Annotated in this window: 63 protein-coding genes, 1 tRNA gene and 1 pseudogene (1 of these 65 running past the window's edge); 43 read left to right on the top strand and 22 right to left on the bottom strand. The window is 65.1% G+C overall.

What is annotated here, in order from left to right; translation table 11 throughout:
- Together KBY83_RS05645 and KBY83_RS05640 are read right to left on the bottom strand one after the other, a co-directional pair.
- Nucleotides 1–594: the 5' portion of a peptidylprolyl isomerase gene (locus KBY83_RS05645; RefSeq protein WP_255018730.1), read on the bottom strand. Its footprint begins 120 nt before the window's first position; only the first 594 of its 714 coding nucleotides appear in the window; its start codon is at nucleotides 592–594; its stop codon lies off the left edge, out of view.
- 44 nt (nucleotides 595–638) lie between these two features.
- Nucleotides 639–1190 (bottom strand): photosystem I assembly protein Ycf4, encoded by a 552-nt coding sequence (locus KBY83_RS05640; protein WP_106633138.1) that lies wholly within the window; start codon nucleotides 1188–1190, stop codon nucleotides 639–641.
- 229 nt (nucleotides 1191–1419) lie between these two features.
- On the opposite strand from KBY83_RS05640, the gene psbD reads away from it, so the two are divergent.
- From psbD to KBY83_RS05620, 4 genes are all read left to right on the top strand, one after another.
- Nucleotides 1420–2478, top strand: a complete 1059-nt coding sequence (gene psbD, locus KBY83_RS05635) for a photosystem II D2 protein (photosystem q(a) protein) (protein WP_254959685.1) — start codon at nucleotides 1420–1422, stop codon at nucleotides 2476–2478.
- The gene (gene psbC, locus KBY83_RS05630) at nucleotides 2462–3847 is read left to right on the top strand and encodes a photosystem II reaction center protein CP43 (RefSeq protein ID WP_106502199.1); all 1386 of its coding nucleotides are present in this window, start codon (nucleotides 2462–2464) and stop codon (nucleotides 3845–3847) included. The genes psbD and psbC overlap by 17 nt, the downstream gene beginning before the upstream one ends.
- Nucleotides 3848–4026: 179 nt before the next feature.
- A complete protein-coding gene (locus tag KBY83_RS05625) occupies nucleotides 4027–4320 on the top strand; it encodes a YcgJ family protein (protein WP_255018669.1) in 294 nt (97 codons plus the stop codon).
- 57 nt (nucleotides 4321–4377) lie between these two features.
- Nucleotides 4378–5007, top strand: a complete 630-nt coding sequence (locus tag KBY83_RS05620) for a YcgJ family protein (RefSeq protein ID WP_255018668.1) — start codon at nucleotides 4378–4380, stop codon at nucleotides 5005–5007.
- Here the strand turns inward: KBY83_RS05620 and KBY83_RS05615 are convergent.
- Entirely contained in the window at nucleotides 4985–5563 is a 579-nt protein-coding gene (locus tag KBY83_RS05615) for a nucleoside triphosphate pyrophosphatase (protein WP_106502201.1), read from the bottom strand. The genes KBY83_RS05620 and KBY83_RS05615 overlap by 23 nt on opposite strands.
- 21 nt (nucleotides 5564–5584) lie before the next feature.
- Between KBY83_RS05615 and KBY83_RS05610 the strand changes: the two genes are divergently transcribed.
- From KBY83_RS05610 to KBY83_RS05590, 5 genes are all read left to right on the top strand, one after another.
- A complete protein-coding gene (locus tag KBY83_RS05610) occupies nucleotides 5585–5980 on the top strand; it encodes an Npun_F0494 family protein (RefSeq protein ID WP_255018667.1) in 396 nt (131 codons plus the stop codon).
- Nucleotides 5981–6063: 83 nt separating this feature from the next.
- Nucleotides 6064–6252, top strand: a complete 189-nt coding sequence (locus KBY83_RS05605) for an AbrB/MazE/SpoVT family DNA-binding domain-containing protein (RefSeq protein ID WP_255018666.1) — start codon at nucleotides 6064–6066, stop codon at nucleotides 6250–6252.
- Complete coding sequence (locus KBY83_RS05600; RefSeq protein WP_255018665.1) at nucleotides 6249–6650, top strand: type II toxin-antitoxin system death-on-curing family toxin; 402 nt, start codon at nucleotides 6249–6251, stop codon at nucleotides 6648–6650. Before KBY83_RS05605 ends, KBY83_RS05600 begins: the two co-directional genes overlap by 4 nt.
- A 23-nt stretch (nucleotides 6651–6673) precedes the next feature.
- Nucleotides 6674–8164 (top strand): cobyric acid synthase, encoded by a 1491-nt coding sequence (locus tag KBY83_RS05595; RefSeq protein WP_255018729.1) that lies wholly within the window; start codon nucleotides 6674–6676, stop codon nucleotides 8162–8164.
- A complete protein-coding gene (locus tag KBY83_RS05590; protein WP_254998400.1) occupies nucleotides 8165–8410 on the top strand; it encodes a 2Fe-2S iron-sulfur cluster-binding protein in 246 nt (81 codons plus the stop codon). It begins immediately after the preceding gene.
- A 42-nt stretch (nucleotides 8411–8452) separates the two neighbouring features.
- Here the strand turns inward: KBY83_RS05590 and mnmA are convergent, their stop codons facing one another.
- Nucleotides 8453–9664, bottom strand: a complete 1212-nt coding sequence (mnmA, locus tag KBY83_RS05585; RefSeq protein WP_396093487.1) for a tRNA 2-thiouridine(34) synthase MnmA — start codon at nucleotides 9662–9664, stop codon at nucleotides 8453–8455.
- A 23-nt stretch (nucleotides 9665–9687) separates the two neighbouring features.
- Between mnmA and KBY83_RS05580 the strand changes: the two genes are divergently transcribed.
- Both KBY83_RS05580 and KBY83_RS05575 read left to right on the top strand, forming a co-directional pair.
- A complete protein-coding gene (locus KBY83_RS05580) occupies nucleotides 9688–11241 on the top strand; it encodes an NAD(P)H-hydrate dehydratase (RefSeq protein WP_255018663.1) in 1554 nt (517 codons plus the stop codon).
- 142 nt (nucleotides 11242–11383) lie between these two features.
- Complete coding sequence (locus KBY83_RS05575; protein ID WP_254942150.1) at nucleotides 11384–12310, top strand: sigma-70 family RNA polymerase sigma factor; 927 nt, start codon at nucleotides 11384–11386, stop codon at nucleotides 12308–12310.
- A gap of 25 nt (nucleotides 12311–12335) precedes the next feature.
- Here the strand turns inward: KBY83_RS05575 and pdhA are convergent, their stop codons facing one another.
- Nucleotides 12336–13463 (bottom strand): pyruvate dehydrogenase (acetyl-transferring) E1 component subunit alpha, encoded by a 1128-nt coding sequence (pdhA, locus tag KBY83_RS05570; RefSeq protein WP_255018662.1) that lies wholly within the window; start codon nucleotides 13461–13463, stop codon nucleotides 12336–12338.
- A gap of 149 nt (nucleotides 13464–13612) precedes the next feature.
- Between pdhA and KBY83_RS05565 the strand changes: the two genes are divergently transcribed.
- The 6 genes from KBY83_RS05565 to KBY83_RS05540 all read left to right on the top strand — a co-directional run bounded on the left by KBY83_RS05565 (nucleotide 13613) and on the right by KBY83_RS05540 (nucleotide 20005).
- On the top strand, nucleotides 13613–15559 hold the full coding sequence (locus tag KBY83_RS05565) for an IMS domain-containing protein (RefSeq protein ID WP_255018661.1): 1947 nt from the start codon (nucleotides 13613–13615) through the stop codon (nucleotides 15557–15559).
- A gap of 75 nt (nucleotides 15560–15634) precedes the next feature.
- Complete coding sequence (gene ffh / locus KBY83_RS05560) at nucleotides 15635–17098, top strand: signal recognition particle protein (protein WP_255018660.1); 1464 nt, start codon at nucleotides 15635–15637, stop codon at nucleotides 17096–17098.
- Nucleotides 17099–17147: 49 nt separating this feature from the next.
- Entirely contained in the window at nucleotides 17148–17597 is a 450-nt protein-coding gene (rpsP, locus tag KBY83_RS05555) for a 30S ribosomal protein S16 (RefSeq protein ID WP_255018659.1), read from the top strand.
- A gap of 11 nt (nucleotides 17598–17608) precedes the next feature.
- The gene (locus KBY83_RS05550; protein WP_255018658.1) at nucleotides 17609–18640 is read left to right on the top strand and encodes a PhoH family protein; all 1032 of its coding nucleotides are present in this window, start codon (nucleotides 17609–17611) and stop codon (nucleotides 18638–18640) included.
- On the top strand, nucleotides 18637–19143 hold the full coding sequence (locus KBY83_RS05545) for an aromatic acid exporter family protein (RefSeq protein ID WP_255018657.1): 507 nt from the start codon (nucleotides 18637–18639) through the stop codon (nucleotides 19141–19143). Before KBY83_RS05550 ends, KBY83_RS05545 begins: the two co-directional genes overlap by 4 nt.
- A gap of 124 nt (nucleotides 19144–19267) precedes the next feature.
- Nucleotides 19268–20005 carry a Bax inhibitor-1 family protein gene (locus KBY83_RS05540; protein WP_106502211.1) on the top strand — a complete coding sequence of 246 codons (738 nt, stop codon included), beginning with the start codon at nucleotides 19268–19270 and terminating at the stop codon, nucleotides 20003–20005.
- Nucleotides 20006–20048: 43 nt separating this feature from the next.
- Here KBY83_RS05540 and KBY83_RS05535 read toward each other — a convergent pair whose 3' ends face one another.
- Both KBY83_RS05535 and KBY83_RS05530 read right to left on the bottom strand, forming a co-directional pair.
- Nucleotides 20049–21602: an alpha/beta fold hydrolase gene (locus tag KBY83_RS05535; RefSeq protein ID WP_255018656.1), complete on the bottom strand. Its 1554-nt coding sequence runs from the start codon at nucleotides 21600–21602 to the stop codon at nucleotides 20049–20051.
- A 43-nt stretch (nucleotides 21603–21645) separates the two neighbouring features.
- On the bottom strand, nucleotides 21646–22164 hold the full coding sequence (locus tag KBY83_RS05530) for a hypothetical protein (RefSeq protein WP_255018655.1): 519 nt from the start codon (nucleotides 22162–22164) through the stop codon (nucleotides 21646–21648).
- Nucleotides 22165–22251: 87 nt separating this feature from the next.
- On the opposite strand from KBY83_RS05530, the gene era reads away from it, so the two are divergent.
- From era to KBY83_RS05505, 5 genes are read left to right on the top strand one after another with little or no spacing between them, the layout of a single operon-like run.
- Nucleotides 22252–23181 carry a GTPase Era gene (gene era / locus KBY83_RS05525; protein WP_106502215.1) on the top strand — a complete coding sequence of 310 codons (930 nt, stop codon included), beginning with the start codon at nucleotides 22252–22254 and terminating at the stop codon, nucleotides 23179–23181.
- 36 nt (nucleotides 23182–23217) lie between these two features.
- Nucleotides 23218–23556, top strand: a complete 339-nt coding sequence (locus KBY83_RS05520) for a hypothetical protein (protein WP_255018654.1) — start codon at nucleotides 23218–23220, stop codon at nucleotides 23554–23556.
- A gap of 13 nt (nucleotides 23557–23569) precedes the next feature.
- Nucleotides 23570–24073 carry a phycobiliprotein lyase gene (locus KBY83_RS05515; RefSeq protein ID WP_255018653.1) on the top strand — a complete coding sequence of 168 codons (504 nt, stop codon included), beginning with the start codon at nucleotides 23570–23572 and terminating at the stop codon, nucleotides 24071–24073.
- 4 nt (nucleotides 24074–24077) lie between these two features.
- Nucleotides 24078–24779, top strand: coding sequence for a tRNA (guanosine(37)-N1)-methyltransferase TrmD (gene trmD, locus KBY83_RS05510; RefSeq protein WP_255018652.1), 702 nt, complete (start codon nucleotides 24078–24080; stop codon nucleotides 24777–24779).
- Nucleotides 24780–24820: 41 nt separating this feature from the next.
- Nucleotides 24821–25204, top strand: a complete 384-nt coding sequence (locus KBY83_RS05505) for a heavy metal-binding domain-containing protein (RefSeq protein ID WP_106502219.1) — start codon at nucleotides 24821–24823, stop codon at nucleotides 25202–25204.
- Here the strand turns inward: KBY83_RS05505 and KBY83_RS05500 are convergent.
- On the bottom strand, nucleotides 25195–26076 hold the full coding sequence (locus KBY83_RS05500; protein ID WP_106502220.1) for an SPFH domain-containing protein: 882 nt from the start codon (nucleotides 26074–26076) through the stop codon (nucleotides 25195–25197). The genes KBY83_RS05505 and KBY83_RS05500 overlap by 10 nt on opposite strands.
- Before the next feature lie 75 nt (nucleotides 26077–26151).
- On the opposite strand from KBY83_RS05500, the gene KBY83_RS05495 reads away from it, so the two are divergent.
- From KBY83_RS05495 to larB, 4 genes are all read left to right on the top strand, one after another.
- Nucleotides 26152–26571, top strand: a complete 420-nt coding sequence (locus KBY83_RS05495; protein ID WP_255018651.1) for an NfeD family protein — start codon at nucleotides 26152–26154, stop codon at nucleotides 26569–26571.
- 59 nt (nucleotides 26572–26630) lie between these two features.
- Entirely contained in the window at nucleotides 26631–27116 is a 486-nt protein-coding gene (gene ispF / locus KBY83_RS05490; RefSeq protein WP_106502222.1) for a 2-C-methyl-D-erythritol 2,4-cyclodiphosphate synthase, read from the top strand.
- Between the two features lie 56 nt (nucleotides 27117–27172).
- Nucleotides 27173–27565, top strand: a complete 393-nt coding sequence (locus KBY83_RS05485) for a TIGR03792 family protein (protein ID WP_255018728.1) — start codon at nucleotides 27173–27175, stop codon at nucleotides 27563–27565.
- A gap of 106 nt (nucleotides 27566–27671) precedes the next feature.
- The gene (larB, locus tag KBY83_RS05480) at nucleotides 27672–28385 is read left to right on the top strand and encodes a nickel pincer cofactor biosynthesis protein LarB (RefSeq protein ID WP_255018650.1); all 714 of its coding nucleotides are present in this window, start codon (nucleotides 27672–27674) and stop codon (nucleotides 28383–28385) included.
- On the opposite strand, the gene KBY83_RS05475 is transcribed toward larB, so the two are convergent.
- The 5 genes from KBY83_RS05475 to KBY83_RS05455 form a co-directional block, all read right to left on the bottom strand.
- Entirely contained in the window at nucleotides 28359–28517 is a 159-nt protein-coding gene (locus KBY83_RS05475) for a hypothetical protein (protein ID WP_254937779.1), read from the bottom strand. The two genes, larB and KBY83_RS05475, sit on opposite strands and share 27 nt — an antisense overlap.
- 106 nt (nucleotides 28518–28623) lie before the next feature.
- Complete coding sequence (locus tag KBY83_RS05470) at nucleotides 28624–29541, bottom strand: DUF1517 domain-containing protein (protein ID WP_255018727.1); 918 nt, start codon at nucleotides 29539–29541, stop codon at nucleotides 28624–28626.
- An 82-nt stretch (nucleotides 29542–29623) separates the two neighbouring features.
- On the bottom strand, nucleotides 29624–29827 hold the full coding sequence (gene thiS, locus KBY83_RS05465) for a sulfur carrier protein ThiS (RefSeq protein WP_255018726.1): 204 nt from the start codon (nucleotides 29825–29827) through the stop codon (nucleotides 29624–29626).
- Nucleotides 29827–30906 carry a thiamine phosphate synthase gene (locus tag KBY83_RS05460; RefSeq protein ID WP_255018649.1) on the bottom strand — a complete coding sequence of 360 codons (1080 nt, stop codon included), beginning with the start codon at nucleotides 30904–30906 and terminating at the stop codon, nucleotides 29827–29829. Before KBY83_RS05460 ends, thiS begins: the two co-directional genes overlap by 1 nt.
- 77 nt (nucleotides 30907–30983) lie before the next feature.
- A complete protein-coding gene (locus tag KBY83_RS05455; protein ID WP_106502227.1) occupies nucleotides 30984–31967 on the bottom strand; it encodes a bifunctional riboflavin kinase/FAD synthetase in 984 nt (327 codons plus the stop codon).
- Between the two features lie 77 nt (nucleotides 31968–32044).
- Between KBY83_RS05455 and KBY83_RS05450 the strand changes: the two genes are divergently transcribed.
- Nucleotides 32045–32626 (top strand): DUF3611 family protein, encoded by a 582-nt coding sequence (locus KBY83_RS05450; RefSeq protein ID WP_106502228.1) that lies wholly within the window; start codon nucleotides 32045–32047, stop codon nucleotides 32624–32626.
- 11 nt (nucleotides 32627–32637) lie between these two features.
- Here the strand turns inward: KBY83_RS05450 and surE are convergent, their stop codons facing one another.
- Nucleotides 32638–33423: a 5'/3'-nucleotidase SurE gene (gene surE / locus KBY83_RS05445; RefSeq protein ID WP_106502229.1), complete on the bottom strand. Its 786-nt coding sequence runs from the start codon at nucleotides 33421–33423 to the stop codon at nucleotides 32638–32640.
- A gap of 72 nt (nucleotides 33424–33495) precedes the next feature.
- On the opposite strand from surE, the gene pheS reads away from it, so the two are divergent.
- The 4 genes from pheS to KBY83_RS05425 are packed head-to-tail and all read left to right on the top strand — an operon-like array spanning nucleotide 33496 to nucleotide 36632.
- Nucleotides 33496–34503 carry a phenylalanine--tRNA ligase subunit alpha gene (pheS, locus tag KBY83_RS05440; RefSeq protein WP_106502230.1) on the top strand — a complete coding sequence of 336 codons (1008 nt, stop codon included), beginning with the start codon at nucleotides 33496–33498 and terminating at the stop codon, nucleotides 34501–34503.
- 55 nt (nucleotides 34504–34558) lie between these two features.
- Nucleotides 34559–35476, top strand: coding sequence for an NAD(+) kinase (locus tag KBY83_RS05435; RefSeq protein ID WP_106502380.1), 918 nt, complete (start codon nucleotides 34559–34561; stop codon nucleotides 35474–35476).
- Nucleotides 35473–36144: a response regulator transcription factor gene (locus KBY83_RS05430; RefSeq protein WP_255018648.1), complete on the top strand. Its 672-nt coding sequence runs from the start codon at nucleotides 35473–35475 to the stop codon at nucleotides 36142–36144. The genes KBY83_RS05435 and KBY83_RS05430 overlap by 4 nt, the downstream gene beginning before the upstream one ends.
- Entirely contained in the window at nucleotides 36141–36632 is a 492-nt protein-coding gene (locus KBY83_RS05425; RefSeq protein ID WP_106502232.1) for a DUF192 domain-containing protein, read from the top strand. Before KBY83_RS05430 ends, KBY83_RS05425 begins: the two co-directional genes overlap by 4 nt.
- Here KBY83_RS05425 and cbiE read toward each other — a convergent pair.
- Nucleotides 36595–37875, bottom strand: coding sequence for a precorrin-6y C5,15-methyltransferase (decarboxylating) subunit CbiE (gene cbiE / locus KBY83_RS05420; protein ID WP_255018647.1), 1281 nt, complete (start codon nucleotides 37873–37875; stop codon nucleotides 36595–36597). The two genes, KBY83_RS05425 and cbiE, sit on opposite strands and share 38 nt — an antisense overlap.
- Nucleotides 37876–37945: 70 nt before the next feature.
- Between cbiE and KBY83_RS05415 the strand changes: the two genes are divergently transcribed.
- From KBY83_RS05415 to KBY83_RS05385, 7 genes are all read left to right on the top strand, one after another.
- Nucleotides 37946–38191, top strand: coding sequence for a hypothetical protein (locus KBY83_RS05415; RefSeq protein ID WP_254959730.1), 246 nt, complete (start codon nucleotides 37946–37948; stop codon nucleotides 38189–38191).
- Nucleotides 38192–38276: 85 nt separating this feature from the next.
- Nucleotides 38277–38507: a hypothetical protein gene (locus KBY83_RS05410; protein WP_255018646.1), complete on the top strand. Its 231-nt coding sequence runs from the start codon at nucleotides 38277–38279 to the stop codon at nucleotides 38505–38507.
- Entirely contained in the window at nucleotides 38504–38908 is a 405-nt protein-coding gene (locus tag KBY83_RS05405; RefSeq protein WP_255018645.1) for a PIN domain nuclease, read from the top strand. The genes KBY83_RS05410 and KBY83_RS05405 overlap by 4 nt, the downstream gene beginning before the upstream one ends.
- A gap of 143 nt (nucleotides 38909–39051) precedes the next feature.
- Entirely contained in the window at nucleotides 39052–41553 is a 2502-nt protein-coding gene (locus KBY83_RS05400; protein ID WP_255018644.1) for a GH116 family glycosyl hydrolase, read from the top strand.
- Complete coding sequence (locus KBY83_RS05395; RefSeq protein ID WP_255018643.1) at nucleotides 41550–42047, top strand: DUF3122 domain-containing protein; 498 nt, start codon at nucleotides 41550–41552, stop codon at nucleotides 42045–42047. Before KBY83_RS05400 ends, KBY83_RS05395 begins: the two co-directional genes overlap by 4 nt.
- A 7-nt stretch (nucleotides 42048–42054) precedes the next feature.
- On the top strand, nucleotides 42055–43158 hold the full coding sequence (gene ribD / locus KBY83_RS05390; RefSeq protein WP_255018642.1) for a bifunctional diaminohydroxyphosphoribosylaminopyrimidine deaminase/5-amino-6-(5-phosphoribosylamino)uracil reductase RibD: 1104 nt from the start codon (nucleotides 42055–42057) through the stop codon (nucleotides 43156–43158).
- The gene (locus KBY83_RS05385; RefSeq protein WP_255018641.1) at nucleotides 43155–44174 is read left to right on the top strand and encodes a mechanosensitive ion channel family protein; all 1020 of its coding nucleotides are present in this window, start codon (nucleotides 43155–43157) and stop codon (nucleotides 44172–44174) included. The genes ribD and KBY83_RS05385 overlap by 4 nt, the downstream gene beginning before the upstream one ends.
- Here KBY83_RS05385 and KBY83_RS05380 read toward each other — a convergent pair.
- The 3 genes from KBY83_RS05380 to KBY83_RS05370 are packed head-to-tail and all read right to left on the bottom strand — an operon-like array spanning nucleotide 44140 to nucleotide 45508.
- Nucleotides 44140–44628 carry a DUF427 domain-containing protein gene (locus KBY83_RS05380; protein WP_255018640.1) on the bottom strand — a complete coding sequence of 163 codons (489 nt, stop codon included), beginning with the start codon at nucleotides 44626–44628 and terminating at the stop codon, nucleotides 44140–44142. The two genes, KBY83_RS05385 and KBY83_RS05380, sit on opposite strands and share 35 nt — an antisense overlap.
- On the bottom strand, nucleotides 44628–44873 hold the full coding sequence (locus KBY83_RS05375) for a Nif11-like leader peptide family RiPP precursor (protein ID WP_255018639.1): 246 nt from the start codon (nucleotides 44871–44873) through the stop codon (nucleotides 44628–44630). The genes KBY83_RS05380 and KBY83_RS05375 overlap by 1 nt, the downstream gene beginning before the upstream one ends.
- Nucleotides 44870–45508 (bottom strand): SOS response-associated peptidase, encoded by a 639-nt coding sequence (locus KBY83_RS05370; RefSeq protein WP_255018638.1) that lies wholly within the window; start codon nucleotides 45506–45508, stop codon nucleotides 44870–44872. The genes KBY83_RS05375 and KBY83_RS05370 overlap by 4 nt, the downstream gene beginning before the upstream one ends.
- A 95-nt stretch (nucleotides 45509–45603) precedes the next feature.
- On the opposite strand from KBY83_RS05370, the gene ftsH reads away from it, so the two are divergent.
- The 4 genes from ftsH to KBY83_RS05350 all read left to right on the top strand — a co-directional run bounded on the left by ftsH (nucleotide 45604) and on the right by KBY83_RS05350 (nucleotide 49269).
- Nucleotides 45604–47463 carry an ATP-dependent zinc metalloprotease FtsH gene (gene ftsH / locus KBY83_RS05365; protein WP_255018637.1) on the top strand — a complete coding sequence of 620 codons (1860 nt, stop codon included), beginning with the start codon at nucleotides 45604–45606 and terminating at the stop codon, nucleotides 47461–47463.
- A gap of 10 nt (nucleotides 47464–47473) precedes the next feature.
- Nucleotides 47474–48427 (top strand): ornithine carbamoyltransferase, encoded by a 954-nt coding sequence (argF, locus tag KBY83_RS05360; RefSeq protein WP_255018636.1) that lies wholly within the window; start codon nucleotides 47474–47476, stop codon nucleotides 48425–48427.
- 52 nt (nucleotides 48428–48479) lie between these two features.
- A complete protein-coding gene (gene lexA, locus KBY83_RS05355) occupies nucleotides 48480–49109 on the top strand; it encodes a transcriptional repressor LexA (RefSeq protein WP_255018635.1) in 630 nt (209 codons plus the stop codon).
- 87 nt (nucleotides 49110–49196) lie between these two features.
- A tRNA-Ala gene (locus tag KBY83_RS05350) sits at nucleotides 49197–49269 on the top strand.
- Between the two features lie 149 nt (nucleotides 49270–49418).
- On the opposite strand, the gene KBY83_RS05345 is transcribed toward KBY83_RS05350, so the two are convergent.
- From KBY83_RS05345 to KBY83_RS05330, 4 genes are all read right to left on the bottom strand, one after another.
- Nucleotides 49419–50480, bottom strand: coding sequence for a nucleotidyl transferase AbiEii/AbiGii toxin family protein (locus KBY83_RS05345; RefSeq protein WP_255018634.1), 1062 nt, complete (start codon nucleotides 50478–50480; stop codon nucleotides 49419–49421).
- Nucleotides 50473–51123 carry a DUF6088 family protein gene (locus tag KBY83_RS05340; RefSeq protein WP_255018633.1) on the bottom strand — a complete coding sequence of 217 codons (651 nt, stop codon included), beginning with the start codon at nucleotides 51121–51123 and terminating at the stop codon, nucleotides 50473–50475. The genes KBY83_RS05345 and KBY83_RS05340 overlap by 8 nt, the downstream gene beginning before the upstream one ends.
- Before the next feature lie 421 nt (nucleotides 51124–51544).
- The gene (locus tag KBY83_RS05335) at nucleotides 51545–51745 is read right to left on the bottom strand and encodes a hypothetical protein (protein WP_255018632.1); all 201 of its coding nucleotides are present in this window, start codon (nucleotides 51743–51745) and stop codon (nucleotides 51545–51547) included.
- Complete coding sequence (locus tag KBY83_RS05330; RefSeq protein ID WP_255018631.1) at nucleotides 51730–52116, bottom strand: HD-GYP domain-containing protein; 387 nt, start codon at nucleotides 52114–52116, stop codon at nucleotides 51730–51732. Before KBY83_RS05330 ends, KBY83_RS05335 begins: the two co-directional genes overlap by 16 nt.
- A 152-nt stretch (nucleotides 52117–52268) precedes the next feature.
- On the opposite strand from KBY83_RS05330, the pseudogene KBY83_RS05325 reads away from it, so the two are divergent.
- A pseudogene (locus tag KBY83_RS05325) lies at nucleotides 52269–52373 on the top strand (IS5/IS1182 family transposase); the annotation flags it as partial.

Raw genomic sequence — 52373 nt, 5'->3', positions numbered from 1 at the left:
GCGGCCATCCAATTCAGGCAAGGCCTGCAGGGCTACGTAGAACTGGGCGCTGGCGGAGTTGGGATCGGCGGAACGGGCCATGGCAACAGCTCCGCGTTGATGGGCCAAAGCCAGTTGGCGGGTAGCTCCTGGGGCAGTCACAGGCTCGCCATAGCGCGGCTCTGCTTCGTCGCTGCGCTTGATCTCCAGGGGAATCAGACGGGACATTCCCGTGGCTGGATCCACAAAACTGCCCAGGCCGTGCTGGCTGGCTGGCACCTTTGGATCAGCGCTGGTGGGGTCGCCGCCCTCCACCACAAAAGGAACAGGCTCGCGCACAACTCGATGAAAAGCGGTGCCGTTGTAGACGCCACGCTGAACCAGATCAACGAAATTGCCCGCCGTCAGCGGCGCAGCAGCACCATCTAGCTGCAGCTGCACCTCACCCTTGCTGGTCTGCAGTGCGACTGTGGCCGTACCGCTGAGGCAGGGGGTGCTGGCGGTGCTGCAACCCACAGGGCTGCTGCCACCATCAGCCGCACAGGCGACCAGAGACAGGGGCGCTAGCAACAACAAACCGCCCAGGAGCAAGCGACTCCACCAGTTGCCAGTCATCAAATTGCCAGTCTTCAGATTGGTTTTCATCGGATTGGTAGTCATCAAACCCCCTCCAGGGGCACGCCCAAAAAGCGGGCAAGTTGGGCGCCAGACAACTCCAGATCGGCCAGGGGCATGGGCTCGCCAACCCTGGTCAAGGGCATATCCCGCCTGCCCTGCACCTTGAGGGCCAGGCGACGCCGAGGATTAAGGCCATCACGCACCTCTACCTTCACAGCCTGAATCTCCCGCAAGGGGATATCCACCGTGATCTCTTGGCGAAAGCCGCGGCGACTAATAGTTGCCACACCAGCATCCCGATCAAAGCGGTTGCTACCCGCGCCAACGTCGATGCCGATCACAACCCAGAGGTAGGCACACAGCGCCATGGCGGCCAGCCCGTATAGCCCCATGACCAACCCCTGGGGCAGCCAAACCAGCTCGGCGGGGTGCCCGATCGGCAGCAGGTCGGTGCCGAGATAGCTGGAAACACTGGTGAGTAGGAAGCCGATCCCGCCAGTGGTCACCACCAAGGCAACCAACACATTGGAAAGGCGCCTTGAGCCCAGCACCGGCAGCTCAAGCAAGGGGGCAGGAGCCTGGGGGGAGGCCATGACCTGGAACAAGGAATGGCGCCATCCTGACCGGTCGTCGGGGGAGCTGGGCTGATCAAGACCAAGCGCTCAGAAGTGAAGCAAAAGACAGTCAGAAATCAGCTGCGAAAGCCCAGCGAGAGGAAGCCATGTCAGCCCGTTTCAACCGGTCTCGCGATCCGCTTCAGCGTTGTTACGATCGCCCGGTAATCCCACAGCCTCCGCGGGTTTCCCGCACCGTTTCATCATCATGACGATCGCTGTAGGGCGCGCGCCAGCAGCACGGGGATGGTTCGACGTCCTCGATGACTGGCTCAAGCGCGACCGCTTCGTATTTGTGGGGTGGTCTGGTCTGCTCCTGTTCCCCACGGCCTATCTGGCCCTGGGTGGCTGGCTCACCGGCACCACCTTTGTCACTTCCTGGTACACCCACGGAATTGCCAGCTCCTATCTAGAGGGCTGCAACTTCCTCACCGCCGCCGTCAGCACCCCTGCTGATGCCATGGGTCACAGCTTGCTGTTGCTCTGGGGCCCAGAAGCCCAAGGCGACTTCGTGCGCTGGTGTCAGCTCGGTGGCCTCTGGCCCTTCGTTGCCCTGCACGGCGCCTTCGCCCTGATCGGCTTCATGCTGCGTCAGTTCGAGATTGCCCGCTTGGTTGGCATCCGTCCTTACAACGCCATCGCCTTCTCCGGCCCGATTGCGGTTTTCGTCAGTGTCTTCCTGATGTATCCGCTGGGCCAGAGCAGCTGGTTCTTTGCTCCCTCCTTTGGAGTGGCTGCAATCTTCCGCTTCCTGCTCTTCCTGCAGGGCTTCCACAACTGGACGCTCAACCCCTTCCACATGATGGGAGTGGCCGGCATCCTCGGCGGTGCCCTGCTGTGCGCCATCCACGGCGCCACGGTTGAGAACACCCTGTTTGAGGACTCCGACCAGTCGAACACCTTCAAGGCGTTCGAGCCAACCCAGGAAGAAGAGACCTATTCAATGGTCACCGCCAACCGCTTCTGGAGCCAGATCTTCGGGATCGCCTTCTCCAACAAGCGCTGGCTGCACTTCTTCATGCTGTTTGTGCCGGTGATGGGTCTTTGGACCAGCAGCATCGGCATCATCGGCCTGGCCCTCAACCTGCGCGCCTATGACTTCGTGTCACAGGAGATTCGCGCAGCTGAGGACCCCGAATTTGAAACCTTCTACACCAAGAACATCTTGCTGAATGAAGGTCTGCGTGCCTGGATGGCACCGGCTGACCAGCCGCATGAAAACTTCGTCTTCCCTGAAGAGGTTCTGCCCCGTGGAAACGCCCTTTAATTCCAATCTGGTGGTCGGGGGCAAAGACCTCGACTCCACCGGCTATGCCTGGTGGGCGGGCAATGCCCGCCTGATCAACCTCTCCGGTCGCCTTCTCGGCGCCCACGTCGCCCACGCTGGCCTGATGGTCTTCTGGGCTGGGGCCATGATGCTTTTCGAGGTGAGCCACTTCACCTTCGATAAGCCCATGTACGAGCAGGGGCTAATCCTGTTCCCCCACGTAGCCACCCTGGGTTACGGCGTTGGTCCTGGTGGTGAGGTCACCGATCTCTATCCGTTCTTTGTCGTTGGTGTGCTGCACCTGATCAGCTCGGCCGTGCTCGGCCTTGGTGGTCTGTATCACGCCCTGCGTGGTCCTGAAGTGCTGGAGAACTACTCCACGTTCTTCTCCCAGGATTGGCGCGACAAGAATCAAATGACCAACATCATTGGTTATCACCTGATTCTTCTCGGCGTCGGCGCCTTGCTGCTCGTCTTCAAGGCCATGTTCTTCGGCGGTGTTTATGACACTTGGGCACCGGGCGGTGGCGATGTACGCATCATCACCAACCCAACCCTCAGCCCCGGCGTGATCTTCGGTTATCTCACCCGCGCACCCTTTGGTGGCGAGGGCTGGATCATCGGGGTCAACTCGATGGAAGACATCATCGGCGGTCACATCTGGATCGGCCTGATCTGCATCTTCGGAGGCATCTGGCACGCAATCACCAAGCCGTTCGGCTGGGTGCGTCGCGCCTTCATCTGGAATGGTGAGGCCTACTTGAGCTATAGCCTCGGCGCGCTGAGCTTTATGAGCTTCATCGCCTCGGCTTATATCTGGTTCAACAACACCGCCTATCCCTCCGAGTTTTACGGCCCTACAAACGCCGAATCCTCCCAGGCCCAAAGCTTCACCTTCCTAGTGCGTGACCAGCGCCTCGGCGCCAACATCGGTTCGGCCATGGGCCCCACCGGTCTGGGTAAGTACCTGATGCGCTCACCCACAGGCGAGATCATCTTCGGTGGTGAAACCATGCGTTTCTGGGACTTCCGCGGTCCCTGGCTGGAGCCCCTGCGCGGCCCCAACGGCCTGAGCCTGGACAAACTCCAGAACGATATTCAGCCCTGGCAAGTGCGCCGCGCGGCTGAATACATGACCCACGCTCCGAACGCCTCCCTGAACTCCGTTGGCGGCATCATCACCGAGCCCAACTCGGTGAACTTCGTGAACATCCGCCAGTGGCTGGCGTCCACGCAGTTCGTGCTGGCCTTCTTCTTCCTGGTCGGCCACCTGTGGCATGCAGGTCGCGCTCGCGCTGCTGCTGCTGGTTTCGAGAAGGGCATTGATCGCAAGGCAGAGCCCACCTTGGCTATGCCGGATCTGGATTGATCACACAGTGATCGTTGCTGGCCCCCGCTTTCGAGCGGGGGCTTTTTTGTTGCCGCCCCGCCCCTATCTACCTAGGTTTCGGAGAAATAAGACCTTTGTTAATGGCCCGCCATTCAGTTCAAAACCTGAGCTCAAGATCACGGCTATTGGAGGCTGTTCTGCTGGCAACTGGTCTGAATATGGTTCCTTTACTGGCCCAGCCAGCCCAGGCCCAAGGAGCTATCACCTCTCCTGCTGCAGGTGTGATCTGCGACCAAGCTGGACCCACCTGCTACGACAAGCAAGGACCTTCCATCGGCCTGACCCAGACCTACTTCGGCAGCATCGCTGCCAACCGTCTTAGCTCCGAGCTAGGCAACCGCCCCCAAGCCAATGACTTCCGACTGAGCAACGGAGCTGTTTGCGACTCGCGAGCGGCCACCTGCTGGAGTGATGGCTGGCAGAGGGCCCAAATGGCTCCCAACCTCACCTAGCAACTATTCGGCTCACTCCCAACAACAGCAAATCAATCCGGCGGCGGTCTCCAGGGTTTGCAAACCCCCCGTGCCGGAATCGTCTGCGACCCCGTCAGCAGTCCTGTCTGCTACGACCAGTCCGGCCTATCCCTGGGACTGACGAGGGAGTACTTCGGATCCTTTGCCGAGCAAACCGCCCTGCGCAACCTGGCCGGCCAAGCACCGCCACGTCAATTTCGGCTCAGCAACGGCAGCGCCTGTGATCTCAACGCTCGCACCTGCTGGAGCGATGGCTGGAACCGTCAGCAGGTGAATGTTGCTCTCTCCAACCAACTATTCGGAAGTGCAAATGGGACTGGCGCTGGCAGTGCCAGCACCCAGACCCGAGCGGCCCAATGCCGCATGACCCGCTGGTTTAAATCCCTGTACAACGGCAACTGTGAACTGCGGGAAAACCGCACTGGCAAAGGACGACTCCTAGAGGTGAGTCTTCAAGACGGCAACGTTTACAGCGTTAGCAAGCCCAGGGGCGGCGGCTACCAGCTCAGCGATGTCAAGGGCAACTCCTGGCCAGTCAATGTCAATGACCAGGGCCGCAGTGTCAGCTTCACCTGGTCTGATCGGGTACTCACCGTGACACCCAATGCTGCCCCCAGTAACGGCAATAGCTTCGGCCAGCTGCTCAACAACTTGATGGGGCCTTGAGCCATCGCCTCAGCAACGGCAGGCTCAGGCCGATCACGTTGCTGAAGCAACCTTCAATCCGCTCCACCAGCAGCCCTCCACGCCCCTCCAAGGCAAAGCCACCGGCACATTGGAGGGGTTCGCCACTGGCTACATAGGCGTCGATCTCCGCCGAGCTGAGTAGAGCGAACTGCACGCGGGTCACTACCGCGGCCAACAGGGGCCCGCCATCAGCTGCTTCTTGATTGCAAGGCAGGAGGCAATGACCGGTGATCAACTCACCCCAGCCGCCTGCCATCTGCAACCAGCGCTGCCGAGCTTCGCCAGCGTCAGCGGGCTTGCCATACACCTCACCGTTGAAAACCAGCAGCGAATCGCAGCCAAGCACCCTGCAGCCCTGGGGCAGTTGTTGTGCCACCGCTTCGGCTTTGGCCCGGGCCAGCCGCTGCACTAGCTGGGCGGGATCGGGATCGCTGATCGACTCCTCATCAACGCCACTCACCTGCACCTGGTGAGCGATGCCGGCTTGCTCCAGCAGGCGCCGGCGAGCTGGGGAAGCGGAGGCGAGCACGAGCATGGGGTCAGGGAGAATCCTTCTATGCAACACCGGGAAGCCGCCGCGATCGACCACCTGCTTCAAAACAAACGCTCCCTGTCCAGGGCCAGCCAGGCAATGCGCTGCCTGCCATTTAGGCGGGCGTTTTACGTGGAGGTGAGCGATCGGGCTCTCAGCGGCGGCGAGCTCTGCCGCCGGAACGACCTCCAGAGCCTTTGCCAGGGAGCACCGACGGCCGATCGGGTTGAAGCCCACTGGATCTGGCTGATCCAACTGGGGGTGCTGCGGCGGGAAGTGGATGGCCAGGGCCTCACCGAGCGGGTGCGGCTCACGCCCATGGGACGGGAGCTGCTGGCCCAATGGCCTGGGGAGATTCCAGGCGCCAGTGGGCTGGATCGCCTGCTCCACTTGTTGCGCCGCCACCGGCCCAGGCTGTGAACGGCAGCAGCTCGTAGCATTGAAGTGCTACTTGCTATAGGGTGATGCCAGCAGAAGTCACGCTTCGCCAGGCTGGCGGCTCTGTGAGCGCCACGATCCCCTCGGAGATGGCCCGCCGGTTTCACCTAGCTCCGGGAGACCGCGTGCAGGCGATCGAAACAGAGCACGGCATCCTGCTCTCCCCCTTCGATCCCACCGTGCAGGAAGCGCTGGCACTCGCAACAGATGCGGCGCGCCAGTTCCAACCAGCCCTGCGTGAATTGGCCCATTGAGCAACATCCAGGAACCACGATGGGTGCCTGACGTAGCGGTGAAGGCCATCCACCACCAGCAGACCCTGGAGCATGGTGGACTTCGGGGCATTCGCAGCGAGACAGCTATGGCATCTGCCCTGGCCAGGCCTAGGCAGCGCTGGGCCTACGCAGAGTTGACCACAATCCCCCAACTGGCCGCTGCCTACGCCGAGGCGCTTGTGCGCGCCCACCCCTTCAGCGATGGGAACAAACGGAGTGGGTTTCTCGTGGCCGTTGTGTTCCTGGGCCTAAATAGCTTCAGCTTTCAAGCCAGCAATGAGAGTGTTGTTTTGACGATTCAACGGCTTGCGGCAGGCGACCTTCCCTGGTCGGAACTGGAACGGTGGTTTGTAGACCACAGCCGGGCCAACGAATGAGCCAGCTCCCTCCCCGGCCCCTGATGGTGCTTGGCACCAGTAGCGGGGCTGGCAAGTCGCTGATGACCGCTGCCCTCTGCCGGGTGCTGCGCCGTCGCGGCGAAACGCCCCTGCCCTTCAAGGGGCAGAACATGAGCAACAACGCCTGGGTTGATCAGGACGGCGGCGAAATGGCCTACTCCCAGGCGCTGCAGGCCTGGGCCGCCGGACTCGAACCACACCACAGCATGAATCCGGTGCTGCTCAAGCCCCAGGGCGACTCCACCAGCGAGCTGATCCATCTGGGCCAGTCGGTGGGGCTGGCCCGCGCCGAGCACTACTACCGCGACTGGTTCCGGCCAGGCTGGGCGGCCATTCGCGCCGGCCTGAGCGAGCTGCAGGCGGCCCATCCGGGGGGGCGCCTAGTGCTGGAGGGAGCGGGCAGCCCGGTGGAGGTAAACCTGCAATCCCGCGACCTCACAAATTTGCGCCTAGCCCAATTTCTGCGGGCCCGCTGCATCCTCGTGGCCGACATCGAGCGCGGTGGCGTTTTTGCCCAATTGGTGGGCACCTTGGCGCTGCTGCGGCCGGTGGAGCGGCCCCTAATCCGCGGCCTGCTGATCAACCGCTTCCGCGGCCGGCGTGAGCTGTTTGACGAGGGGCGGCGCTGGTTGGAGGCCCACACCGGCATCCCCGTGCTGGGCGTGATGCCCTGGCTCGACGAGCTATTTCCGCCAGAAGACTCCCTCGATCTGCTGGAGCGCCGCGGCCGCAAAAGCGGCGCCGATCTGGAGATCGCCGTGCTGCGCCTGCCATCACTGAGCAATTTCTCAGACCTCGATCCCCTCGAGGCCGAACCAAGCGTGCAGCTGCGCTGGCTGACGCCGGGGGAACCATTAGGGCGCCCCGATGCGGTAATCGTGCCGGGCAGCAAGCAGACCCTGAGGGATCTGGCGGCCCTGCAGCGAGCTGGGCTGGGGCAGGAGCTGCACAGCTACGTCGCCGGCGGGGGGCAGGTGTTTGGTATTTGCGGCGGCTTACAGCTTCTGGGCCGGGAGCTACTGGATCCGCAGGGCCTTGAGGGCGGTGATTGCGCCGCCGGGCAAGTAGTAGCCGGCCTGGATCTGCTGCCGCTACGCACCCGCTTCGGCGGCCGCAAGGCCCTGCGCCAGCGCCAAAGCACGGCCCGCTGGCCCGGCGAGGGCTTGAGCCTGGAGGGATTCGAACTGCATCGCGGCCTCAGCAGCCCCATCGAAACTGCCGGCCCCCTGCAGCCCCTTGCCATCGATCCCGAACTTGGCCATTGGTGCAGCTTTGGCGAAGCGGGTGGTCTGGTGGCTGGCACCTACCTGCATGGGGTATTCGAAAGCGGGCCCTGGCGGCGCCTTTGGCTCAACAAACTTCGCCAGCGTCGCGGCCTGGCTGCCCTGCCGGAGAACCCGCCCCACCACAGCCGGCAGCGAGACGCCCTCCTAGAGCGACTCGCTGATGCCTTTGAGGCCCACGTGAACCTCACCCCCCTGCTGAGCCCCTAAATGGCCGCCTCCGCCACCAGCATCCACTGGCCCAACGGCCACACCAGCAGCTGCAACGCCGGGTGTGACTGGCTGGTGGCAGCCCAGGCCGCAGGCTTTCTGATCCCCACGGGCTGCCTGGGCGGCAGTTGCGGCGCCTGCGAGATCGAAGTAAACGGCCAGGTGGTGCGGGCCTGCATTGCCACGGTGCCCGCCAGCCGCTCAGGCTCGCTAACGGTGGAGCTAGCCAGCGACCCCTACTGGTGACTACCTGGGCACAGGACTGACTGAGCTCAGGACTGCCTGGGCTCAGGACTGAATCAGGCCTCCACCGAGCAGCACCTCACCGGCGTAGAACACCGCCGCCTGACCAGGCGTGATCGAAAACTGCTCCTCGGCAAACTCCAACCGCACCCGGTGGGGCCGCAGGGCTGCGCTATCGGCGTCGGTGGCGGGCAAGGGAATCAGTCGGGCCGGCTCGGGTGCACTGCGGTAACGCACCTGCACCTCCAGCTCCATGGGCGCCGTAGGTGGCTCGATCGACACCCAATTCACCGCCCCCACTAACGCTTCGCCCCGGGCCGCCCCAGCGCGGGGAGCCACCACCACCTGGTTCATCGCCCCATCAAGGCGCACCACATGCAGTGGCTCGCTCCAGGCCACCCCCAGGCCCTTGCGCTGGCCGATCGTGAAATGCTCAATGCCGTCGTGCTCGCCCACCACCGTGCCATCGGTAAGCACGATCTGTCCCTGGCGCGGCGGCAGGTAGGCATCAAGAAAGGCCTTCATCGAGCCGTGGTGATCAGCCAGGCAGAGGTCCTGGCTCTCGGGCTTCTGGGCCGTACGCAGCCCATGGCGCTCCGCCTCCAGCCGCGTGTCGGCCTTGGTGAGCTCGCCGAGGGGAAACACCAACCGGCCCAGGGCCTCCTGGGGTAGGTCGTAGAGGAAGTAGCTCTGATCCTTCTGGCCATCTAAGCCGCGCAACAACTGGTGACGGCCGTTGTCGCTGCTGGCGCCATGGCGCACCCGGGCGTAATGGCCCGTGGCGAGCCGGCCGATGCTCCGCTCGCTTTCAGCCCACTGGAGCATCGGCCCAAATTTCACCTCCCGATTGCAGCGAGAGCAAGGCAGCGGCGTAACGCCTGCCTGATAACCCTGCACCAGAAAATCAACGATCTGGGCCTGGAAGTGCTCGCGAAAATCCACCACGTGGTGGGGCACCCCTAGTTGCTCGCAGATGCCGGCGGCATCCACCAGGCCCTCGGCGCAGCAGGCACCCTTGCCACTCATCAGCCACAAGGTGAGGCCCTCCACCTCCCAGCCCGCCTCCACCAGCAGGGCTGCCGTCAAGGAGCTGTCAACGCCGCCTGAGAGGCCCACCGCAACGCGATGCTCCCCGGGCCAGGCCCGCAGCCGCTCTAAAGCGGCCTGGCCAGCGGGCGTAGAGGCAGGCGGAACAAAAGCAGAAGAAGCCACTGGAGCAGGCAAAGGGCAGACAGCTGGCGGGAGTACTCCCATCATGAAACCCAGATGCCTTAAAGGGGTTGGGAGAGCCGTCCGCAGTAGCCCCTTGGCCGGAACGCAATAGCAGCCACCTGCTGGTCAACAGCGCCCAGATGGCAGCGCTGGAGGAGCAACTCTTCGCCAGCGGCCTGCCGGTGGAAGCCCTGATGGAGAAGGCCGCCCTGGCGGTGAGTCGGCTGCTGCTGGAGCAGCACGGCGAGCGGCTGGGGCGCCATGGGGCGCTGGTGCTGGTGGGGCCAGGCCACAACGGCGGGGATGGGCTGGTGATCGCCCGGGAACTGCACCTGGCTGGCATCTCAACGGCCATCTGGAGCCCGTTTGGGCGCCACAAGCCGCTCAGTGCCGCCCACCTACGCCACGCCCTGTGGCTTGGCATTCCCCGGCTGGAGTCAAGCCCCGATCCCAGCGGTGCCGCCCTCTGGATCGATGCCCTGCTGGGCATCGGCCAGCGGCGAGCACCTGGAGAGGCGATCGAAGCCCTGCTGCACCAGCGCCAGCGCCAGCGGCCACATGGGCTAGTGGCGATTGATGTACCCACGGGCCTCTGCGCCGACAGCGGCCAGGCCACCGGCTCATACACGGCCCAGGCCATCAGCACCTATGCAATCGGCCTCATCAAGACTGGCCTGGTTCAAGACGCGGCCCTAGAGGCTGTGGGGTCGCTGCACTGGGTCGACCTGGGCCTGCCGCCATCGCTGCTGCAGGAGCTTCCCCTCAAAGTGCCCCTGGCTCTGGCGGAGCGGGATCTGGCGGCAAGGCCTAAACCCAAATTCAACCCGGCGGCATCGAAATATCAGCGCGGCCGACTGCTGGTGGTGGCGGGCAGCGATACCTATCGGGGTGCCGCCAGCCTGGCCCTGGCCGGCGCCAGCAGCAGCGGCTGCGGCAGTGTCCGGGCCGCCCTGCCGGAGGCCCTGGCCGGCACCATCTGGCAGCAGCACCCACAGGTAGTGGTGTGCCTCGATCCCCCGGCCGAACTCGATCCCCAGCGGCTGGATGCCCTGCTGGTCGGGCCCGGCCTGGGCGAGGCCAACTGCTGGCCCAATCCGCCGAGTTGGAGTGAGCTGCTGAGCTGGCGAGGGCTGCTGGTGCTTGATGCAGACGGCCTCAACCGCCTGGCGGGGCAAGTGAGTCAAGGGCTCGGTCTGCAGGCAAGCCGCTGGCTCCAGCAGCGACAGGGGCCTACCTGGATTACCCCCCACCCCGGCGAATTCGCCCGCCTCTTTCCCGAGCTCGCCGGCAGCACCGCCCTGGAGGCGGCCGCCCAGGCGGCCATGAGCAGTGGGGCCTGCGTATTGCTCAAAGGGGCCCGCAGCATCGTGGCGGCCCCGGATGGTCGCCGCTGGCAATTGCTCGAAGCCAGCCCCGGTAGTGCCAGAACAGGACTCGGAGACGTGCTGGCCGGCTACGCCGCCGGCCTGGGAGCGATGGCCCTGGCCGCCAGCGGCAACGCCGACGCCGCTTGGCTCGCCGCGGCAGCACTGGCCCACGCCCAGGCTGGGCGACGGGGGGAAAACTCCGAGAGCGGTTTCACACCAATGCAGGTGGCAGAAAACCTGGCTCAGCTGTGTTGATCACAACACGGAAATCAGTAAATGTCAGACCAGGACAGGGCTGCTTCTGTGTTGTTTTGCAAGTGAAAGCTAAAGGGTTGCTGAAAACACCCTCATAGAGACGAATTTGCCTCGATAGTCAACTCCTTCGATAGGCGTACCAATGACCTCATCCCCGACGAGGGTCAGCGAAAGCAGCCGCCGTAGAAGTAGCGACCCGATTACCTGGTACCTGGCCACGATCGGGCGGGAGCCCCTGTTGACGCCAGCTGAAGAGATCGAACTCGGCAATCAGGTGCAAACAATGATGCGCCTCACGGAGGAGGGAGATCGGGAGCTCAGCGACCTGGAAAAGAAATTGCTGCGCATCGGCAAGCGCTCTAAGCAGCGCATGATGAAGGCCAATTTGCGCTTAGTCGTAAGTGTTGCCAAAAAATATCAAGGCAAGGGTCTGGAGCTGCTCGACTTGATCCAGGAAGGTTCACTGGGACTGGAGCGGGCTGTTGAGAAATTTGATCCCACCCGTGGTTATAAGTTTTCGACCTATGCCTTCTGGTGGATTCGCCAGAGCATGACCCGAGCGATCGCTTGCCAGTCGCGCACGATTCGACTGCCGGTGCATCTCAGCGAGCGCCTCACCGCCATTCGCAAGGTGAGCCTCGACCTTGCCCACAAGCTCGGCGCCATGCCCAGCCGCCAGGAGATCGCCGAGGCCATGGCCATGCCGATCGAAGAGCTTGATGGCCTGTTGCGCCAGTCCCTCACAACCTCGAGCCTGGATGCGCCAGTAAACGGTGATGAAGGCCGCAGCTTCCTGGGCGATCTGATCGCCGATTCCTCCGAGGAGGAGCCCCTCGACCGGGTGGAGCGCGGCATCCATCAAGAGCAGCTAGGGCGCTGGCTGAGCCATTTGAGCGACCAGGAGCGCCAGGTGCTGCAACTGCGCTTCGGGCTGGAAGGAGAGGAGCGTCAAACCCTGGCGGAGATCGGCCGGCGGCTCGATGTGTCCCGGGAGCGGGTGCGCCAGGTAGAACTCAAAGCTCTACGCAAGCTGCGCAATCTCACCCGCCGCACCCCCACGACGCTTTAGGGCACGGGGCTTTAGGGCACGGGTATCAGTCTTCCGCCCAGATGTAGCGAGTGAGCTCTTCCGGCTTGGGTTCGGGAGCCGCCAGGGCGAATTCGACGCAATCTGCCACTTCGGCATCGATCTCCTTCTCGATCGACTTGAGCTCCTCGGCCGTAGTCAAGCCCTGCTCGATCAAGCGGCTGGCAAGGGATTTGATCGGATCTCGCTTGGCCCAAAACTCCTTTTCAGCCTCTTCGCGCAACTCGTCGGGGTCAGCCAGGGAGTGGCCGCGGAAGCGATAGGTGAGGCACTCCAGCAGGGTGGGTCCCTCTCCGGCCCGGGCCCTCTCAACGGCGCGCTGGGCGGCGGCACGCACCGCCAGCACGTCCATGCCATCCACCTCCTCACCAGCCATGCCAAAGGCAGCGGCCTTACGCCAGATCTCCGGATCGCTGGTGGCACGGTTGTGGTCCATACCGATGGCCCACTTGTTGTTCTCCACCACAAACAGGATCGGCAGCTTCCAAAGCGCCGCCATGTTTAGGCATTCATAAAATTGACCGATGTTGCAGGTTCCGTCGCCGAAGAAGGCGGCAGTAACAGAGTCGCTACCGGCATCGCCTAAGGCATCGCGCTTGTAGCGGCTAGTGAAGGCAGCCCCCAAGGCCACGGGAATCCCTTCACCGATGAAGGCGTAGCCACCGAGCAGGTGATGCTCTTTGGAAAAAAGGTGCATAGAGCCGCCACGACCCTTGCTGCAGCCGGTTTCCTTGCCGAATAGCTCGCTCATCACCTCGCGGGCCGGCACGCCGCAGCTCAGGGCATGGACGTGGTCGCGGTAGGTGCTGCAAAACCAATCGTGCTGCAGCTTCATCGCCTTGATCACGCCCGTGCTCACGGCCTCCTGGCCGTTGTAGAGGTGCACAAAGCCAAACATTTTGCCGCGGTAGTACATCTCCGCGCACTTGTCCTCAAAACGCCGGCCCAGGGTCATGTCGCGATAGAGCATCAAGCCCTCGTCGCGATTCACCGTGGCAGGCACGGATGGGTAAAGGTTCTCGAGGCGCTCAGCGTGAGCCCCCACCAAACTGGTGACGTCGGCTGAACAGGTCGGTGCTCCGGAGGCTGATCCAGGTGCCGCCGCAATGTCGTGGCCCATGTCCGCCTGCGTCATTGCCCAACTGTACGAGGTCTGTTCCCGCAGGAGCTGACAATTTGTGCCACAACCGCTGACCCTGCCTACAGTCAGCCACCAGTGGAAGGCATGGATTGGAACTGCCGATCGATCATTTCCGGTTGCTCGGAGTCAACCCGACCACGGACTTGCAGTCCCTATTGCGGACCCTGCAGCAACGCGTCGACCGGGCGCCAGATAAGGGATTTACCCAGGAAACCCTGCTAGCCCGTGAAGAACTACTGCGAGCCAGCGCCGACCTACTCAGCGACAGCAGCCGGCGCCAAGCCTACGAATCCGGTCTGACGGCGCTGGCCGGCAGCGCGCCAGCGCTGATGCCCGCCCTTGATGTGTCCACCAGCAAGGAGGTGGGCGGCCTGCTGCTGTTGCTCGAAGCGGGTCAGGCCTTCGAAAGCTTCGAGCTCGCCTGCCGAGCCCTGCAGCCACCTCAGACGCCAGCGCTTGGGAGCACTCGCGAGGCCGACCTTGCCCTGCTAGCTGGCCTCGCCTGCCTGGCGGCCGCCGTCGACCTGCGCCAGCAACGGCGCTACGAGGCCGCCGCCCAGACCCTGCGGCAGGGCCAGCACCTGCTGCAGCGGATGGGCCAGTTACCAGCCATTCGCCAGCAACTCAGCGACGAGCTCGATGGTTTGCGGCCCTACCGAGTGCTGGACCTACTCAGCCGCAACCTCACGGCTCAAGCGGAAAGGGCCGAGGGTCTGAACCTGCTTGAAGAGCTAGTGGCCCGCCGGGGCGGACTGGAGGGTTTCGGTGACCCGAGCATGGGCCCAGAAGAATTTCAGGCCTTTTTTAAGCAGATCCGTGCCTTCCTGACAGTGCAGGAGCAGGTGGATTTATTCAGTCGCTGGGCAGAAGCCTCTGCGGCTGCAGATTTTTTGGCGAGCACCGCCCTCACCGCCTCCGGCTTTGCCCAACGCAAGCCCGAGCGCATCGCCGCGGCCCGCGAGCGGCTGGAGGCCAGCGGTCAAGACGGACTGCAACCGCTGCTGGCCTGCCTGCATCTGCTGCTTGGGCAGGTGGAAAAAGCCAGCAGCGCCTTCGAGCAGGGAGCAACCCCCGAACTGAAGCGCTGGGCCGAGCAGCAAAGCAGTGACTCCTTAGCACAACTTTGCGCCTACTGCCGCGACTGGCTGGCGCGTGATGTGTTGCCCGGCTACCGCGATCTGGAGGCTGATCCGGATCTGGAGGCCTACTTCGCCGACCGCGATGTACAGGCCTATGTCGAGCAGCACGACAGCCCCTCAGCGCGATTGCCAGCTACCACCGAAAGCGCCTTTGGCTGGGACATGGGCTCAGCCCCGGTTAGCGCAGCCCCAGCCAGCCCCAGCGGCGGCTTCCCGGAACAGGAAGACGAAGACGAGCAGTGGGACTGGGACGGGACGTCTTGGCTAGAGAGCCTGCGGGAAGCCTGGGACAGCCATGGTCCCGCCTCCTGGATGGAGCGCATGCCCCACTGGCAGTGGCAGCGGCAGTGGAAGTGGCCGTCGCGCCGCACAACTACCGGAGTAGCCGTGGCAGCCGGGGTGGCACTGCTTGCCATCGCCTCGTTTGTGAGGCTGCGCTCTCCCGCCCCCGGCCCGGGCCGCACTCCCATCGCGGTGCAACCGGTCGCCCCACCAGCTGTTCCCATCAAGCCCACCCCTCCCGTTAAGGCCACCCCTGCCGCCGAGCCCAGCCTGCCCCTGCGGGAGGAAGCGCCGAGTGAAGCCCAGGTGCAGGCCCTGCTCGAAGCATGGCTCGACGCCAAGGCCGCAATCCTGGCAGGCAAAGACAGTCGCATTCCCCTGGAGGTGCTGGCCCGGCCAAGCCAGCTGGATCGACTCGGATCGGAGCGCGACGCCGACCAGGCCCGCGGCGAAACCCAGACCATCAGCACCGACATCACCAATCTGGTGATCAACGAGCGAGACGCCAACCGCATCGCCGCCACGGTGGGGCTGAGCTACACCGATCAGCGGCTCAACTCCAAGGGGGATCCTCAAGGCGAGCCCAGCAAGATGGAGCTTCGCAACCTCTATGTGTTTGGCCGCGACGGAGGTATCTGGCGCCTGGTGAGCTTCCAGAAAGCTCCCTGACCAGCCGGACTGGTTTTTACGATCGTTTGAATATGGGGCTCAGGCCCCAACCCCTGGCCCCGGAGTGGCACCGCGATGTTTGACGAGCTTTCCCAGCGATTTGAAGAGGCGGTTAAGAGCCTGAGAGGGCAGGCCTCGATCACGGAAACCAACGTGGAAGGCGCGCTCAAGCAGGTGCGTCGAGCCCTGCTGGAGGCGGATGTGAGCCTGCCAGTGGTTCAGGACTTCGTCGAGGAGGTGCGCCGCAAGGCCGTGGGCGCCGAGGTGGTCCGGGGCGTTAGCCCGGATCAGAAATTTATCCAGCTGGTGCACGAGCAGCTGGTTGAAACCATGGGAGGCGAGAACGCCCCCCTGGCCGCAGGAGGCAAACCCGGCGCGCCCTCGGTGGTGCTGATGGCCGGCCTGCAGGGCGCCGGCAAAACCACCGCCACCGCCAAGCTCGGCCTGCACCTCAAGGAACAGGGGCGCAAGGCCCTGCTGGTGGGAGCAGACGTCTACCGACCTGCCGCCATTGAGCAGCTAAAAACCCTGGGCGCCCAAATCGGCGTGGAGGTATTCAGCCTTGGCACCGAAGCCAAGCCCGAGGACATCGCCGCCGCCGGCATCGCCAAGGCCCGCGAGGAGGGCTTCGACACGGTGCTGGTAGACACCGCCGGCCGACTCCAAATCGACACGTCGATGATGGAGGAGATGGTGCGGATCCGTCAGGCCGTGCAGCCCGACGAGGTGCTGCTGGTGGTGGATTCGATGATCGGCCAGGAGGCCGCCGATCTCACCCGGGCATTCCACGAGCAGGTTGGCATCACAGGAGCCGTGCTCACCAAGCTCGACGGCGACTCCCGCGGCGGTGCGGCCCTTTCGATCCGCAAGGTGAGCGGTGCGCCGATCAAGTTCATCGGCACCGGCGAGAAGGTAGAGGCTCTCCAGCCCTTCCATCCCGAGCGGATGGCAAGCCGCATCCTCGGCATGGGCGACGTGCTCACCCTGGTGGAGAAGGCCACTAAGGAGGTGGAGCTGGCCGACGTGGCCCGCATGCAGCAAAAACTCCAGGAAGCCAGTTTCGACTTCTCCGACTTTCTCCAGCAGATGCGCATGATCCGGCGCATGGGCTCCCTGGGCGGGCTGATGAAGCTGATCCCGGGCATGAACAAAATTGACGACGGCATGCTCAAGCAAGGCGAGGTGCAGCTCAAGAAGATCGAGGCGATGATTGGCTCAATGACAGAGATCGAGCGCCAGCAACCGGAGCTGCTGGCCTCCCAACCCTCAAGAAGGCGCCGCATCGCCTCTGGCTGCGGCCACAGCTCGGCCGAGGTGGACAAGGTGCTGGCCGATTTCCAGAAGATGCGCGGCTTCATGCAGCAGATGACCCGCGGCGGCGGCATGCCCGGCATGCCAGGGATGGGGGGTATGCCTGGAATGCCAGGGATGCCTGGAATGCCTGGCCCCATGGGTGGCGGTGGCGTTGGCGGTGGCGGTGGGGCGGGGCAAAGAGTTGCCAAGCCCGCCAAGAAGCGCAAGGGATTCGGCCAGCTATGAGCACCCGACGGGGTACATTGCTTGTTTGGACACCTAGCGCAAGGCCACGATGATCAAGCTCCGCCTGAAGCGGTTTGGAAAGAAGCGGGAAGCGAGTTTCCGCCTTGTGGCCACTAACAGCACCTCTCGCCGCGACGGACGTCCGCTTGAGGAGCTGGGCTTCTACAACCCCCGTACCAAAGAGACCCGTCTCGACACCGAAGCGATCCGCACTCGCCTGGGCCAGGGGGCCCAACCCACCGACACGGTGCGTTCCTTGCTGGAGAAGGGTGGTCTGATCGAGAAGACAGTGCGCCCCGCCGAGGTTGTTGGCAAGCAGAAGCAGGCTGATGCCCGCGAAGCTGCAGCCAAGCAGGCTGCCAAGGAAGCAGCTGAGGCCAAGGCTGCCGAAGCTGCTGCTGCCGCCGAAGCCAAAGCAGCTGCCGAAGCTGCTGCTGCTGCTGAAGCCGCCAGTGCCGACGAAGCAACTACGGAAGCCGCAGCTACCGCCGAAGCTTGAGCTTTCGCCCCATGGCAGAGCCAAAGGGGGCCACAAGCTTTGCCATTCCCCTGCCCAATCCTGCCGCGGCTCTAGCCCTGGCAGGTGACGCCGAATCATCCACCCTGCACCAACTCGAAGCCCTCACCGGAGCTTCGCTAGTGCTGCGGGGGCTGGATTTGGTCATTCAGGCACCTCCTAGCCAGATGGAGAGAGCTGCGGCGTTGGTGGAATTGCTTCGCCCCCTGTGGCAGGAAGGCCAAGCCATCACCCAAGTGGATGTGCGGGTAGCAATGCAGGCCCTCGACACCGGCAGGAGCGCGGAGCATCAGCAAATGGGGCGCCAAGTGCTGGCCCGCAGCCAGAGTGGCAAATTGCTGCGCCCGCGCACCCTGCGCCAGCAGTCCTATGTGGAAGCTATGGAGCGCCACGACCTCACCATTGCCCTCGGCCCGGCGGGCACTGGCAAAACCTTTCTGGCCGCCGTTCAGGCGGTGCGCATGCTCACCGAGCGCAAGGTCGAGCGGTTGGTGCTCACTCGCCCGGCGGTTGAGGCGGGCGAACGGCTCGGGTTTTTACCGGGCGATCTGCAGCAGAAAGTTGATCCCTACCTGCGCCCCCTCTACGACGCCCTGCACGCCCTGCTTGGCACCGAGCGCACCGGTGCCCTGCTGGAAAAAGGGGTGATTGAAGTGGCCCCTCTTGCTTACATGCGCGGCCGCACCCTGGCCGACGCCTTTGTGATCCTCGACGAAGCCCAAAACACCACCACCGCCCAGATGCGGATGGTGCTTACCAGGCTGGGGGAACACTCCCGCATGGTGGTAACTGGTGATCCCACCCAGGTGGACCTGCCCTATGGGGTAAAGAGCGGCCTGCAGGAAGCTGCCCAGGTGCTGCAGGGAGTGGAGGGGGTGGCGATCTGCGAGCTCACCGCGGCTGACGTGGTGCGCCACCCGCTAGTGCAGCGGCTGGTGGAGGCCTATGCCGATCGCGATGCCACCAAGCTGGCGCCTGCCGTTAAAAGGCGATTCGATAGCCCGTGCAGTGAGCCTGAACCATGAACAAGGCAGAGCGCCTGCGCATCCCCGCCGAAATCGCCATAGCGGCTTTGGTGGCTTACATGCTCGGCTACTGGTTCACAAATCTGTTCCCGGGCTACTTACCCAAGATCGGCGGGCTTTGGTCGGCGATCTCTGCGATCGTGGTAACCCAGGCCACCCGCAGGGAGACAACCTCCTCAGCCTCGCTGCGAATTTTGGGTTCAGCCATAGGCGCCGGCACCAGTGCCATCTACCTGACGCTGCTTCCCTTTCACCCCCTGGGCATGGCCGTGGCAATCTTCGCCACAGTTGCGCTCTGCGCAGCGATCAATGTGCCCAGCCATGGCCGCCTCGCAGCGATCACCGTGATCGTTGTGATGGTCACCGGCAGCCTGGATCCTAAGCTGAGTCCGGGGCTAAATGCCCTGCTGCGCTTGGCTGAATCATTCATCGGCACCGGCGTTGCGGTGCTCGCGGCGGGGCTCTGGCCTAGCTCAAACAACCAGGTCGGTGGCGATTCCTGAAGCCCAGGCGCCAAACCTGAGCCCAATACCGATAGGGAGATCCGCACCAACGGCAGCCAGCAGGGCCTCCCGTTGCCTGCACATCACTGGCAGGATATAGAAACTTCGAAACCACTGGTGCGCCATGCCGGCCAGCAGCAATTTTCAACAGGCCATTCGTGAGGCCCAATCAAGCGCCCTAGTGGGCCCCAATGTGGTCAACAAGGCCCTGCCCTATGTGGGCGGCGGCATGGTGCTCACCGCCGGTGGGGTGATGGGAGGCCTGGCCCTGATGGCCAGCAGCCCAGCCCTGTTCATGCCCCTGTTCTGGGTGGCCCTGATCGGCAACTTCATCCTGTTCTTCGTGGCCCAGAATGTGGCCCTGAAGGGCAACAACAACACTGCCCTGCCGCTGCTTACGGCCTACAGCCTGATCACCGGCTTCACCCTCAGTGGCATCGTTGCCTACGCCGTAAGTGCCGCTGGTGTAGGCGCCATCGGCACAGCCACCCTTGCTACGGGCATCACTTTTGTGGTGGCCTCAGTGGTGGGTCGCCGCATGAGCGACAACATCGGCCAAGCCCTGAGCGGCGTAGTGGGTCTGGGCATCCTCGGCCTGCTGATCGCCATGGTCGTGCAGATCATCGGTGGCATTTTTGCCCCAGGCGTTTTCAGCGGCGGCACCTTCGAGCTGCTGATTGCAGGTTTCGGCACGGTGCTGTTCGTAGGCGCAGCCTTCGTCGACTTCTACACGATGCCTCGCACCTACAGCGACGACCAATATCTGGCCGGCGCCTTGGGGATGTATCTCACCTACATCAACCTATTCATCTTCATCCTGCGCCTGATCATTGCCCTCCAGGGCGGCGGCCGCCGCGACTGAGCTTCAATCCAGCAACTTCAGCGCCCCCAAAGGGGCGCTTTTTTTATGGCTGAGCCTGTGGCTTGGGCGGTGGCTTGGGCAACGCCGATGTCACGTCCCGCAGCGGATGGGTTGCGCTGCCCCAACCAGCAAGCGGCAATTCAGGCGGGTTACCTGGGCTTAAGCGGGCAGCAGAGTTAAACCAAGCCAACATCAGAGCCCGAAGGGGGCCCCCGGACTCGCCCCTGGGCGAACGCAAATTGAAGTGATCGGCGTTCTCAGCCAGCACCAGGCGATGGCCACTGGCGCCGCCCCGGGTGGCCCTGGCCATGGGCTCGATCGCCTCGGGCCCGGGCGGAACCACCCAGTCGCGGCTACCGCTGATCACCAGCACCTTCGCCTTCATGCTGCCGGCGGAATCGACATCAAATAGCAAGCGCATCGGCGGACTTACCGCAATGGCAGCAGCCACCCGGGTGTCTACCAGAGCGGCACTATCCGCCGAACCAACGAAGTTGCACTGCAATATCCAGCTGAGATTGCGGGAGGGGTCGCGCACCTCATCGCAAAGCTGCTGAAGTTTGGTAGTGATGGGCCGGGCCCCAGCCAGCTGCAACGCAGTGGTCGCCCCCCAGGAATGGCCTGCCACCAGCACCGCCTGGGTGTTCACCGGTCGGCGCAAGGCGAGCCGCCCCTGGGCGGCGGCATCGATCACGGCCGACACATCTTTTGGCCGCAGAGCCAGCTCAGACGGACTAGGAGGCGGCTGCTTGCCGGCCAGCATGGCTCGCTGCTGGCTTTGATCGCTGCCTGGGTGGCGGGGCAGCACCACGGTGTAGCCATGGCTAGCCAGGTGGGCTGCCCAGCCCTCGAAGTTGCTGGGGTCATCCCAAAGCCCGTGGGAAATCACCACCAGTCGATTTGGCGCCGCTCCAGATCCGGTTGGCTCGAGCACCACCAGAGCCAACGGCTCCGGGCGATGGCCAACGACGATTTTTAATTCCTGGCGGGCAACAGAAAGGGGCCCTGCCTCCTGCAGTGGTCCAGCACTGCCCACAGCCGGGATGGAGGCAATCAGCTTTTCAGCTGAGCGGCGTTGGTCTCGAAACCGCTGAATTGAAAATCCCAACCGGCCCAGCTCCACCGTGACGCTCTGGCCTGGTAGCTGCTCGATCACATCCAGCAGGGTGATGCCCCCCTTGGCGGCAGACCGCTCCATGGCTTGCTCAAACTGAGCCGGATCGAGCGGATCAGGCAAGCCATCGATATCGCCTAGGGCCCCCACCAACAGCAGCACCTGATCAAGCAGCGGTGAACCCTGGGCCTTGCGAATAACCGCCTTGGCCTCAAAAGGCAGGTTTGAGTTCACCACAGCCTTGAGCCTGCGGCCAATCTCGCCTCGGGTGGCACGGTCGAGCTCGGCCAGATCGCTGTCGCCGGAAATCAATGCTTCCGGACTGCGCAGTTCAGCGACCCTGATGCTGAAGTCTGTCTCAAGCAGAGGCAGCCGCAAATTGATGGTTTCAATCGCCCTGGCCGGCGCCGGTCCCAGCAAGGCGGCGGCACCGATTCCCGTGGCCAGAATGGATAAAGCCCGGGATCTGAAGGGGCGATTCATGGGCAGAAGCGACGGCGGGGCAGTTAGGTCATCTTGGCCCGTTTCAAGCCTCAGCCACAGCTTCGACTGCGGCGGCGATCGAGCTCCGCTGCTCGGCGTCGTAGCCCCAGCGATCTAGAAAGGCGACGTCTTCTCCCTGCCCGGCGGTAGCCGCCAGCAGGATTTCCAGCCGCTCCTTAACGGCCTGAGGCTCAAGGCTCCGCAGCAGTTCGGTGCAGCGGGCTTGCACCCGCTCCGAAGCCCCCTGCTGGCTGGAATCGCCAGCACGTTGATGGTGCAGGGCCATCGCCGTACTCATGGCCAGGTTGCGGGCCGAGAGATCGACGACGCCCTCGCCTGCCAGCCGCAGCTGCAGCAGCAGGGTTTCGGGCAGGCGGTCCATCAGCGGGCAGTCGCCGGCCAGGCTCACAACAAAAAAGCCCCGGGCACCATCGCGGCTAGCCACCAGCTCAGCCACCCGGTCGGCAAGTACTTCATCACTGAGTTCGCCGTGCTCCCACAACGCCAGCCACTGGGCCGTGATCTCCATGGCCTGCTGAAAAGTTGGTTCGGCAGCAGTCATTGCGGTGAATAGGGCACAACCAGAAAGCCAGCCTATGGACTCTGCCGAGGCAGCAAGGTTGGCCCTGCCGGCTGCCAGGCTGGTGTTATGGAGTTTCCCACGACCATCCCGGCCCTGCCCACGAGCCCTGAAGGCTTTCGCTCCGGCTTCGTGGCGCTGATCGGCCGGCCAAACGTGGGTAAATCCACCCTGCTCAACCAGCTGGTGGGCGAAAAGGTGGCGATCACCTCGCCCGTTGCCCAAACCACCCGCAACCGGCTGCGGGCGATCCTCACCACCGAAACAGCCCAGCTGGTGCTGCTAGATACGCCGGGTATCCACAAGCCCCACCACCTGCTGGGGGAGCGACTGGTACAGAGCGCCCGCCGCGCCATCGGGGAAGTGGATGTGGTGCTGCTGCTGGTGGATGGCAGCGAGCCGGCTGGCCGGGGCGATGGCTTCATCGTGGAGATGTTGCAGCACTGCAGCGCACCGGTACACCTAGCCCTCAACAAAAATGACCTGGTGGATCCGGCCCGGACCGAGGAGCTAGCCCAGAGCTACCGCGAGCTGGTGCCGGGCTGGCCCCTGCATCCGGTGAGCGCCTTGAACGGCGCGGGTACCAGCGAGTTGGTGGCAGCTCTGGCAGCCGACCTACCGGAGGGTCCCCACCTATACCCACCGGATGCGGTGAGCGATCAGCCCGAGCAGTTGCTGCTGGCGGAGTTGATCCGCGAGCAGGTGTTGCACCAGACCCGCGAGGAGATTCCCCACTCGGTGGCGGTGCAGATCGAGCGCATCGTCGACGACGGGCCGCGCACCGCCGTGCTGGCCACGGTGTTGGTGGAGCGCAGCAGCCAGAAGGGGATCCTGATCGGCAAAGGGGGCCGCATGCTTAAGGAGATCGGCAGCGGCGCCCGCCAGCAGATGCAGAAATTGATCGACGGGCCGGTGTATCTGGAGCTGTTCGTGAAGGTGGTGCCCAATTGGCGCCGCAGCGCCGCGCGCTTGAGCGAACTGGGCTACCGGGGGGAGTAACACCTGCTTAGCCGCCTTACCGGCTAAGCCGAAGCAATGCAAGTGAACCTCCACGACGCCAAAACCAATCTCTCCCGGTATGTGGAGCAAGCGCTCGGCTTTCTTCAGGGGTCTGAGGTTCTGGACTGCGACCTCAAAGCCGAGCTGCTGCTCTGGCTGGCCATCGCCCCTGAGCGCCTACCGGCAACGTTGCGTGGCACCCTCATGGACCGCCGCTTACCCATGCTGTACAGCGTGGTGAGCCTCTGGGAAGTGGCGATCAAAACCTCCCTCGGCAAACCTGGATTAGTCGTCGACGCTGCTCAATTGCGTGACGGACTGAAGCAGCAGGGCCACCAGGTGATCTGGATGGGCGACGGCGGGGCAGGCGGCTGAGAGAATCACGCCCATGAGCGAGCCCAGACCCAACACCGCCCCATTTCCTCCCGAAGAAATCGGAGTCTTCCTACGCCTCTGCGCCGGCGAATGGATGGGCCTGCGCAGCCAGTTCGCCCTCGGCGAGGTAGATGCCGGCGATGACGACGACGACGGCTGGCACACAAGCGACCGCGGCGAGCTGGTGGTGGCCTTTCTCGAGGCCGAGACAGCTGGTGGGGCGGGCAGCCTGCAAGTGGGCAAGAAAGATGCGGTGGCCCAGCAGCAGCTGCACTTCGACGCCGAAGGTGGCTTCCGCAGCGGCGAGCAGCAGGGCCGCTGGCAGCTCTGGCCCGACGGCAGCCTGGAGCTGGTGATCACAGGTGATGGTCGGGAGGTGCGCGAGCGAATCTGGTTCACCAAGCCCAATCTGAGGCTGCGCTCCACAGTGGAAACCAGCGCTGATGGCAGCCCCGGCCGGGCCAGCTTCAGCTCCGAGATCCGCCGGGTGCGCCGGCCCAGCGTGCCCGCGAGCTGAGCTGATGCGTCTCGATGTGGTGAGCCTGGCGCCGGAGGCCTTTGCGCCACTGCTGGGTCTGGGGGTGATCGGCCGGGCCTTTGCTGCCGGCATCGCCGCGCTCCACACCCACAACCCCCGCGATTTCGCCACCGACAAATACCGCAAAGTCGACGACGAGCCCTACGGCGGCGGCGCCGGCATGGTGCTCAAACCAGAGCCGGTATTTGCGGCGGTGGAGGCGATCCCGGTGCTGCCGCGGCGGCGGGTGCTGCTGATGAGCCCCCAGGGCAAGCCCCTGCAGCAGAGTGATCTGCGCCGCTGGGCTAGCGGCTACGACCAGCTGGTGCTGATCTGCGGCCACTACGAAGGATTCGATGAACGCATCCGCTCCCTAGCTGATGAGGAGGTGTCGATCGGCGACTTTGTGCTCACCGGCGGCGAGCTGCCGGCGGCGGTGATCATCAACGGTGTAGTGCGGCTGCTGCCCGGCACCGTGGGTACCCAGGCCTGCCTCGAGGAGGAGAGCCACAGCGCCCTACTGCTCGAGCATCCCCACTACACCCGTCCCGCCAACTTCCGGGAGCTGGAGGTGCCGGCGGTGCTGCGCAGCGGCGACCATGGCGCCATCGCCCGCTGGCGCTTTGAGCAGCAGCAGCAGCGCACCGCCGAACGCCGGCCGGATTTATTCGGGCGCTGGCAGGCGCAGCAGCAACTCCAGCAGTAGAAACAGCAAACTGGGCTCAGCCTCCGGTTGCCTTAACACCGATGCTGCTCAGCACCACCTCCAGCCTTGAAGGCCAGCCGATACGGCACTACCTGGGCCTAGTGCACGGCGAAACCATTTTGGGCGCCAATATCTTTCGCGACATCCTGGCCTCAATCCGCGACCTAATCGGCGGGCGGGCTAGGTCCTATGAGGTCACTCTGGAGCGGGCCCGGGAGATGGCACTGCAGGAACTAGGCAGGCGCGCTCGATTGCTGGGAGCCGATGCGGTTGTGGGGGTGCGGGTGGACTACGAGGTGCTGGGACAGGCGGGTGGAATGTTGATGGCTTGCGCCATCGGCACTGCCGTAAGGCTCGAGGCTGCTGGGGATTGGGCTTCTGGGGATAGGGGCCTACCACCGCCGCCGCTGCCACCTCAACCCTGACCCTGCTGCAGACCCCGCAACGCCGTGAGTAGGGCTGCCGGACTCTGGGGATCCACCATCAGCACACTGCCTCCAGGCGCATGGGCCATCTGCTCGCCCATGGCCATCCAGTCTCCGGCCAGCAGCAAACGCATCGCCTCGGCGGCCTGGGGGTTGGCCTGCATCGCCTCCGCCAGCCGACTGGCCGCATCGGCCCTGGCCTGGGCCAGCAGGGTCTGCTGCTTGGCCTGGGCTTCGGCATCCAGCAGCAGGGCCTCCGCCCGGCCCCGGGCCGCATTCACCTGGGAGTCGCGCTCCCCTTCCGAACGCAGGATCGCCGCCCGCTTCTCCCGCTCGGCCGTCATCTGCTGCTCCATCGCCTGCTGCACGCCCCGGGAGGGCTGGATATCGCGTAGCTCCACCCGCGTCACCTTCACGCCCCAGGGATCGGTGGCCTGATCCAGCTCCTTCATCAACACCTCATTCACCTCTTGGCGGGTAGTGAAGGTTTGGTCGAGGTCGAGCTTGCCCATCTCGGCGCGGATCTGGGTCAGCACCAGGTTCACCATGGCCGCCTGCAGGTTGTCGACGGCGTAGTAGGCGCGGGCGTGCTCCAGCAGCTGCCAATAAACAACCGCATCCACCTCGATGCCGACGTTGTCGCGGGTGATGCACTGCTGGGGCGGGATATCGAGCACCCGCTCCTTAAGTGATTCATGGCTCACCACCTTCTCGAGCACCGGCAGCACCAGGGACAGGCCCGGCTGCAGCTGGCGGTCGTATTTGCCAAGGCGCTCCACCAGGCGCGACTGGCCGCCGCTGGTGACCTTGACGCTGCTAACGCCCAGCAGGGCCATCAGCACCAAGGCGGGCAGGGAGAGCAGAGCTTCCACGGCGGAAATCCGAGCAGGAGGTGCCAACGCTAGTCAGCATGGGCGGGCTGAACCACCCACGCCCGTCGCGCCGCCATGGCTCCCGTGTCGCTCCTCTGGCTGCTGCTGGCCACCGGCCTGCTGCTGCTTGCCCTGGCGGGTGCTGAGGTGGATGGCCTGCTGCCGGCGGCGGTGGTAGCTCTGGTGTTGTCAGTGGCGACGGCCTTGTTACCCCTGCCGCCCCTGCTGCAGCTAGGGCTACTGGCGGGCCTCACCTGCCTGGGGGTGTTGGGTCTGCGGCGCTGGTCGGCACGGCAGCGCCACCGCAGCCTGCCGCCAGCGGAAAATGCCACGGTGCTGAGTGGCTTCAACGGCAGCGATACGGGTCGGGTCCGCTGGCACGGCCAAAGCTGGAGCGCCGTCAACCTGGGCAGCAGCCAAGCCCTCAGCCCGGGTGCGGTCGTGACCGTGCTGGGCCGCGAAGGCAATCAGCTGCAGGTGCTGGGGCCTGGGTGAGATTGGGTCTTGGTTTAGATACAGCCCTAGGTGAGACTGGGACCAAGCACCCCCACTCCATGCAACTGCGCATCGGCAACGGCTACGACATCCACCGGCTGGTGCCCGGTCGGGCGCTGATCCTGGGCGGCCAGCGCCTGGAGCATCCCGCCGGCCTGGGGCTTGATGGCCACAGCGATGCCGACGTGCTGGTGCACGCAATCATGGACGCCCTACTGGGGGCCCTTTCCCTGGGTGACATCGGCCTCTATTTCCCGCCGGACGACCCGCAGTGGCAGGGGGCCGACAGCCTGGAGCTGCTGGAGCAGGTGGTGGCCCTGGTGATGGAGCGGGGTTGGAGCGTGGTGAATGTGGATTCAGTGCTAGTGGCCGAGCGGCCCAAGCTCAAGCCCCACATCGCCGCGATGTGTTCTGCAATCGCCTCCCGCATGGGGCTGACAGCCGATCAGGTGGGTGTCAAAGCCACCACCAACGAGCAGCTGGGGCCTGAAGGCCGCGAAGAGGGCATCTCCTGCCACGCCGTGGTCCTGCTGCAAAAACCGTGAGCCGCCTCTGGCAGTCCAGCTTTTCTAAGTTTGTGAGATCAATATTGCTTCTAGGGATGACCCTGGTGCTGCTCTCCAGCCAAGCCAGCCCGGTGCACGCGGCCTTTACCGAGCCCGATGGCTCCTACGACGTGGTGGTGGTGGAACACCTGCGCCTGAAGGTGCCTGCCGAGGGCCGCCAGGCCTGGCTTGAGGCGGAACGGGGCAGCTGGGAACCATGGCTGGCCCAGCAGGAGGGCTTCCTCGATCGCCAGCTGCTCTGGGATCCCGTCACCGAGGAGGGCACCCTGCTGATCCGCTGGGTCGATCGGGAGCACTGGAAGGCGATTCCGCCGCAAGCGGTGCAGGCGGTGCAGGAGCGCTTCGAGCAGCTGGCCCAGGCGGCCACCGGCCAATCGCAAGGCAACCCCTTCCCGCTGGTGTTTGAAGGTGAGCTGCTGCCGGCATGAGCCGCATCAGCGCAGACCAGGCCACCTACGTGCTCGGCAGCCATGCCGAAGAGAGGGCCAGCCTCTGGGTGACACCGGTATTGGTGGAGATGGTGTGGGAGCGGCTATGAACGGCAGCCCGGAGCATCGGCTCGACCTTGGCCGCCGCCAGCGGCTGGGGATGGTGGAGGCGATCTGGGGCGAACACAAAAGTGCCGAGCAGATAGCCCGGATCCTGGAGGAGCTGCATAGGGCAGGAGAGCTGGCGCTTGTGACCCGCGTCTCCCCTGAGAAGGCTGAAGCGATGGCAGCACTGCTAGGGCGGGAGCGAGGGGAGGCCTGGCTTCTGCAGCACCATCCCCAGGCCCGCTGTCTCAGCGCCGGGCTCCTACCAAGACCAGAATCAAGGCTTGGTCGGGTAGCGGTGCTAAGCGGCGGCACCAGCGATTTACCGGTGGCGGCCGAGGCCCAGCTGGCCCTGACCTGCCATGGCATCGCCACCGAACTGGTGCTGGATGTGGGCGTGGCGGGGCTGCACCGGCTGCTGGAGCGCCTCGAAGACCTGCGTCATGCCGATGTGCTGATCGCCTGCGCTGGTATGGAGGGAGCCCTGCCCACCGTGCTGGCCGGGCTGCTGCCCCAGCCGGTGATTGGAGTGCCAGTGGCGGTGGGCTACGGCGTAAGTGCCGGTGGCGTGGCCGCCCTACACGGCATGTTGGCCAGTTGCGCCCCCGGGCTCACGGTGGTCAACATCGACAACGGTTATGGCGCCGCCATGGCAGCCCTGCGGATCCTGGGCTGCGGGCCCGGGCGCTCAGCAGCCTGGACGCAGGGGAGTTGAGCCTGGCTGCTCAATCTCGAGCACCGCTTGGATCCAGAGCTGCATCGAGCGGGGTAAGAGTCCCTGCTCGTAGCGCTCGATGGCCTGCAGCAGCACCGCTGTATTAACCCAGGTTGGCGAGCGACGCAGCATCAAACCAGCCGGCACTCAGCGCAGTGTGGGTAGCTAGCCAGGCAGGGGCAAGGGGACAAGCAACGATCTCCCCTCGCCGTTTGGGACTCGAACCAGGACAACAGTCCTAGAGGTGTTGGAGCTGGGGGTAGGCCGTCAGCAATTCTTCGGTGCTCAGCACTTCACCGGCCCCTTCCGGCTGCCAAATCACCTCGATCGCCAGTAGATCAGCGGCACCGACGGCGCCGAGCTGCTGCAGCGAATCACGCACCTGGTCCGCACTGCCCGAACCCTTGAGAGCAAGCCGTCTGCGGCTTGCTACCAGCAGGGTGACGGCAATGAAATCGCTACTGGCATCGCTATCTCCCGCAGCCACGCTGTCATCGCTAAAGCGCTTGCCGCCCACATTGGTTGTGACCTCCCGCTGCAACTTGCTGCGCTCCGTCATCGAGAGGCGATTGAAGGTGGATTCGGCACTAGCAAAAGGCACCTGACCCACCTCTGAATTGGCATAGACCCAGAGGTCTGGGTGGCGAAGCAGAGCCAAGGTGGTCTCTTGAAGCAGGGCTTGGAGGCCCGCCGCATGGCTGGTGTCAGCGCTGCCAGCTAGACGGCGCAGATCGGTTTGAAGCTGGCGGGCCGATGCCAGCAGCCCAACCTGCAGCTGGCTGATCGTGACGGGGCCATCGGGGCGGCCGCCGCCCACCAGATCGCCGCGGCTGCCGGAAATTGCTGGCCCCTGGCCGCCACCGCCGCCACCTCGCACCGCGTTGAGCAACAGACCTCCCACGGCCATCAGCACAAGGAAACCGAACAGGCCGCCACCACCGAAACCAAACATTGGAATCAGGAAGGGAAAGCCGATCCCCCCTCCCCCGTAGCCACCGCGGTAGCCGCTGTTGTAGCCACCACCACCTCCGTAGCCACCACCGCCATAGCTCCTCGGCATCGAGGGGGCCGAGCGGAAGCTGCCGCCACCGATGCGGCCGCCACTGGCGGCCCAGCTGGGGCTGGGGTGCACCACCAACAGGCTCAGGGCCAACATCGGCACGGCCAACAAGCTGAAACAGCGCCGCAAAATCAAACGGGTTGAAAGCGCCAAGGCGCTGAAAGCAATTGGTCGAAATCTAGGAACCACCGCCCACAATGGTGACCACCTCCAGCACATCGGATTCCACCACCGGCTGGGCGGGCCAGAGCTGTCTGGGCAAAATCGTGCCGTTGAACTCCACCACCACCAAGCGGGGTTGATAGCCCAGCTCCAGCAGGGCCTGCTCCAAATTGAGCCCGTCTGAGCAAACTCGCTGATCGCCGTTTACCTGCAGGGTGATCACAGAGCCGGCGCCTCAAGTGCTGCCAGCAGCTCGGCGGTGGCGGCAGCCGGATCAACCGCCTCGGTGATCGCCCGCACCACCGCAATCCGCTGGGCTCCAGCAGCCCGCACCGCAGCCACCTTGCTGGCCTCCAGCCCGCCGATGGCAAAGAAGGGGATCGGACTAGCCGCCGCGGCCTGGCGCACGTAATCGAGCCCCACCGGCTCCCGGCCGGGCTTGGTGGGGGTGGCCTCCACCGGGCCGACTCCGAGGTAGTCGCAGCCATCGCTGACCGCCTGCTGCAGCTGGTCCAGGGCATGGGTGCTGCGGCCAATTAACCGATCGGGGCCCAGCAGCTGGCGCGCCACCGCCGGCGGCAGATCCCCCTGGCCCAAGTGCACCCCATCGGCCTCCACCGCCAGGGCAATATCAATTCGATCATTCACCAAAAACAGGGCGCCATGGGCGGCGCAGAGTTGGCGCAGGGCCCGGGCCTGGCTGAGTTTTTGCAGGTCATCGAGACCGGCAGCCTCCTTGGCGCGGTATTGCACCAGGCGTACCCCGGCCCCCAGGGCGGCGGCCACCACCCCCTCCAGGTTTGGCACTGGCGAGGTAACTAAATAAAGGCGGCAGCTAGCCAGCAGCTCTCGGCGGCCCGCCCCGCCCTCAGCGGCCAGACGACAGGCCTGCAACAAATCAACTTCCAGGTCGTAGAGCAGATAGCGCAGAGCTGAGGCCTCCTCCGCCAGAAGGGGATCACTGCTGCGCCCAAATTCCTCCAGCACCCGCAAAGCCTCCTGCACCCGGCCGGCATTGGCACCCACCACGGCGCTGGGGCTGGATCGCTCCGCTTGGGCCGGATGGCCGAGGCCCGCGGCCGGATCGGTAGCGGTGTGGCGCGCAAATTTGTAGGCATCGCGATGCAACCGGCCGAGCCGCTGGCGCATGTCCTTGGTGCGCACCACCAAATCGCCCCGATCGAGGCCAAAGCGGGCCCAATCTTCCAGCACCCGCAAGCCCTCCCGAGCCCGATCGAGGTTGGCATCGAGCAGCCGGTCGCGAGCTGGGCTGGAGGAGCTGTCTAGGGTGAGATCCATCACACAATGGGCCAATGGCAGGCGAGCCAGGCAATCCAAATCGGGCCAATTCCGACAGCCCGATGCTGGTGCTGATTTCAGGGATTCTGCTGCTCGGCGGGATCGCAACCTTCATTGGCTGGGGCCTCACCCACGCCTATCCCGGCGCTTAAGGCGCGGGCCAGCTGGGCATCGGCGGCAATCTGGGCTGCGAGCTGCTCAAAGCTGGCGAAGGTTTGCTGGCGGCGCAGCAGTTGCAGCGGCTCCACCACCAGCTCCAATCCCTCAAGCTCCAGCTGTCGATCGAGCAGGTGCACCTCCACCGCCGAAGGGGCGGTGGGATCCACCGTGGGCTGGGGGCCGAGGTTCATCACCGCCGGCAGCATCGGGCCGCCGGCCACCGATGCCATGGCTGCATAAACCCCCTCCAGCGGCAAAAACTTGCGGCCATCCACCTGCAGGTTGGCGGTGGGCCAACCGAGTTGCTTACCAAGCCCGCGGCCACGCACCACCAGCCCACTGAAGCGATAGGGACGCTCCAGCAAGCGGCGGGCCTCCGCCAGATCTCCGGCCCCTAGGGCCCGGCGGATGCGGCTGCTGCTCACCCGCTCCTCGCCATCCCAGAGCATCGGCAGCACCTCCACCTCGATGCCGTGACGGGCACCAATCACCGCCAGGGCCTGACTGTCGCCGCTGCGGCCGGCCCCGAAGCGGAAGTTGTCACCCACGGCGACCCGCTGGGCCGCCAGCTGGCCCACCAGCACCTGCTCCACGAAGGCCTCGGGGCTGAGAGCGGCAAGCTCCCGGCTGAAGGGCACCAGCACCAGCTGCTCAATGCCCAGGGGCTCCAGCAGATGCAGCTTTTCAGCGGGCAGGTCGAGCCGCAAGCGCGCCTCGCCGTGCAGCACCTCGCGGGGATGGGGCCAAAAGCTCACCACCGTGGGAATCGCCGCCGCTTCGTTGCCAGCCGCAGCAGTTACTGCCGCGATGACGCGGCGATGGCCCTGATGCAGGCCATCAAAGCTGCCGAGGGCGATGGCCGTGGGGCGCAGGGCCTCCTGGGGGGATCGCAGGGGTATCAACGCTACGGAACCCAAAGGCAACGGGAGCCAAATCGATCCTCCCATGGCACCTTTGGTTCACCCATCTGGATGGCTGAATGGCTGACCGCCTCGACCTGCAGCTAATCGCCGCGGCATTGCGGCGCCTGGGCTGGATTCGGCTCTGGTCCCAGGTGGTGCTGGGGGTGGTGGTGGTTGGGGTGCTGCTTTTCAACAACATCGGCGGCCGCCTGGCGGCCAATTCAGCCCGCGCCCTCGGCCTGGGGCCTGGCATCTCGCTCACCACCATCGCCTTCCTGCTGCTGCTCTGGTGCATCTGGCAGAGCTGGCTGGTGGTGCGCTGCGGCCGGGCCCTCAATTCGCCGGTGCGGCCCAGCAAGGGTGAAACCTCGCGGCTGATCAAGCGGGGCGTGCTGGCCGACCTGGCCGGCATCACCCTGGCGGTGCTGGGCTATCAGTCGCTGGCCGGCAGCCTGTTTGTGCAGGCCTCCCAACAGGTGCCAGGCTTCTTTGGTGCCCAGATCCAGGCAACCCCTGGCGTGGCTGGGCGAGTGATCGGTCTACCGATCACCTCGATCGAGATGTTGGCCGTGCTGGGCAACACCCAGGTGCTGTTTGCCCATCTGATCGGGCTCTGGATCAGCCTCTGGCTGCTGCAGCGGGTTTACCGCACAGCCTGATTAAAGGCCGCTCACCAAACCGGCAGATCAGCCGTGCGGCCGCGCCAAAAAATATCCGGTTGGAGCGGCGTCAGGGAGACACCACCGGCATTGATCTGGGCCACATCGGTGGGCCAGGCCGCCGGCCCCGACACCTGAGCCTCCAGATCGTTGACCACCTCCCCCGCCAGCCAGTAGTAGCTGCGGCCGCGGGGGTCTACCCGCTGCTCGAACTGGTCGGTGTAGCGACGCACCGCTGAATTACACCAGCGCAGCTCTCCAATCGCCTCAGCCGGCCGGGGCGGCACATTGAGATTGAGCAACATGTTGCTGGGCCAACCCTCCGCCAGCATCCGCTCAGCCACATCGAGGGCGAGGCGTGCCGCTGGCGCAAATTGGCGCCATTGAAAGTCGGCACTACTTACTGCCAGGGCGGGGAGGCCCTCAATCGTGCCCTCCATCGCCGCACTCACCGTGCCGGAATACAGCACATCTGTGCCCAGGTTGGGGCCGTGGTTGATGCCGGAGAGCACCAGATCCGGCCACTCATCCAGCAAGGAAAACAGGGCCAGCTTGACGCAGTCCGAGGGGGTGCCGCTGCAGGCCCAGGCCTGGACGCCATCATCGAACAACTCATCAGCCCGCTCCGCCCGTATTGGGGTCTGCAGGGTGAGACCGTGGCCCGTAGCGGAGCGCTCCTGGTCAGGACACACCACACTCACCTGGTGGCCGCGGGCCAGGGCCGCATTGGCCAGAGTTCGAATGCCTTCAGCGAAGACCCCGTCGTCGTTGCTGATCAGGATCTTGAGCGGTGCCATCGGGCCTAACGCCATTTAGCCGCAAGGTAACTGGGGCGGCTCCTTACAGTCAGTAATCCCTCTGCCCCTGCCGTGAGCGCCACCGTTTCCCTGCAGCAGCTCACCGACCAGCTCCAGGCGCTGGAAAGCCAGGCTGCAGCAGAGATCTCCACCGCCAGCACCGCTGCTGAACTGGAAGAACTTCGCGTGGGACTGCTCGGCAAGAAGGGGCGCCTTTCTGGCGTGCTTGGCGCTATGGGCAAGCTGCCTGGCGATGAGCGGCCCCTGATCGGCCAAAGGGCCAACGTGCTCAAAGAGCAGGTGCAGGCGCTCCTTGGCGAGCGGCTTACGGCAGTGAAAAGCGCAGCCATGGCCGAGCGTCTCGCCGGCGAAACCATTGACGTAACTGCGGCCTGCAGCTTCACGCCGCCTGGCCACCGCCACCCCTTAATCAGCACGATCGAGGAGATCGTCGACATCTTTGCCGGCCTGGGATATCGGGTATCGGAGGGGCCTGAGATCGAGAGCGATTACTACAACTTCACGGCCCTCAACATCCCCGAGCATCACCCCGCCCGGGACATGCAGGACACCTTTTATCTGGGCGATAGCCAACTGCTACGCACCCACACCTCGCCGGTGCAGATCCGCTACCTGGAGAACAACCCACCGCCAGTGCGGGTGATCGCCCCAGGGCGGGTGTATCGCCGCGACGCCGTGGATGCCACCCACTCGCCCGTGTTCCACCAGGTGGAGGTCCTGGCGATTGATGAGGGGTTGGACTTCAGCCACCTGCGCGGCACCGTCACGGCCTTCCTGCAGCAGTTTTTCGGCGACCTGCCAGTGCGCTTTCGGGCCAGCTACTTCCCCTTCACCGAACCCAGCGCCGAGGTGGATGTGCAGTGGCGTGGCCGCTGGCTGGAGGTGATGGGCTGCGGCATGGTCGACCCCGCCGTGCTCACCGGTATGGGCCTCGATCCAGAGCGCTGGAGCGGCTTCGCCGCTGGCCTGGGCGTCGAGCGCTTCTGCATGGTGCGCCACGGCATCGACGACATTCGCCGGCTCTACACCAGCGACCTGCGCTTCCTGGAGCAGTTTTAGTTGGGCGGTTTGATTGGAGCCCCATAAACTCGGGCAGCCCCTCGCTTCCCGATCGGTGCCCCGCGTCGGACTGATCGTGAATGACGGCAAGGACCTCGCCCTGTCCACCGCCGACACCATCGAGGCGCGCTTTACGGCGGCTGGCTATGGCGTGGTGCGGGTTAGCAGCTCCGGCGGCATGGTGGGTTTCGCCAACCCCGACCAGCACCTGCGCACCCGGGGCTATGCGGCCTGCGTGCCGGCCGGCTTCGACCGGGATCTAAGCCTGGCGGTGGTGCTGGGCGGCGACGGCACCGTGCTTTCAGCCGCCCGTCAAACGGCTCCGGTTGGCATCCCGATCCTCACCATCAATACGGGCCATCTGGGCTTTCTGGCGGAGGCCTACCTGCACCAGCTGGAGGGGGCCCTGGAGCAGGTGCTCTCCGGCGAGTGGACGGTGGAGGAGCGCACGATGCTGATCGTCAGCGTGATGCGCGGCGAGCAGCGGCGCTGGGAGGTGCTCTGCCTCAACGAAATGGCCTTGCACCGCGAGCCGCTCACCTCGATGTGCCACTTCGAAATCGCCATCGGCCGCCATGCGCCGGTCGATATCGCCGCCGACGGGGTGATCCTTGCCACCCCCACCGGCTCCACCGCCTACGCCCTCAGCGCCGGTGGACCGGTGATCACCCCGGACTGCCCGGTGCTGCAACTCACGCCGATCGCGCCCCATTCGCTGGCCTCGCGCGCCCTGGTGTTCAGCGACCGCGAGCCGGTGACGGTGTTTCCCGCCACGCCCGAGCGACTGATGATGGTGGTGGATGGCAGCGCTGGTTGTTACATCTGGCCGGAGGATCGAATCCTGGTGCGCCGCAGCGAGCAGCCCGTGCGCTTTGTGCGGCTGGCCAACCATGAGTTTTTCCAGGTGCTGCGCAACAAATTGGGTTGGGGCCTGCCCCACGTGGCCAAGCCCGGCAACGGCACGGCGCCATGAACTATTCCCAAATCCTGCTGCTGGGCCCGGAGGCCGAGGCCCTGGCGCCACGGCTGGAGGCTTCCGGCTACTCGTGCAGCAGGGAGCCTGTGCCGGCTGGGGCAACCCCAGATGCGGTGCTGCTCTCCAGCGGCGATTCGGGCCGCATCGCCTCCCTGCGAGAGCAGTGGGGCCCCATCCCCGTGCTGCTGGATGTGGGCGACGACACGGTGGAAGCGCGGGTCCACTGCCTCAGCTCAGGAGCAGACGACTTCTGGCTTTCGAGCCTCGGCCCCAGCGACCTCCTGATGCGGCTGCGATTGCATCTAGATCTCACAAGCAGCGCCAATGTGCCGGCCCAGCTACTGCAGGTGGGGGACCTGGTGCTGAATCCCAGCACCCGCCAAGTGAAACGGGGAGCGCGGCTCGTGGGCCTGACGGCCAGGGAATACCAGCTGCTGCTGCTGCTGCTGGAGCGCAAGGGCACTGTGGTGAGCCGGGAGTTGATCCTGCGCCAGGTATGGAACGATGAGCAGGCCAGCAACAGCAGCAGCAACGTGATTGAGGTGTATGTGCGCTACCTGCGCCAGAAGCTGGAGGAGGGCGGCGAACGACGGCTGATCCACACGATCCGCGGTCAGGGCTACTGCCTGAGCGAGCGGCTGCCCCAGCTGGAGACCTGCGAATGAGCGCCAGACGCGGCTGGGTGCTAGCCCTGCCTGGAGTGGCTGCCCTGCTGTGCGGCTTCACGCCGCCGCCGCCCCAATGGCTGCCGATCACGGCCCGCTGGTGCCTGGCGCCTGATCGCTGCATCGCCCTGGAGGTGGCCGACACCCCCGAAAAGCAAATCAAGGGACTGCAGCTGCGGCCAGCGCTAGCGCCATTGCGGGGCATGTGGTTCCCCTACAACCCGCCGTCTCTGGCGCGCTTCTGGATGCACCGCACCCCCGAACCCCTCGACATGTTGTTTGTGCAGGGCGGCCGGGTGGTGGCGATCGAAGCCCACACCAAACCCTGCCTGCACCTGCCCTGCCGCAGCTACGGCCCTGATCAGGAGGTGGACGGCGTGCTGGAGCTTGCCGCCGGCCAGGCCGCAGCCCAGGGCATCCAGGTGGGCACGGCGGTGCGGCTAGAGGCCATCAAGGCAGCCGCCCCGTCAGCACCAGCACGGGATTAAGCGGCGCCAGGCGGGTGCCATCGGCGAGGGGGGCACCGCGCCAGGCCTGGTGCTGGGCCAGCGCCACCTGGCAGCCCGCCTGCTCCAGCAGCGGCCGCAACTCCGCCAAGGCTTCCAGCGTGGCCAGGGGGATCACCACCACACCGCTGGGCCGCAGCCGCTGCAGCACCGCAGCCAGCACCGCCGCGCGCTCGCGGCCACCTCCGCCGATCAGCACCCGATCCGGATCGGGCAGCTCCGCCAGGGCTTCGGGGGCCCGGCCCTCGTGAATCCCCGCCGGACGCACCCCCAGCCGCTCGGCATTGGCTGCGATCAAAGCTGCAGAGCCGCCCCGCGCCTCCAAGGCCCAGAGCGCCAGGCCAGGCCGCAGCCGCAGCGCCTCGAGCCCCACCGAACCCACGCCGGCGCCGATATCCCAGAGCACGCCGCACTCGGGCAGCTCCAGATCGGCCAGCAGCTGAATGCGCACCTCCCGCTTGGTCATCAAGCCGGGGCGGTCGTTGTGCTGGAGGAACAGGCCGTCATCGAGGCCGAATAGGGGCAAGCCCTCCGGATCGGCGGGAGGCGCCGGCGGCTCAGCGATCAGCAGCACCAGATGCAGCGGATCGAAGTCGATCGGCAGCGGTGCTCCGGGGACCAGCCGCTGCAGCCGCTCCGCCGGATGGCCCAGGCGCTCGCACAGCCAGAAGGCATAGGCCGCCTCCAGGCCCGAGGCCGCCAGGATCCGCCGCACCTCCTCGGCGCCGCCCCGGCCCGGGTCGGTGAGCACCGCCAAGGCAGGTGGTCGCTTCTGCAAGGCGGCGGCCAGGGGTTCGGGGTCGCGGCCATGCAGGCTTATCCAGCTGGCGTCCTGCCAGGGGCGACCGAGGCGGGCAAAGGCCAGCTGCAGCGAGCAGGGGGCGGGATGAAAGCGCAGCTGGGCGGCCGGAAAGCGCTGCAGCAGCAGGCGGCCGATGCCAAACCAAAGCGGGTCGCCACTAGCGAGCAGCACCGCCGGCCGGCCCGCTCCCAATGCCTGCTCCAGCGGGCCGAAAATCTGCTCGGGCCGATCGCTGGCCAGGAGCTGGGGGCAGGGGTTCCCCGCCGGGATGCGGCCGGCCCCCTGTTCCTCCCGCCACCAGGGGCCAAGCTCCGCCAGCAAGCGCTGGGGGGCAAGCAGCAGCTGGGCAGCTCGCACCAAGGCGAGGCTGGGGGCCGGCAGCGCAGCCACCCCCCCGGCATCGGTGCCGACCACCTCCAACACGGCCTGCTGAGCCAGGGCGCCCCACGGTCACTGCAGCCATGATGGCCGGCCTGTGCCACCGGACCTTGCCATGAGCGACCGCCGCCAGCGCATCCACGACCTGGTGCTTGCCCTGCTAGCCCAGCAAAACGACCTGGAGCTGCTGGCCGGCGACGGCACGGGCCTGCCCAGCGGCGATCCCGGCAATTGGATCGAACGCAACCGCCGCGTGGTGCAGCGTTATCAGGCCCTGGTGCGCTCGGCCGTAACCCTCGACGCCCTAGTGGATCAGGAGGTGAATGGCGGTTTCCAGGCGCCAGCGAACCAGGCCTACTGATCGGCTCTGCTCAATCCCGATCACCAGTCCAACACCAAAATCCGCCTAAACTGCTCTCAGGGTCGGACTCGAGGTAGCTGAAACCATGAAAGTGACCGTTGAACTTTCGGATGCTGAGATGACCGAAATCCTGGAGCTCACCGGCGAGCGCAAGAAGGGGCCCGCCATCCGCCGCCTGATGGAGGAGGCCCTGCAGCAGCACCGTCGCGCCCAGATCGCTAAGCGATTTCTCATCGGCGAGTGGGGCGTCGAGCTGGAGAGCTACGAGGCCGACCAGGGGCGCGAGCGCCAACGGAACCAGGAGTTCGCTGCATGACCCTGCTGCTCGACACCAGCCTGTGGATCGACTTCACCCGTACCCGGAGCCCGGCCCCCCTCAAACAGTTCATCGCGCCCTTCGTCCTCGACCCTGAGGCCCACCTGGCGGAACCGGTGCGTTTTGAGATGCTGCGTTCAGCCCGTCCAGACGAAACCCGCCAACTGAAAGCCCAGTTCGACACCCTGCCCACGCTCTCCACCCCTGCAGATTTGTGGCAGCGGGCGATCGACCTGGGCCAGGCCTGCCGCCAGATCGGTCAGACGGTTCTCAGCCTCGACCTCCTGGTGGCCGCCGTGGCTCTGCACCACAACGCGTTGCTGGTGAGTTTCGATGCCGATTTCGAAGCCATCGCCTCGGTGAGTGAGCTGCGCCTGCAGCGCCTTGAACGCCCTGCCTGACCCATTCGAAGCCTTTACGTTCATCTAGCCATCGCTTCTTCCTGCCATCTTCTGCTCACACCACTTCCGTTAGAGCCCCTGCAGGAAGCCCAGTCCCAGCCGCCAGCGACCTCTGACAAGCTGGACGCACCTTTTCTGGCCCCATGGCGCGCTTCGGCCTTTCAGCCCTCACATCGCTGCTGAAGGGCAACGGGGCTCCCACCGCTGGCAGCAGTAGCTGGAGCCGGGCCTTTGGCCTGGGTTGGGAGCAGCCCTACACGGTGCGCTACGCCAGCAACCTCGACGACGGTCCCAACCACGGCATGCCCTTGGGGGGCTTCGGCGCCGGCTGCATCGGCCGCGCCCCCGATGGCTCCTTCAACCTTTGGCACCTCGATGGCGGCGAGCACTGGTTTGGCAACTTGCCCGACTGCCAGTTCGCCCTGTTTGAAACCGACGGCGACCAGAGCCGCGCCCATGCCCTAGCGGTGAAGCCAGAGGTCGATGCCTCCAGGCCCGCAGCCGGCGAACCCCTGAGCGCCTGGAGCTGGTATCCCGCCAGTAGCGCCAAGCAGCGCACCGGCACCTACGCCGCCCGCTACCCGATCAGCAGCACCCAGTACACGGGTGTGTTCCAAGCCGAGGTGAGCTGCGAAGCCTTCAGTCCGATCTTGCCGGGCGACTACCAGCGCACCAGCTACCCGGTGGCGGTGTTCGTCTGGACCCTCACCAACCCCACCAACCGCCCCCTCGACCTCTCCCTGCTGCTGAGCTGGCGCAACACCACGGGCTGGTTCACCAACACAGATCCCACAGCAGCAGTCACGTTTCGAGATGACGGCAGCCCGGAGCACAACTACGTGCCCGCGATCGGCCGCAGCAAGGGCCACCGCAATACCTGGGTGGAGCACCCGGGGCTTAAGGGGGTGCTGCTTGATGGTGAGCGCGCCACCCCCCTCGCCGAGGGCCAGGGCCAGTGGTGCATCGCCACCGCCGACCACCTCGAAGTGCAGCGCTGCAGCCGTTGGGATCCCAGCGGCAGTGGCGCTGAGCTGTGGGAGCCCTTCGCCCGCGACGGCTCGATTCCTGATAGCAACAACGACCGCCGCAGTGGCGATAGCGACCCTGCCAGCGCCGCCCTGGCGGTGAAGTGCTGCCTGGAGCCGGGGGCCAGCATCGAGATTCCCCTGGTGATCAGCTGGGATCTGCCGGTCACGGCCTTCGCCACCGGCAGCCGCGCCCTGCGCCGCTACAGCGATTTTTTTGGCGGAGAGGCCGGTGGCGATAGCGGCACCAGCGCCGCCGCCATCGCCGCCGAGGCTCTTCGCGACTGGCGCGACTGGCGCGTCCAGATCGAGGCCTGGCAAAAGCCGGTGCTGGAGCGCGGCGATCTGCCCGAACCGCTGCGGATGGCCCTGTTCAACGAGCTCTACGACCTAGCCAGTGGCGGCAGCCTCTGGACCGCCGCTGCTGCAGGCGATCCGGTGGGTCAGTTTGGAGTGCTGGAGTGCCTCGACTACGCCTGGTACGAAAGCCTGGACGTACGGCTTTACGGCTCCTTTGCCCTGCTGCAGCTCTGGCCCGAGCTCGACAAGGCCGTCCTGCGCAGCTTCGCCCGCGCCATCCCCGCTGCCGATTCCACGCTGCGGCCGATCGGCTGGTACTTCACCCAGGGCAAGGGCCGGGTGGAGGCCGCCCGCAAACTGGCCGGCGCCACCCCCCACGACCTGGGTGCCCCCAACGAGCGGCCCTTTGAGGCCACCAATTACACCGCCTATCAAGACTGCAATCTCTGGAAAGACCTGGCCAGCGACTATGTGCTGCAGGTGTGGCGCACCTACAAGCTCGCCCCCAGCGGCCCAGACCTTGGCTTCCTGGCCGAGTGCTGGCCAGCGGCAGTCCAGGCCCTCACCTACCTCAAAACCTTCGACGTCAACAACGACGGCCTGCCCGACAACGGCGGAGCCCCCGACCAAACCTTCGACGACTGGCCGCTCAAGGGCGTGAGCGCCTACTGCGGCGCCCTCTGGATCGCCGCCCTGGAGGCGGGGCTAGCGATCGCCCAGCAGCTGCAACTGGAGCTAGGGCTAGACACCAGCGGCGAACAGCGCCAACTGGGCGGCTGGCTGGAGCAGTCGCGCGCCAACTTCGACCTGCTGCTCTGGAACGGCGAGTTTTACAAAATCGACGCCGAGAGCGGCACGCCGGTGGTGATGGCAGACCAGCTCTGCGGCGACTTCTACGCCCGCCTGCTGGGACTGCCCGCCGTGGTGGCTGATGAGCGCGCCAGCAGTGCGCTCAAAGCGATTAAGGAGTCGTGCTTTGAGGGTTTCCAGGGGGGCAGGATTGGCGTGGCCAATGGCCTGCGCCGCGATGGCACCCCGCTCGATCCCAACGGCACCCATCCCCTTGAGGTGTGGACCGGCATCAACTTCGGCCTGGCGGCCTACTACCGCCTAATGGGAGAAACCAGCACGGCCTTTGCCATCACCGGCGCCGTGGTGGAGCAGGTGTACAGCGGCGGCCTGCAGTTCCGCACCCCCGAGGCGATCACTGGCGTGAACACCTTCCGGGCCTGCCACTACCTGCGCGCCATGGCGATCTGGGCCCTGTGGGCCACCCACACCAACTGGCAAGCGATTCCAGGCGCCGAGCGCCAACCATGAAAAGCCTGCTTTCGCTGCTACTGGCACCCTTGCTGGCGCTAGGGCTCTGGCTGAGCCTGGCCACACCACCGGCCCAGGCCCTGGTGCACGCCCACAACGATGAAAACGGCACCCCGGTGGTGCGCAGCCTCGAGAGCCTGCGCGACCTCGACTACCAGAGCTGGCAGGTGGTGGCTTACCGCGAAGGACCCCCAGGCGGCCCCCTGAAGCTGCGCATCGTGGGCTACCCAGGCAAGGTGCGGCTAGACCACCCCACATCTCTGCAGGTGCGCAGCGGCCACTTCCGCTGGGAGCTGGCCGATGTGACCCTGGCCAATCCCCAGCTGGCGGGTGATGGCCGCGCCGCCGCCGCCGAGTTTGATCTGGCCCCCCTGCTGGCCGACCTGCACCAAGACCGGCCCCTGCGCCTGGTGTTGCCGGGGGTGTTTGTGGAGCTGCCGGTGCCGCCATTTGTGGTGGCGGAATGGCGCAGCCTGCCCAGCGCTGCTGGATGAGCCAGTGATGCCCTCCACGGCGCCCTGGCTTCCCTGGATGCAACGGGCCCTGCAGCTAGCTGAGCTGGGCGCCGGACGCACCAGCCCCAACCCCCTGGTGGGAGCGGTGGTGCTCGATGCCGGCGGCTCGCTGGTAGGGGAGGGCTATCACGCCCGGGCCGGCGAACCCCACGCCGAGGTGGGCGCCCTGGCCCAGGCGGGCGAGCGAGCCCGCGGCGGCACCCTGGTGGTGACCCTGGAGCCCTGCTGCCACCACGGCCGCACCCCCCCCTGCAGTCAGGCGGTGATAGCCGCCGGCATCGCCAGGGTGGTGGTGGCCATGGCCGATCCCAACCCCCAGGTGGCTGGGGGCGGCCTAGCCCAGCTGCGGACGGCGGGCATCGAGGTGATCACCGGCGTAGCCGAGGCCGAGGCCCGCTGCCTCAACCGGGCCTTCATTCACCGCATCAGCAGCGGCCGCCCCTTGGCCATCCTCAAGTGGGCCATGGGAATCGATGGCCGCACCGCCCTGAGCAATGGCGCCAGCCAGTGGATCAGTGGCCCCGAGGCCCGCGCCTGGGTGCACCAGCTGCGGGCCGGCTGCGATGCGGTGATAGTTGGCGGCGGCACCGTGCGAGCCGACGACCCCCTGCTCACCAGCCGCGGCCAACGGCAGCCCGAGCCGCTGCGGGTGGTGCTCAGCCGCCGCCTGGAGCTCCCCGCCGAGGCCAAGCTCTGGGATCAGAGCACCGCCGCCACCCTGGTGGTGCATGGGCCAGAGGCTCCAGCCGCGGCCGCAGCCGCCCTGGATAAACGCGGCGTGCCCCGACTGGAGCTAGTGGGCTGCAGCCCCCGACTGCTGCTGGAGGCCTTGGCGCTGCGGGGCTGCAACCAGGTGCTCTGGGAATGCGGCCCCGAACTGGCCGCCGCCGCTTTAGCCGAGGGCTGCGTGCAGGAGCTGGCCGCCGTGATCGCCCCGAAGCTGATGGGCGGCCAGCCGGCCCGCACCCCCCTTGGTGAGCTGGGTTTTACATCTATGGCCCAGGTGCGGAGCTGGCAGGCTCAAGCGCCCCAGCGCCTGGGCAGCGATCTGCTCTGGCAACTCAGCTCACCTGCAGACCTGGAGCCATGATCGCCGCAAACCTGCCCTTTGATCTGCAGATTCCCCTGGCGGGAGTGTTGCTGGCCCTAGGCACTTGGCTGCTGCTGGGCCGGCTCGGCAGGCGCTGGCGCAGCGGCTCCCTGGGGCAAGCCCTGCTACTCAGCGGGCGAGTCAGCCTGGCGGGCACTGTGTTGCTCAGCAGTGCGGGCTGGTGGCTGGCTGGCCTGGAGGTGCGCAATCTGCTGCTCACCATCGGCGTGATTTGGACCCTGCTGCGCTGGCGCGGCGAACTCAAACAACGCACCGAGCACTACGCCGCCCAGTTGCTGCCACACCTATCCAGCAAGGACCAGTTGTTCCTGTTCGACGTGCTCGACAAGCTGCTGACCACAGCAGCCCTGTTGGTGGTGCTGGTAATGGCCCTCGATCTGCTGGGTGTATCGGCGGGAGTGCTGATCACCGCAGGAGGCTTTGGAGCAGCGGCCCTGGGCTTCGGCGCCCGCACAATTGTGGAAAACGGCCTCAGTGGCTTGAGTCTCTACATCAACCGCCCCTTCGTACTCGGCGACACCATCAACCTGCCCGGCCTGAATTTGCTGGGAATAGTGGAGCAAGTGGGCTGGTTTTACACCGAGCTGCGCGATCCCGAACGCCAGCGCATTTATGTACCGAATGGGGTGTTCACCAGCCAAGCAATCCAAAACCTGGCCCAGATCGACAACCGCCGCATCTGGATCGAATTCGGCCTCAGCTACGCCGACAGGGAGCGAGTCGCCACGATCACCCAAAACCTGGAGCAGCGCCTCTCAAGCTTGCCCGGCCTAGACCCGGCCAAGGATCAGCTAGCCCACTTCGTTGGTTACGGCGAGTCCAGCCTCCAGCTGCGCCTGCTCTGCTACGCCGCCAGCAGCGATATCCACGCTGCCTGGGCCCTGCGGCAGCAAGCCCTCCTGTTGATCGGCGAGGTGGTGGAGCAGGCCGGTGGCTCAATGCCCTTCCCCACCAGGCTGCTCATACGAGCTCCGGATGCAAAGGATCACCCTTGAATGGCCCCTGCACCTGGGATGTGATCCAGCCGCCATAGAAGCCGCCGGGCTGGGGCCGCACGGGTTCACCATCCAGCCAGCACCCGTCCATCAAGGCCGGGTACACCGCAAACCAACCGGCCAAAGCAGCAAAGGCCTTGGTGGGTTCGGGGTAGGTCCACACCGCCCGCCGCAGCCGGCGCTCGGCCGGGCCACCTCCATCAAGCACCACATCGAAGTAGCGCGCCACCCCCTTCCACTCGCAAAAACTGGCTCCGCTGCTGGGCAAAAGCAGCTCCTGGCGCACCGCCTCAGGCGGCAGGTAGTAGGTGGGTGGGTGAAAGGTTTCCAGCACCCTCAAACTGCGCCGGCTCTCGGCCAGAAGCTGGCCAAGGGCCTCAACCCGCACCAGCTGGCTGCTCTCAACCAGGGCCGGTGGGCGGGGGTAGGCGCCTACCTGCTCAGGGGCTGCCATCAGGAATAGATGAAATTGCGCAAACGCCGGCCTTCAGCACCAGCCCGCTCCTGCAGCTCCGCATCGCTGAGGCTGGACTCCTGACGCTGCTGCGCGGCGATCACATCAGCCTCCTCAAGGGCATAGCCAGCGCCGCGGGCCAACTCCAGGAAGTCCTGCAGCTCCAAGGGCTCCGCCAGCTGGGTCGCCAGCTGGGGCGATTGGCGGGCATGCGCCATAAAGGCATCGAGGCGCTCGAGGCTCACAGGTCCAGTTCCAACTGCGGTTGGTCTAGCGCCATCGCTGCCCCATCGGCCTGCCAGTCGCCCCCATCCCAGGGCAGCAGCAGCGGTTCGAGGGCCCGCAGGCCATGGCCATCGGTGGGCTCGAGCCAGGCCTGCTCCAGGCCGTTGGGAATCACCACCGGCATGCGCCGGTGAATAGGCGCCAGCAGGGCATTGGGGGCGGTGGTGAGCACGCAGCAGCTATCGAGCTCGCTGCCATCGGGGCCGATCCAGCGCTCCCAGAGGCCGGCAAGCCAAAACAGATCGCCATCGCGGCGGCGCAGCCACTGGCCCTGCTCCCAAAAAGCATCAGCAGGAATCAGGCAGCGGCGATGGCGCCAGGCGGCGCGAAAGCTGGGCTTGAAGGCCACCGTCTCAGCGCGGGCATGCAGGCTGCGGTGGGCGGTGGCGGGATCCTTGACCCAGTCGGGCAGCAGCCCCCAAAGGGCTAGCCCCACCTGCAGCTGGCCATTTTCCTGGCGCTGGATCAGCAGGGGTTCGCCGGGAAGCACTTGCGAGCGCGGCGCGTAGTGGGCCGCCAGACCGGGCGGCAGGGGACCCTGCAAACGGGGCTGCAGGCGATCGAAGTCGGCGCAGAGGGAGTAGCGACCACACATAGCTGAATTGGGTCCTCGTTCGGTTCTCCCAACCCGCCGCCGAAACGGCCAGGGGACCACAGCCCTAGTTTGGGTGCACCTTTGGCTGCCGCACCATGGCGATCCGCCAGGACGACAACCGCCCTAACCGCCGCTTCGGAATCATCAACCTGGTGTTGATCGGTTTTGGTGTGCTGCTGCTGTTCAGCAACTTCCTGCCCAATCCAGCCGCCCAGGTGCCGCGGGTGCCCTATTCCCTGTTCATCGACCAGGTGAACGGCAGCAACGTCAAACGGGCCTACATCACCTCAGACCAGATCCGCTACGAGCTCAAGGAGCCCGAGGAGGAGGGGGCCCCCACCGTGCTCTCCACCACGCCGATCTTCGACATGGATCTGCCCCAGCGGCTCGAGTCGCACGGGGTTGAGTTCGCCGCCGCGCCCCCCCAGAAGCCCAGCTTCCTCACCACCGCCTTGAGCTGGGTGGTGCCGCCGCTGATCTTCATCCTGGTGCTGCAGTTCTTCGCCCGCCGCCAGATGGGCGGTGGCGCCCAGGGAGCTTTGAGCTTCACCAAGAGCAAGGCCAAGGTTTACGTGCCCGATGAGGAATCGCGGGTCACCTTTGCCGACGTTGCTGGCGTGGATGAGGCCAAGGCCGAGCTGGCAGAGATCGTTGACTTCCTCAAAAAACCCGAGCGCTACGCCGCTATCGGCGCCCGCATTCCCAAAGGTGTGCTGCTGGTGGGCCCTCCCGGCACGGGCAAAACCCTGCTCTCCAAGGCCGTTGCAGGTGAGGCCGGCGTGGCCTTCTTCATTATTTCCGGCTCCGAATTCGTGGAGCTGTTCGTTGGTGCCGGCGCCGCACGAGTGCGCGATCTATTCGAAGAAGCCAAGAAAAAAGCGCCTTGCATCATCTTTATCGACGAGCTCGATGCCATCGGTAAGAGCCGTTCGGGTTCGATGGGTGTGGTCGGCGGCAACGACGAACGCGAGCAGACCCTCAACCAGCTGCTCACAGAGATGGATGGCTTTGCCGGCCAGGACAAGCCGGTGATCGTGCTGGCAGCCACCAACCAGCCCGAAACCCTTGATGCTGCGCTGCTGAGGCCAGGTCGTTTCGACCGCCAGGTGCTGGTGGATCGCCCCGACCTGTCTGGTCGCAAGCTAATTCTGGAGATCTACGCCAAGAAGGTGAAGCTCTCCAGCGCCGTCGACCTCGACAAAATTGCCCAGGCCACCAGCGGCTTTGCCGGCGCCGACCTGGCCAACCTCGTGAACGAAGCGGCCCTGCTCGCCGCCCGCTCCTATCGCACCGAGGTGGAGCAAGGCGACCTCAACGAGGCGATTGAGCGCGTGGTTGCTGGTCTGGAGAAGAAGAGCCGGGTGCTGCAGCCTGATGAGAAAAAAGTGGTGGCTTATCACGAAGTTGGCCACGCGATCGTGGGGCACCTGATGCCCGGCGGCAGCAAGGTGGCCAAGATCTCGATCGTGCCCCGCGGCATGAGCGCCTTGGGCTACACCCTGCAGCTGCCCACCGAAGAGCGCTTCCTAAATTCCAAGGAAGACCTTGAAGGTCAAATTGCCACCTTGCTGGGCGGCCGCAGCGCTGAAGAGGTGGTGTTTGGTGAGGTCACAACCGGCGCCGCCAACGACCTGCAACGCGCCACCGACATTGCCGAGCAGATGGTGGGCACCTTCGGCATGAGCGAAACCCTCGGCCCCCTGGCCTACGACAAGCAGGGCGGCAGCCGCTTCCTCGGCGGCAACAACAACCCCCGCCGAGTGGTGAGTGACGCCACGGCCCAAGCTATCGATAAGGAGGTTCGCGCCCTTGTCGACAACGCCCACAACAAGGCGCTGGCGATCCTTAACCACAACCGGGGGCTGCTCGAATCGATCTCCGAGAAGATCCTCGAAAAGGAGGTGATCGAAGGTGACGACCTCAAGGAGCTGCTGGCAAGCAGCGTCATGCCCTAGGAGTTGAGCCATGGCTGCCATCAGTGCCTATCCACCCCTGGCAGAGCTGCGCGGGCGGGACCTGCTCTCCTCGTCCGACCTCAACGGCGAACAGACCCAGGCCCTGCTGCAGCTGGCTGCCGACCTAAAGGCCGGCAGCAGCAGTTTCGATTTAGGCGGCAAAACCCTCGGACTGATCTTCAGCAAGGCCTCCACCCGCACTCGGGTGAGTTTCTCGGTGGCCATGGCCAGGCTTGGTGGTCAAACCATCGATCTCAATCCCCAGGTGAGCCAGGTAGGCCGCGGTGAGCCGGTGGCAGACACGGCGCGGGTGCTGAGCCGCTACGTGGATGCCCTGGCGATCCGCACCTTCGCCCAGGGCGAGCTCGAGGAGTACGCCCACTGGGCCACGATCCCGGTGATCAATGCCCTAACCGACCTGGAGCACCCCTGCCAGGCCCTCGCCGACTACCTGACGCTGCAGGAGGTCTTCGGAGCAGTGAAGGGCCTGACCCTCAGCTACGTGGGCGACGGCAACAACGTGGCCCACTCGTTGATGCTCTGCGGCGCCCTGCTCGGCGTGAATGTGCGCATCGGCTGCCCGGTGGGATTTGAACCCGATGCAGCCGTGCTTGAGCAGGCACGCCTCCTAGCGGCGGCTCGCGGGTCCGAGGTGGTGGTGCTGCACGAGCCGGTGGCTGCCGTGCGCGGCGCCCACGCCCTCTACACAGATGTGTGGGCCTCGATGGGCCAGGAGGAGGAAAAGGCAGAGCGGCAAAGGGCCTTCGCCGGCTGGTGCCTCAACGAAGAGCTGGTGGCAGAAGCAGATCCAAGCGCAATCGTGCTGCACTGCCTGCCGGCATATCGCGGCCTGGAAATCAGCGCCGGCGCCATGGAGGGCAGCTCCAGCCGCATATTTGACCAGGCCGAAAACCGCCTCCACGCCCAACAAGCCCTGCTGGCAGCCCTACTCGGCGGCACCTGAGCTGGACAAACAAGCCGCGAGGCGGTACATCTGTATTAGCGACGTAGCGTCCGTGACCCATCCCAGCAACAACCAGGTCCAGCAAGAGCTCTCCTCTGCCCAGCAAGAGCTATATGACTGGCTTAGCGACTACATCGGCAGCAACCGCCACAGCCCCTCGATCCGCCAAATGATGGAAGCGATGGGGCTGCGCTCTCCGGCGCCGATCCAGAGCCGCCTGCGCCACCTGCAGCAGAAGGGCTGGATCACCTGGCAAGAGGGCCAAGCCCGCACCCTGCAGCTCCTGGGCGGCATGGCCAGCGGCATCCCAGTGCTCGGCGCCGTGGCCGCCGGCGGCTTGGTTGAAACCTTCGACGACATCCAGGAGCGCCTCGACCTAGCTCCCGTGCTCGATACCCGCGGCCTTTTTGCCCTCACCGTGAATGGCGATTCAATGGTGGACGCCCACATCGCCGACGGGGACGTAGTGCTGCTCGAGCCCGTCAGCGACCCGAGCCGGCTCAAAGCAGGCACGATCGTCAGCGCCCTGGTGCCGGGCAGTGGCACCACCTTGAAGCACTTCCACCGCAGAGGCGCCACGGTGACCCTGGAAGCAGCCAACCCCGCCTATGCCCCAATTGTGCTCCCCGCCGACCAGGTAACGGTGCAGGGCAAGCTAGTGGCCGTCTGGCGCCAGGTCTAAACGGATGGCGTTGTAAGCTCAGTGCGCGCCAGGCAAGGCCACAAGCCAAGCGGAATGACCAGCATTCCGTTGCCACTGCGTCCTATAGGGGCCATAGCTCAGCTGGTAGAGCACCTGCATGGCATGCAGGGGGTCAGCGGTTCGAATCCGCTTGGCTCCATTCCGTCAGACTCCTTGCGCTGCAAGGGGTCTTTTTTGTAGGCCAGGGGGTCGCTGGCATGCCCGGCGGGGCCGAAAAGCGTAAAATCAAGCTCAAAACTGAGGCAAGCGACGGCCCCGAATGGGTCCGGATCGGAATGGTTCGGCTGCTCAGGCGAGGGAGCACGCGATGGCATTGCAGTGCTCCTCCAGCTGACTGATCCGCGCCAGCAGCTCCGGGAAGCTCGGGAACTCACCGCGCAGCATCCCTGAGTCAGCCATGGCCGTGTAGTCAGACTCCAGGGCCTGCCGGGCGGCATCGGTCGGGACCAGCTGCAGGTTGCCGCTGAGGGCGTATAGGTAGTCGATGGGCTGCTCATCGGCATCCGTGGCACGCCAGAAATCCTCCTTTTGCCGAGCCACTTCTGCGGTGAGGAGGCCATCGCGAACGGCCGCCTCCGCGATGCCTGCCCGGGCCAGGCGATCAAGGTCATACCAGTGCCGTGAATAACGGTCGCCCTCACCGCTGCCCCAACGGCCTCTTCGGCAGGAGACATGGATCGCCGCGGCCTTCTCCAGGAACGTGCGCTTCGGGTCCATCACCAGTGGCCTGGCAGTCGGGAAATCGAGCATGGCCAGTTGGGCGGCTGCCTCGCAGGTGATGGGCATCGGCCCATGCGGTTCGCCGGTGGAATGGGCACCGAACTCCAGCAGCACCGTTGGCCGCACGTAGCCGTAGGTGCCCTCAGGCGGCGGGGTCAGCGGTGGGTAGTTGAGAACGATGGTGGGTGGCTGCCGGCGCCTTAGTTCCGCCGCTTTGAGCGTCAGCTTCACCGGGATGCCTGCGGCCGAGACAGCCCCTTGAAGCAGTGGCATGGGGATCTCCCTTACCCATTGCTTGAGCTTGCTGTCGGCGGCCTTACGGCGCCTTTCGGCCTGGCTTGGATTGACTGCCGGCGCCAGGTCGACATCCGGCCAGAGGTGCTGAATGTTGACGGTGAGGTCAACGTCCTCCGAGAAGCGGTCAATCAACCCATGGGCCTTGGAGAGCGAGGTTCCGCCCTTGAAGGTGAGGCTCTGCAGGAGTTGCTGATCTGTGCCAAGGATCTGCAGGGCCCAAACCACCCAGATGTCCTTCTCAAGCAGATAGGCAGGCCAGCCGGATTCGGCAGCAGCCACCGCCAAGGCTTCCTTCTGATCCTCTGCGGAAAGAGCAAACCAGGACTCAGCCACGAACCTCCAGCGGTCCCTGATCTTGTTCACTGAGCAGCTCCGCCAGCCACAAGGGCAGCTCAGCGCTGACGGAGAGCAGGGCTTCCCATTCTTTAGGAGGCAGCACGGTTCGGAGCTTCGGCAGAACTGCTAAGGCCTGATCAGGGCCGAGCCAGGTCAGGGCGCGGATGGCCTGGCCGGCAGGGCGATCGGCCAGCAGGAAGTTCCAGGCGGCTGCCGTACGGATGGTGACCTGCTGCTTGCCGAATACATAGCGCTTCTGGCTCCGGCTGCGGGACAGATAGATCTGCTGTACGGGCATCTGGGTGGTGAGGCCAAGGGCATTGGCAGCGGCGGCACCACTGCTCACCAACTGCTGAACGCCCTCCTGGTTGAGCCAGCCCATCACCGCCTCCGGCGCCGGTGGTCTGGTGCCAAAGCGACTGCAAACGGGCAGGGCGTAACGGCCGCGGGTGATCTTCACAAGCTTGCCCCGGGCCGCCAGGCGCCGCAGGGCCTGGTCCACCGCATCGCGCTTGCCCAGCGCCAGGAACTGCTTGGCAGCCAGCAGGAATCCCTCAGGGCACTTGCCTGCCGCTTCAAGGATCTGCTCGCTCAGCACGGTCTTCTCTCTCGGAACAGCCTTCTCGCTCGGAACAGCCATGACGCCTGGATAGGTCCTGTTATGTCCTGGGATGTCAGGAGCCTACACAAGTTTCTGACACCCTGTCTACAGAGCTTTTGCCATCGCCTCCGTGAGACCGGTGCTCTTGACTTGGCCGTCGACGCGCTCCGGGGCAGGTGATTGGGGTGGAGGGAAGAAGGGGCCCTCCATCGGCGTCCAGCGAGCGGGCGGGCCGTAGCGCAAGACCTAGCGCAAAAAAGCGCAAAACCGATGCATCCAGAGACATCCACTTGACCACAGATCTTGTCCAGATCGACTGCAATGCAATGGCTTTACCAGTGGCGATCAGGGGGCTCGAAGGGTGGCATTTATTGCATGGCATGCAGGAGTTCAGCCCTGGGTTTTTTGATGTTTGGCCGATGAGCTGCCGGGGGGCAACCCACTAGCTCAATTAAGAAGTTCAGCTAGAGCTGCCACCGTGGCGGGTCAAAGATTGGGGGAAGGAGTAGTCCTTTTCCCGAAATAGTGCTAGGCAAGCTTCCACCACAGCGCCATCGAACAGGGTATTTTTGCCCGCACTGACCACCTCCAGCTCCTCAACCAATCCCTTGGCAAAGCGATAGGGACGCTTGGTAGTCTTCGCTTCTACTGTGTCGGCCACCGCCAGAATCCTGCCTCGAGAATGATTGCGTCACCCTCAAGCCCTTGAAGGTAGTCGCTGCCATCGAGGCGCTCGTGGTGCTGACGCACCGCATTAGCCACCGGCCAGGGAAAATCAATTTCACTAAGCACCTCATATCCCACCTCCCCATGGCTCTTTATCAGAGCCATTTCCCAAACAGACAAGGCGGTGGGCTTGGTCAATAACTCTGCGGGAATTGCAATTTTGCCAATGTCGTGCACAAGTGCAGAAATGCGCAAACCCTCCATGGTGCTGGCATCTAGGCCCAGCACTCGACCAATCGCCTCGGCAAGATCTGCCACTCGGTGAGTATGCCCAGTGGTATATAGCTTCGCCAACCGAATAGACATTGCTTACAAATTTCACCGCCAATCTCCCACAACTTCAAGCCCACAATTTCAGCAGAAGGATAACCAAGTAGATCGTAGAGTTAGGGAGACTCTGGAAAACCCAGCCTATCTGCGCGAAAATGAGCCTGTAACCGCAGGCCAGGACTGGGTTGATGGGCGGCAAGCAGCTTGGCTTCTCGGATTACGAGCTCACAACAGCCAAGAAGCAGACCAAACGGGAGAAGTTTCTCTCTGAGATGGAGGTGGTGGTGCCATGG

The sequence above is a fragment of the Cyanobium sp. WKJ7-Wakatipu genome (assembly GCF_024345355.1).
GTDB classification, from domain to species: Bacteria; Cyanobacteriota; Cyanobacteriia; order PCC-6307; family Cyanobiaceae; genus Cyanobium_A; species Cyanobium_A usitatum.
The sequence above is the reverse complement of the archived record's forward strand: the minus strand, read 5'-3'. Positions and strand labels throughout refer to the sequence as shown.

What these genes read in the sequence shown, in the direction of transcription:
- KBY83_RS05640 (WP_106633138.1), bottom strand. Translation starts at nt 1,190, where the DNA reads ATGGCCTCCCCCCAGGCTCCTGCCCCCTTGCTTGAGCTGCCGGTGCTG.
- psbD (WP_254959685.1), top strand. Translation starts at nt 1,420, where the DNA reads ATGACGATCGCTGTAGGGCGCGCGCCAGCAGCACGGGGATGGTTCGAC.
- KBY83_RS05625 (WP_255018669.1), top strand. Translation starts at nt 4,027, where the DNA reads ATGGTTCCTTTACTGGCCCAGCCAGCCCAGGCCCAAGGAGCTATCACC.
- KBY83_RS05615 (WP_106502201.1), bottom strand. Translation starts at nt 5,563, where the DNA reads ATGCTCGTGCTCGCCTCCGCTTCCCCAGCTCGCCGGCGCCTGCTGGAG.
- KBY83_RS05610 (WP_255018667.1), top strand. Translation starts at nt 5,585, where the DNA reads ATGCAACACCGGGAAGCCGCCGCGATCGACCACCTGCTTCAAAACAAA.
- KBY83_RS05595 (WP_255018729.1), top strand. Translation starts at nt 6,674, where the DNA reads ATGGTGCTTGGCACCAGTAGCGGGGCTGGCAAGTCGCTGATGACCGCT.
- KBY83_RS05590 (WP_254998400.1), top strand. Translation starts at nt 8,165, where the DNA reads ATGGCCGCCTCCGCCACCAGCATCCACTGGCCCAACGGCCACACCAGC.
- mnmA (WP_396093487.1), bottom strand. Translation starts at nt 9,664, where the DNA reads ATGATGGGAGTACTCCCGCCAGCTGTCTGCCCTTTGCCTGCTCCAGTG.
- KBY83_RS05575 (WP_254942150.1), top strand. Translation starts at nt 11,384, where the DNA reads ATGACCTCATCCCCGACGAGGGTCAGCGAAAGCAGCCGCCGTAGAAGT.
- pdhA (WP_255018662.1), bottom strand. Translation starts at nt 13,463, where the DNA reads ATGACGCAGGCGGACATGGGCCACGACATTGCGGCGGCACCTGGATCA.
- ffh (WP_255018660.1), top strand. Translation starts at nt 15,635, where the DNA reads ATGTTTGACGAGCTTTCCCAGCGATTTGAAGAGGCGGTTAAGAGCCTG.
- rpsP (WP_255018659.1), top strand. Translation starts at nt 17,148, where the DNA reads ATGATCAAGCTCCGCCTGAAGCGGTTTGGAAAGAAGCGGGAAGCGAGT.
- KBY83_RS05550 (WP_255018658.1), top strand. Translation starts at nt 17,609, where the DNA reads ATGGCAGAGCCAAAGGGGGCCACAAGCTTTGCCATTCCCCTGCCCAAT.
- KBY83_RS05545 (WP_255018657.1), top strand. Translation starts at nt 18,637, where the DNA reads ATGAACAAGGCAGAGCGCCTGCGCATCCCCGCCGAAATCGCCATAGCG.
- KBY83_RS05540 (WP_106502211.1), top strand. Translation starts at nt 19,268, where the DNA reads ATGCCGGCCAGCAGCAATTTTCAACAGGCCATTCGTGAGGCCCAATCA.
- KBY83_RS05535 (WP_255018656.1), bottom strand. Translation starts at nt 21,602, where the DNA reads ATGAATCGCCCCTTCAGATCCCGGGCTTTATCCATTCTGGCCACGGGA.
- KBY83_RS05530 (WP_255018655.1), bottom strand. Translation starts at nt 22,164, where the DNA reads ATGACTGCTGCCGAACCAACTTTTCAGCAGGCCATGGAGATCACGGCC.
- era (WP_106502215.1), top strand. Translation starts at nt 22,252, where the DNA reads ATGGAGTTTCCCACGACCATCCCGGCCCTGCCCACGAGCCCTGAAGGC.
- KBY83_RS05520 (WP_255018654.1), top strand. Translation starts at nt 23,218, where the DNA reads ATGCAAGTGAACCTCCACGACGCCAAAACCAATCTCTCCCGGTATGTG.
- KBY83_RS05515 (WP_255018653.1), top strand. Translation starts at nt 23,570, where the DNA reads ATGAGCGAGCCCAGACCCAACACCGCCCCATTTCCTCCCGAAGAAATC.
- trmD (WP_255018652.1), top strand. Translation starts at nt 24,078, where the DNA reads ATGCGTCTCGATGTGGTGAGCCTGGCGCCGGAGGCCTTTGCGCCACTG.
- KBY83_RS05505 (WP_106502219.1), top strand. Translation starts at nt 24,821, where the DNA reads ATGCTGCTCAGCACCACCTCCAGCCTTGAAGGCCAGCCGATACGGCAC.
- KBY83_RS05495 (WP_255018651.1), top strand. Translation starts at nt 26,152, where the DNA reads ATGGCTCCCGTGTCGCTCCTCTGGCTGCTGCTGGCCACCGGCCTGCTG.
- ispF (WP_106502222.1), top strand. Translation starts at nt 26,631, where the DNA reads ATGCAACTGCGCATCGGCAACGGCTACGACATCCACCGGCTGGTGCCC.
- KBY83_RS05485 (WP_255018728.1), top strand. Translation starts at nt 27,173, where the DNA reads ATGACCCTGGTGCTGCTCTCCAGCCAAGCCAGCCCGGTGCACGCGGCC.
- larB (WP_255018650.1), top strand. Translation starts at nt 27,672, where the DNA reads ATGAACGGCAGCCCGGAGCATCGGCTCGACCTTGGCCGCCGCCAGCGG.
- KBY83_RS05475 (WP_254937779.1), bottom strand. Translation starts at nt 28,517, where the DNA reads ATGCTGCGTCGCTCGCCAACCTGGGTTAATACAGCGGTGCTGCTGCAG.
- KBY83_RS05470 (WP_255018727.1), bottom strand. Translation starts at nt 29,541, where the DNA reads ATGTTGGCCCTGAGCCTGTTGGTGGTGCACCCCAGCCCCAGCTGGGCC.
- KBY83_RS05460 (WP_255018649.1), bottom strand. Translation starts at nt 30,906, where the DNA reads ATGGATCTCACCCTAGACAGCTCCTCCAGCCCAGCTCGCGACCGGCTG.
- KBY83_RS05450 (WP_106502228.1), top strand. Translation starts at nt 32,045, where the DNA reads ATGGCTGACCGCCTCGACCTGCAGCTAATCGCCGCGGCATTGCGGCGC.
- surE (WP_106502229.1), bottom strand. Translation starts at nt 33,423, where the DNA reads ATGGCACCGCTCAAGATCCTGATCAGCAACGACGACGGGGTCTTCGCT.
- KBY83_RS05430 (WP_255018648.1), top strand. Translation starts at nt 35,473, where the DNA reads ATGAACTATTCCCAAATCCTGCTGCTGGGCCCGGAGGCCGAGGCCCTG.
- KBY83_RS05425 (WP_106502232.1), top strand. Translation starts at nt 36,141, where the DNA reads ATGAGCGCCAGACGCGGCTGGGTGCTAGCCCTGCCTGGAGTGGCTGCC.
- KBY83_RS05415 (WP_254959730.1), top strand. Translation starts at nt 37,946, where the DNA reads ATGAGCGACCGCCGCCAGCGCATCCACGACCTGGTGCTTGCCCTGCTA.
- KBY83_RS05410 (WP_255018646.1), top strand. Translation starts at nt 38,277, where the DNA reads ATGAAAGTGACCGTTGAACTTTCGGATGCTGAGATGACCGAAATCCTG.
- KBY83_RS05405 (WP_255018645.1), top strand. Translation starts at nt 38,504, where the DNA reads ATGACCCTGCTGCTCGACACCAGCCTGTGGATCGACTTCACCCGTACC.
- KBY83_RS05400 (WP_255018644.1), top strand. Translation starts at nt 39,052, where the DNA reads ATGGCGCGCTTCGGCCTTTCAGCCCTCACATCGCTGCTGAAGGGCAAC.
- KBY83_RS05395 (WP_255018643.1), top strand. Translation starts at nt 41,550, where the DNA reads ATGAAAAGCCTGCTTTCGCTGCTACTGGCACCCTTGCTGGCGCTAGGG.
- ribD (WP_255018642.1), top strand. Translation starts at nt 42,055, where the DNA reads ATGCCCTCCACGGCGCCCTGGCTTCCCTGGATGCAACGGGCCCTGCAG.
- KBY83_RS05385 (WP_255018641.1), top strand. Translation starts at nt 43,155, where the DNA reads ATGATCGCCGCAAACCTGCCCTTTGATCTGCAGATTCCCCTGGCGGGA.
- KBY83_RS05380 (WP_255018640.1), bottom strand. Translation starts at nt 44,628, where the DNA reads ATGGCAGCCCCTGAGCAGGTAGGCGCCTACCCCCGCCCACCGGCCCTG.
- KBY83_RS05370 (WP_255018638.1), bottom strand. Translation starts at nt 45,508, where the DNA reads ATGTGTGGTCGCTACTCCCTCTGCGCCGACTTCGATCGCCTGCAGCCC.
- ftsH (WP_255018637.1), top strand. Translation starts at nt 45,604, where the DNA reads ATGGCGATCCGCCAGGACGACAACCGCCCTAACCGCCGCTTCGGAATC.
- argF (WP_255018636.1), top strand. Translation starts at nt 47,474, where the DNA reads ATGGCTGCCATCAGTGCCTATCCACCCCTGGCAGAGCTGCGCGGGCGG.
- KBY83_RS05340 (WP_255018633.1), bottom strand. Translation starts at nt 51,123, where the DNA reads ATGGCTGTTCCGAGCGAGAAGGCTGTTCCGAGAGAGAAGACCGTGCTG.
- KBY83_RS05330 (WP_255018631.1), bottom strand. Translation starts at nt 52,116, where the DNA reads ATGTCTATTCGGTTGGCGAAGCTATATACCACTGGGCATACTCACCGA.